The organism is Serratia sp. KG1D, assembly GCF_037150675.1.
GTDB classification, from domain to species: domain Bacteria; phylum Pseudomonadota; class Gammaproteobacteria; order Enterobacterales; family Enterobacteriaceae; genus Serratia; species Serratia nematodiphila.
Window position 1 is genome coordinate 113,383 of the sequence record NZ_JBAGIH010000002.1, and the last position, 57,267, is coordinate 170,649.

The following is a 57,267-nucleotide window of genomic DNA, read 5'->3' on the forward strand; positions in this document are numbered from 1 at the left end:
CCTTGCCGGTTTCCCCCTCGTAATCCCCGGCGATCTCCGCCTCGCTCATCGGCCGAGTGCAGGGAATGTCGCCGTAAAAGTAGTCGGCGTGGGTGGTGCCCAGCGCCGGGATCGGCTGCCCGGCCTGCGCCCAGATGGTGGCGTTGCGGCTGTGGGTGTGCACCACGCCGCCGATATCGGCGAAGGCGCGGTACAGCGCCAGATGGGTGGCGGTGTCAGATGAAGGTTTGCGGTGCCCTTCGCGCACCTTGCCCTCCAGATCCACCACCACCAGATCCGCCAGCGTCATCGCCTCGTAGGCGATGCCCGAAGGCTTGATCACCACCAGCCCGCTCTGGCGGTCGATCGCCGAGACGTTGCCCCAGGTAAAGGTCACCAGCCCGTATGCCGGCAGGCTGAGGTTGGCGGCCAGCACCTGCCGCTTGAGTTCGTTCAGCATGCGATGCCTCCCTCATTCATCTGTTGTTCGATCCAGGTCTTGGCCTGGGCGATGCGTTGCTTGTCCTGCCCGTCTTCGCGCGCCCACATCTCCAGCAGATAGGGGCCGCGATAGCCGAGCGCGTTGAGCACGGAAAAAGCGTGGGCGAAATCCACGCAGCCCTCGCCGAACGGCACGTCGCGGAACTGCCCGGCGCTGCCCGGCCCCACCGCCACGGTGTCTTTGAGGTGTATGGCGGTGATGCTGCCGATGCCCAGCGCCAGCTCGGCGGCGACGTCGTTGCCCCAGGCGCTGAGGTTGCCGAGATCGGGATACACCGTGAACCACGGGCTGTTGATGTGGCGGGCGATGTCGCGCCATTTGCTGATGCTGTTGATGAACGGCGTGTCCATCACCTCCACCGACAGCATCACCTGCGCCCTGGCGGCCTGCGCCGCCGCCCACTGCATGCCCTCGATAAAGCGCTCGCGGCTGTGGCGATCGGCGGGTTCGTAATAGACGTCGTAGCCCGCCAGCTGGATGTTGCGGATGCCGAGATCCGTCGCCAGTTCCAGCGCCTTGCTCATCAGCACCCACGCCCGTTCGCGGGTGGCGGCGTCGGCGCTACCGAACGGATCGCGCCGGTGCGCCGACAGGCACAGGCTCGGCACCGTCACCCCGCTGTCGAGCCGCGCCTGGATAAACGCCAGCCGCTGGCGGCGATCCCAATCCAGCCGCTGCTGGCGCGCCGGCTGTTCGTCTATCGACATCTCCACAAATTCAAAGCCCAGCTCGGCGGCGGTGGCCAGCCGCTGCGGCCAGCTCAGTTCGGCGGGCAGCGCCTTTTCATACAACCCCAGACAGGCGGCGTTAGTCGTTTGCATCAGTCACCTCACTCAAAGCCTGAGCGACCGCCAGATAGCGCGCCTGCTGGGCGCGCAGGCGCCGATGGGCGGCGGTCGCGGGATAATAACAGCGCAGTTTGGGCGGCGCGGCGGCGATCGCCTCGGCGAACCCGGCGTACTCCCCGGCGCCAACGGCGGCGCACAGGGCGGCGGCGCGGCAGCCGCTCTGGCGCGTTTCCACCACCTCAAGCGGCAGGTTGCCGGCGTCGGCGTACATCTGCATCCACACCTCGGACTGCGTCGGCCCGCCGGTCATGCGCACCCGCTCAATGCGCGGGTTCAGCTGCACCATGCGCTCCTGATGGATCAGGTGCGAGAACACGATGCCCTGGTAGATCGCCTGCACCACGTCCGCCATCTCGTGATGGGCGCTCAGGCCGATCAGCCCGCCCGGCGTGTTGCCGCCGAGGTTGGAGCCGTACAGATACGGCAGGAACAGCAGCCCGCTGGGCTGCTCGCGGCGCTCGGCCACCCAGGCGTTGAACTGGGCGTAGCGCTGCCGGTCGCCGGCGCAGAACTGGCGCAGGAACCAGGCCAGGTTGCCGGCCGAGGTCGGGCTGCCTTCGTGCACGAAATAGCGGCCGTCGATGCAGTAGCGCCCCCAGGCGTAGGGGTAATCGGCGGGAATGATGCGCTCGGTCACGCAGGTGGCGATCGACCAGGTGCCCGCCACCGCGCTGAGCGTGCGATCGTCGGCCACGCCGGAGCTGAGCGCCGCGCCCACCACGTCGAACAGGCCGCCGTACACCGCAGTTCCTACCCGTAGACCACATTGCGCCGCCGCAGCGGCCGTCACCCGCCCGGCCAGCTGCGCCGAGCCGATCGTTGGCGCGGTCTTCTCCTGCGCCTCTTCGATGCCGAAGGCGGCCATCAGCGCCGGATCGTAAGCGCCGCTGCGCTGGTTAAACAGGTTGCTGCCGGAGATGTTGGTCACTTCGGCCGCCGCCTCGCCGGTGAGGCGAAAGCGCAGGTAGTCGTGCGCCATCAGGATGCGATCGACGGCGGCGTATTGCGCCGGTTGCCGCTGCTTCAGCCAGCGCAGCAGCAGCGCCGGGTGGCTGGGCCACAGCGGCTGCAGGCTGCGCGGGTAGCTCTGCGCGTCCACGCCGGCGCGGCGCAGCTCAGCCGCCGTGGCCGCCGCGCGGTTGTCCGAGGAGAGGATGCCGTTACCGACCGGCTTGCCGTGGCGGTCGATGGCGTACAGCCCTTTGCCGTGCGCCGAGAAACTGACGCCGCGCACCTGCCCGGCCGACAGCCCCGCAGCGTGCAGCGTCTGGCGGATTGCCGCGCAGACGTCATCCCACAGCGCATCCATATTGCGTTCGCTAAAGCCCGGCTGGGCGGCGATCGCCGCGCCGTCGCGCTCGGCGATCGCCAGCTCTTCGCCGCTTGCCCGGTACAGCCCGGCCTTGATCACCGTGCCGCCGACGTCTATGCCAAGAAAGACTGACATCGCGCCTCCTATTTGCGCCGCACGGAGCTGAGGTAGATGGCGGCCAGGATGATGCCGCCCTTCACCACGTTCTGGATATACGGCGACACGTTCATCAGGTTGAGGCCGTTGTTGAGCACCCCGAGCATCATCGCCCCCACCAGCGTGCCGACGATGGCGCCGCGCCCGCCGGAGATCGCCGCCCCGCCCAGCACAACGGCGGCAATGGCGTCCAGCTCGAAGCCTTCGCCGGCGTTGGGCTGCCCGCTCATCAGGCGCGAGGTCAGCACCAGCCCGGCCAGCGCGGCGGTCAGGCCGCTGATCACGTACACCAGCATCTTGTAGCGCGGCACGCGGATGCCGCTCAGGCGCGCCGCCTCTTCATTGCCGCCCATCGCGTAGACGTAGCGGCCGAACGGCAGCTGGTTGAGCATCAGCCAGGCCAGCACATACACGCCGAGCATGATCAGGATCGGCACCTGGATACCCAGCACCGTGCCGCGGCCGAAGAAGGAGAAGACGTCGGGCAGGCCGGAGATCGGGTAGCCGCCGGTATAAAGCAGCGCCAGGCCGCGGGCGATGCCCATCGAGGCCAGAGTGACGATGATCGGCGGCATGCGCAGGTAGGCGATGCAGGCGCCGTTGGCCAGGCCGAACAGCGCGCCGAGCGCCAACGCCGCTACCATCGCCAGTGGAATGGGCACCGCCGCCAGCATCAGCCCGGCGGCGACCGAGCCGGCCAGCGCCATCACCGGCCCCACCGAGAGATCGATGCCGCCGGTCAGGATGGCGCAGGTCATGCCCACCGCGATGATGGCGTTGATCGACACCTGGCGCGCTACGTTGGTCAGGTTGTTGACGCTGAGGAAGCTGTCGTTCAGCAGACTCATCAGCACGAACAGGACAGCGAAGCCGATAAACGGCAGGACCGCCGGGTGATGCAGCAGTTTTTCCCAGCGCTTGCCGAGGCTGAGGCCGGCGGCGCGGCGCGCCACGGCGGGTTGTTCAATTCCGATCATAAGGCACTCCCGGTCGCGTGAAGCATGATGTGGTTGGATTCGATGTCGTCGCCGGTCAGCTCGGCGACGATATGGCCGCCGCGAAACACCAGCACGCGGTCGCACACGCCGATGATCTCCGGCAGTTCGGAGGAAATCATGATGATGGAGATGCCCTGCTGGGTCAGTTGCTGCATCAGCTGGTAGATCTCGGCCTTGGCGCCCACGTCGATGCCGCGCGTCGGCTCGTCGAAGATCAGGATGTTGCAGTCGTTGTTGAGCCAGCGGGCGATCACCACTTTCTGCTGGTTGCCGCCGCTCAGGGTGCTGACGGCGGTCTCGGCGTCCGGGGTTTTCACCCCCACGGCGCGGATCAGCCGCTGCACCACGTCGCGATCCTGGCGGGCGCTGACGAAGATCTTGCCGCGCCGGTGGTGCCGGTTGAGGGTGATGTTCTGCGCCACCGAGAACGGCAGCACCAGGCCCTCGGTTTTGCGGCTCTCCGGCAGCAGGCCGATGCCCTGCGCCAGCGCCTGCGCCGGGGAGCGCAGCGCCGCCGGTTGGCCGCCGAGGCTGACGCGTTTGCGGTGGCAGCGGCTGGCGCCGATCAGCGCCGAGACGGTCTCGGTGCGCCCGGAGCCCACCAGCCCGGCGAAGCCGAGGATCTCGCCCTTGTGCAGCCGAAAACGGTCGGTCGCGCCGTGCTTCTCGCGCTGGATCTCCGCCTCCAGCAGCACCGTCTCGGTATCAACCGGATGCTGTTTCACCGGGAAGGCGTTCTCGATTTTGCGCCCGACCATCAGCCGCACCAGCTCTTCCACGTTGGTGTCGCCGGTGGCCAGCGTTTCGATGTAGGCGCCGTCGCGCAGCACGGTGATGCGATCGCAGATGGTGAAGATCTCGTCCAAATGGTGCGAGATAAACACCATGCCAACGCCCAGCAGCCGCAGATCGTTCATCACGCTGAACAGGTGTTCGGCCTCGCCCGGCGTCAGCGTGGCGGTCGGTTCGTCCAGCACCAGCACCCGCGCCTCCAGCGACAGCGCCTTGGCGATCTCAACGAACTGCTGCTGCGCCACGCTCAGCTGCTCCACCGGGCAATCGAGATCGATAGCCACCGTCAGCCGCTTGAAGATCGCCTCGGCCTTGCGCCGCATCGCCCGCCGATCCAGCAGGCCCCAGCGGTTCCTGATCTCCCGGTTGAGGAAGATGTTGTCGATGGCGCTCATGTAGGGAATCAACGAGAATTCCTGAAAAATAATGCCGACCCCGGCCTCGATCGCCTGGCGATAGTTGTTAAAGTGGCGCTGCTCGCCGTCGATAAAAATGTCGCCCTCGTCCGGCTGATGGATGCCGCACATGATTTTCACCAGCGTCGATTTGCCGGCGCCGTTTTCGCCCAGCAGGGCGTGCACCTCGCCCCGTTGAATGGCCAGATCGATGCCGTCCAGCGCCTTCACGCCGGGAAAGCTCTTTTTTATTCGCTTCAGTTCCAGTAAAGGTGTCACCGCATTGCCCTCCGCGCCGAACGCCCCGCCGCAGCGGGGCGAACCTGCCGCTGTTACCAGCTAAAGCCGGCCGCATTGCTGCGGTCGATCAGCTTCACTTTGACCGGCACGGTTTTCGGCACCGTGGCGCCCCAGTAGCGGGCCAGCGCAATGCCGAGCGCGATGCGCAGCTGGTCGCGCGGGAACTGCGCCGAAGTGGCGATAAACGGCGAATTCGGCTTGAGGATCTCTTTGATGGCTTCCGGCTGGCCGTCGACGCTCACCAGCTTGACCTTGGCGCCGTTGCTTTCGATCGCCGCCAGGGCGCCGAGCGCGCCGACGTCGTTGACGCTGAAGATGCCCGCCAGATCCGGCGCCGACTGCAGCATGTTTTCGGTGACGGTCAGCGCGGTGTCGCGCTCCTGCTTGCCGTTTTGTTTGGTGACGATCTTGATGTCGGGGTATTTCTTCATCGCCGCTTCAAAGCCGCGCACGCGCTCCAGGATCGGCACCACCGGGATGCCGTCGAGGATCGCCACCTTGCCTTTGCCGCCCAGCGCTTTCGCCAGGTACTCGCCCGCCTGGAAGCCGGCGTCGTAGTTTTCCGAGCCGACGAACGAGTCCAACGGCCCTTCGGCCTGCGCGTCGATCGCCACCACCACCGCGCCGGCCTTATGGGCGGAGATCACCGCCGACTGCACCCCCACCGAATCGGTTGGGTTAATCAGCAGGATATCCACCTTCTTCTGCAGCATGTCCTCCACGTCGCCGATCTGTTTGGCGACGTCATGGCGGGCATCGGCCACGTACACCTTGGCGCCGATATCCGCCGCCGCCTGATCCAGCGCCTGCTTCATGGTGACGAAGTAGTCGTTGTTCATTTCCTGGAACGACATACCGATAGTGATTTGCTTGGCCAGCGCCCCATGGCTGGCCGCCAACATTCCACCGGCGACGATAAAAGGCAGGGTCTTTTTGAATAATGAAAACATAGCCAATTCTCCTGTAGGGAAGCTTCTTGTTGTGGTTATCAGAGCAACAGCATGTCTTTACGTTTGGCCGACCGGCCGGCCCCTCCATTGCGGACGGGCCGACGGTCGTGACTGCAACAGCGGTACGGCGGGAGGGTCAGGGAACCAGGATCACCTTGATGGAGTCGGTCGAGTCCGCCAGGGCGAAGGCTTCGTCCCAGTCGTTCAATGAATAGCTGTGGGTGACCACGCCGCTTGAGGTCACCAGCCCGCGCTCGAACAGATCGATGGCGATCTCATAGCTGTAGGGCGCCAGGTGCGCGCCGCGAATGTCCAGCTCCTTGCGATCGCCGATGATCGACCAGTCGACGGTGGTTTCCTTGCCAAACACGCTGAACTCCACGAAGCGACCCAGCTTGCGGATCATCTGCAGCCCCTGAGTGACGCCGATTGGCGCGCCGGTGGCCTCGATGTAGACGTCGCAGCCGTAGCCGCCGGTCAGCGATTTGACGATCTGGTCGGCGTCTTCCTTCAGCGGGTTGATCACCACGTCGGCGCCAAATTCCTTCGCCAGCGCCAGCCGCTCGTCGATGGCGTCGATCACGATCAGTTTCTTCGGCGTTTTCAGGCGCGCCACCTGCACCATGCACAGCCCCAGCGGCCCGGCGCCGGCCAGCACCACCACGTCGTCCAGCTGGATGTCGCCGCGCGCCACGGTGTGGATGGCGCAGGCCATCGGCTCAATCAATACCGCGTCTTCATGGCTCAGGCTTTCCGGGATCTTGTGCACGATGGCGTTCTCGGAAAAGCGCATGTATTCCGCCATGCCGCCCTCCGCCACGTCTTTCTGGAAGCCGTAAATGTTATGCGTCTCACACATCCAGTAACTGCCGGATTTGCAGTAACGGCACTCCCAGCACGGCACGATCTGCTCGGCGATCACCCGCTCACCGATCCGGTATTTGCCTTCCGCGCCCTCGCCCAGCGCGGCGATGCGGCCGTAGAACTCGTGCCCCGGCACCACCGGCGGTTTGACCCACGGGGTCTCCCCCCAAAACATCTGCGCACCGTTCTTGCACTTGCAGTCGCCTGCGCAGATGCCGCAGCCTTCCACCTTGATCACCAGCTCGCGCGCCTTCGGCAGCGGCGTGGGCACCTGTTCGAAACGGTAGTCCTGCGGGCCGTGGCAAACGACCGCGCGCATTTTTTCCGGCAACTGGCTCATCTATTCCTCCAATACTCTCATTAAACGCTTGAAAATTATAAATGTTGACGTTGTCATTTTTATCAAACAAAAAACGAACTGAGTTATAAAATTATAAATTTCAACAAATTAACCATTACACATCCCGATAACTAAAAATGACAACGTGAACATAGAGCGACATATAACCAAAGCTGCAAAAATAATTATTTGAGCAAAATCACAGTTCGTTAACATTGCGGCTAAAAATGCTACAAATGCGGATCGCGATCCCATTTACGGGATCGGCGATCCGGGCAGATCCGCTAAATCAGCAGGCGCACGCGATCGTAGATCTGGCGATCCTCCGGCCGCGACGATCGCACCTGCTGGCGCAGGGTGCGCACCAGCGTGTCGATAAACGCATGGGCGGCGGCGTTCAGAATGCTGTTGCGCCGGGTGACGATATTCAACTGCGCCGGTTGGCAGCTCTCGCGCAGCGCCAGCGGCTGCAGGCGAGAGGCGAATTGCGGCAGCGCGGCGATCGGCCGCGGGCACCAGGTGCACATCTCGGCGGATTCCACCAGCGCCTGCAGCATGCCGAACGAATGCGCCTGGATAATGCGCTGGCGCGGCAGGCGCGCGCCGTGGCGGTGGAACACCTCGTCGAGCAGCGCATCGAAACTTTCCTGGGTATAGCTCATCACCCAATCCTGCTCCAGCAGCTGATGCAGCGAGGTGCTGTGCGCCAGCGGGTGGCCGCGCCGCACCATGTACGCCGTTTCATACTCCAGCAGCGGCTCGCAGTGGAACTCCTGCGGCGCCGACGACGCCGGCAGCGGCGTGATGGCGAAATCCATCGTGCCCTCGCGCAGCTGCGACTGGGCGTTGGCCATCAGGCTTTCCGACAGTTCCAGCCGCACCGCCGGCACTTTGCCGCGAAACGCCATCACCGCCGGCGGCAGCACCGTCAGCATCAGCCAGGGGGTAATCGCCGCCTTGACCAGATCCGCCGCACTCCCGCGCAGCGCCGCCATTTCGCCCTGCGCCTGCTCTAACTGGTTCAGCACCAGCCGGGCGTGCGCCAGCAGGGTTTTGCCGTAGGGGGTAAAACCCAGCCCGGTCGGCGTGCGGATCAGCAGCGGCAGCGCCTGTTCTTGCTCCAGTTCGCGCAGTGCGCGGGTCACCGCCGCCTGCGACAGCCCCAGATGCCGCGCCGCCGCGCGAATGCTGCCGCTGTCGGCGCTGGCCACCAGCGCCTGCAGTTGGTGCAGTTTCATGTCCACCTCCTGACAATCATAAGTTGTCAGCATAACCGAACGGCGGCTACCCGGCAAAAATGGAGTTTGCTAGTCTCGATGCCTATCCCCTCTGCCCCGTTCCCCGCCCACTGGCCGGGACCCTTTTGCCGGAGACCGTGATGATGCATTCACTGCTACTGCCTGAGATCGCCGCCGTTCATGATGAGATGGTCGCCCTTCGCCGCCATATTCACGCCCACCCGGAATTGGGATTCCAGGAGTTCGCCACTTCGGATCTGGTGGCGCGGCGGCTGGAGGAATGGGGTTACCGCGTCACGCGTGGCGTAGGACAAACCGGCGTTGTCGCCACACTGCAGCGCGGGCCGGGAAAATCGCTCGGCATCCGCGCCGACATGGACGCCCTGCCGATTGCCGAAACCACCGAACTGCCTTACGCCAGCACCCATTCCGGGGTGATGCATGCCTGCGGCCACGACGGGCACACCGCCATGCTGCTGGCGGCGGCGCGCTATCTGGCGCGGCAGCCGAACTTTTTCGGCACGCTGCATCTGATCTTTCAGCCGGCGGAAGAAGGCGGCGGCGGCGCCAGAGTGATGATCGAAGACGGCCTGTTTGAGCGCTTCCCCTGTGACGCGGTGTTCGCCATGCACAACGTGCCCGGCTTACCCACCGGCCACCTGGGCTTCGCCTGCGGCCCCTTCATGTGCTCGGCCGATACGGTGCACATCACCCTGCACGGCCACGGCGGCCACGGCGCGGTGCCGCAGAGCACCGTCGATCCGGTGGTGGCCTGCGCAGCCATCGTTATGAGCCTGCAAACCATCGTGGCGCGCAATATCGATCCGCAGGAAACGGCGATCGTCACCGTGGGGGCGATGCAGGCCGGCCAGGCCGCCAACGTGATCCCGGCGACCGCCACCCTGACGCTCAGCGTGCGCGCGCTGACGGCGGCGGTGCGTGCGCGGCTGGAACAGCGCATCACCGAACTGGTCACGGCGCAGGCCGCCAGCTTCGGCGCCCGCGCGGAGATCGACTATCAACACGGCTACCCGGTGCTGGTGAACCACCCGGCAGAAACCGAACTGGCGCGCGCGGTGGCGCTGGAATGGGCCGGAGAGAGCCGGGTGATCCCCACGCTGCGGCCGTTCACCGCCAGCGAAGATTTCGCCTTTATGCTGGAGAAGTGCCCGGGCAGCTACATCTCGATCGGCAACGGCCCCGCCACGCCGGGCAATTCCCTGCACAACCCCGGTTATGACTTCAACGACGACAGTCTGTCGTTGGGCGCCACTTACTGGGTCAAATTGGTCGAGCGCTTTTTGGCTCGCCCCGCGGTTTAATCGCCAACACAGAGGAAATGACATGAAAATCATCAAAGGGCTGTTGTTGTTGCTGCCGCTGGCCGCGAGTTTTCCCGCGCTGAGCGGTGAATTCAGCGGCAAAGTGATCAAGCTGGGCATCGATCCCACCTTTCCGCCGCTGGAGTATAAAAATCCGCAGGGCAAGCTGACCGGCTTCGGCGTCGATATCGCCCAGGCGCTGTGTGACCAGATACAGGCCAAATGCGTGTGGGTGGAAAGCAGCTGGGACGGCATGATCCCCGGCCTGCAGGCGAAGAAGTTCGACGCCATCGCCTCGTCGATGACCATTACGCCGCAGCGCCGGCAGCAGATCGCTTTCTCCAGCAAAGTCTCCAACGCCCCGGCGCGGCTGGTGGCGCATAAAGGCAGCAACCTGCAGCCTACCGCCGCCTCGCTGAAGGGCAAATCGGTCGGCGTGCAGCAAGGTTCCAGCCAGGAGGCCTACGCCAACGCGCTGTGGCGGCCGGCCGGCGTCAACGTGGTGGCTTACCAAAGCCAGCAGGAGGTGAACGAAGATCTGGCCAACGGCCGCCTGGATGCGTCGCTGCTGGCCAGCGTCAGCGCCAGCGAATTCTTCAAAACGCCCGGCGGCAAAGATTTCGCCTTTATCGGCGCCGAATTGAGCGACAGCAAGTACTTCGGCATCGGCGACGGCATCGGGGTGCGCAAAGAGGATACCGCGCTGCTTAACGCCTTCAACGCCGCGCTGCAGGCGATCCGCGCCAACGGCACTTACAAGAAAATCAACGACAAGTATTTCGACTTCGACATGTACGGCGCGGAGCAGTAACACGCGTTCCCCGACGGTTACCTGCAGATCCTGCAGGATGGGGAGGCGCCTTCGGCCGCCGGGGAACGCCCCAACGGAAACGGCAGTGTCGGCAAGAACGGAAAATCAGGCGGGATAAGGATGCGGGCCAGGCAGGACGCCCGGCCCGCTAAAGCGGGTTACTTCACTTCGCCCATCGCCTTCAGCTTTTTGGACAGCTCGCGGCGTTCTTTGGACAGATCGGCATTTTTGATGATGTAGTCATCAACGCGATCTTCGTAGTCGCTGCGCATGTTGGCGATGATGCCCTGAATGTCTTCAATGCTCATGCCGGGCTTGATGTACTCACTCAGGTTGTCGAGCAGCAGCACGCGCTTCTGGTTATCACGAATTTTCTTTTCGTTGTCGACGATCTCGCGTTGCAGTTTGTTTTTGCGGCGGAACATACGCACAAACTCCAGCACGTCCTGGAAACTCGGCTTATTTGCATTATCCATCTTTATACCCTTGCTTTAGTAATACACAGATTCATTTGCTTACGGCCACATGGCACCAAGATACAGGTTTGTGGCGGTCCGGCACAACAGTGATTGGCTTATCTTACCCACTTTGCCCCGGCGGCCAAAACCCAAAGCGCCGCCTTCATGATCTGACCCCTTATTCGCGCCCGGCGGCGGTGCAAACCTGAAGCAAATCCCCCAACTCTTCCAACTGCTGCGCCAGCTCCATGCTGAGCCAGACATAGCCGTAAATCGGCGCTTCGCCGTGCTGGCCAAGGCTGACCTCTTGCATCAGCGTTTTCAGCTCGCCGGCGATCTCCGCCAACTGCCCCGCCGCCGCCTGCCGCTGCGCCTGCGGCCCTTCGCGCATCAGCACCGCCAACGACTCCAGCGAGCTCAGCGTCAGCAGCTGGGTGCTGCGCAGCGTGCGGGCGTTCAGCATGATGAAGTGCGTTTCACGCGAGGCCCAGTAGGCGTCGGCCATCAGCTCCAGCGTGCACACCAGATTGCGGCTGAGGGTTTGCACCGCCTCGAACACCGCTTTGGGGATGCGGGTTTCCTTGCTGGCGGGCACGATCAGGCTGCGCAGCTTCACCACCTGATTCAACAGATCCTTGAGCTGCGGCTCCAGCCGCGGCCGCTCAATGACGTTCGGCGAAAAATACGCGCCGTAGATACGGGCGGCGGTTTGCAGACAGTCCGCCATTTGCATGCGCCACAGAATATAGGCGCGCTGTGGGTAGATGCTGGTGAACAGCAGCGCCAGCAGCGAGCCGAAGATCACGTCGCCGCTGCGCCACAGCGCGGTGTGCATGTCACCGGCGCCCGCGCCGCACACCACCGCCAGCGTGATCCCCACCAGCAGCGCCATATACGGCCGTTTGCCGAGCGTCAGGTAACCGCAGACGAACATCACCACGCCGCACCATGCCAGCATCAGCGGCAGCGAATAGAGTTCCAGATACAGGGCGATCAGGCCGGAAGCCGCGCCGAACACCGTACCGGCAATGCGTTGCAGCGCCCGCTGCAGCACGTTGCCCCAAAACGAGATCGGCCCCATCACCACCACCAGGGTGATCAGCGGCCAGGTGCCTTCGGGCACCGCCAGCAGGCGGATCAGCAGAAAGGTCAGGATAAACGCCAGCCCGATGCGCACGCCGTGAACGATGCGATAGTGGCGATAGGTCAGCAGTTCAAGTGAAGAGATTTTTCGATCGAGGCGCACAGTGCCTCCGATAAACACCAGCCAGGCCGCTATTTTAGCGGAGGAAGCCCGGCAAGGAAAAGGCGAATGAGGCGTCCCCCATTCGCCGTCAGGCTCAGGCGGCGTATTTGTCGACCAGCGCGCGCAGAACGGCGGCGGTTTCAACATCCATCACGCCGTCATACTTCTGCGGACGGAAGTGCAGCTGGAACGCGCGCACCAGCTGGCGATAGCCTTCTGCGGTGTTCGCCGCCGAGGTGTCGTAGCCGTATTGGGCGAACAGTTTCAGCAGCTCAGCCTGCGCCGGCAGACCCTGGCTGCAGTATTCCTGCTGGCGCTGCTGCTTGGTCGCTTCGTCATACCAGGCGCCGACGCCGGCCTGATACAGCTGCTGCCACGGGAACTGCGGGCCCGGATCGCTCTTGCGGCCCGGCGCGATGTCGGAGTGCGCCACCACGTTCACCGGCGAGATGTCCGGATAACGCTGCAGGATGTTCTGCGCCAGCTGGGTGACCGCCTCGATCTGCTGCGGATTGAACGGCGGAAAGGTGATGTTTCCACCGTCGCCGCTCGCCAGGTTGACGATCTCGATGCCGATCGAGGTGTCGTTGATATTGCTGCGGGTGCCCCACTGGCTGGTGCCGGCATGCCAGGCGCGCTCATTCTCGTCCACCAGGTTGAAGATGCGCACGCCGCTGAAGCCGGCGGCCTGATAGGTGGCATCGGTCGGATCCGGCACCAGATAGTGCGCGCTGACCGATTTTCCGGTCAACGACGTCACCGAGTCGGCGAAGTTTTGCGCCGTGTAATGCAGCACCAGAAAGCGCACGCGGTGGCCGAAGCTGGCGACCGATCGGTAGCTATTGTAATCAATCTTGTACATCGTAAAGTCCCTCTCTCGTTTGATTTCACTGAGCGGCCTCTCATCATGACAGGCCGCCCCGCACGGGTGAACCCTTGGCTCACCCTTTTTGTTTTAGCTAATTGCTAAATCATGCGCAAGTGTTTTTAGCAAAATCGTTATTTACCTTTTTGCTAAAGAGTGCGATCATTGCACGATGGAAACTAAAGAAATCAGGCGCAACAATCTGCGCGAATTAATGGCCCGCTACGCCCGGCAAGGCGTCAACCAGAATGAATTCGCCACGCTGGTTGAGTCTTCCGCGCCGACGCTGAGCCAAATCATCGGGGAGAAATCCTCCCGCAATCTTGGCGACAATCTGGCCAGGCGGATCGAGGCCAGGCTGAATTTGCCCAAGGGCTGGTTCGACGTGTTTCATGAAAAGCAGCTGGTGCGCCCGTTTGACAACGTGGCGGCGGAGTCGGACTTCCAGCCCGCCCGTTTGAAACCGGTGGTATGGGAAGATACCGAACAAGACAAGGAAGAGTTTGTGGAGATCCCGCTGCTGGATATCGATTTTTCCGCCGGCGACGGCTGCTACGAAATCGTCGATCGCGAGGAGTTTTCGCTGATCTTCCGCCGTTACTATCTGCACAAGATGGGGGTGGCGGTCAACGCCGCGCGCATTATCCGCATCTCCGGCTCCAGCATGGAACCGCGTCTGCAGGACGGCGACGTGGTCGGCATCAATACCGACGACACACGCATCCGCGAGGGCAAGACCTACGCCATCCGCCACGGCAATTTGCTGCGGGTGAAGGTGCTGATCGAACAGCCGGACGGCGGCGTCGTCATCCGCTCCCTCAACCGGGAAGAGTACCAGGACGAGCATCTCAGCTATCAGCAGCGCAAGGAGCAACTGGTGGTGCTCGGCCGCGTCTTCTGGTCGTCTTCGTCCTGGTAACGGACGATAACCTCGGGCGCCCGTTGCGCCCGGCGGTTATTTGAAGTCCACCACCATCTGCTGCTGGATAGACAGCCCGCGCGTCGACTGCACGCAGCCGGCGATGTAGTCGGTGAAACGCGGCGGTTTCGGCATGCCCAGCTTGAGGATCTTCTCGTTGCTGAAACGCACGTTGAGCATGGCGAACGATCCGTACAGGCGCATCGCCTTCAGCATCAGCCGCTCGTTGCACGGGCCGAAAATGTCTTTCAGCTGGCGGCGCATTTTCACCAGCGCGTCATAGGTCACCTGCGCATACTCATCGCCCACCGGCGCTTTTTCCAGGGCCGCCGCCATGGCATTGTCAATTTCGGCAAAGCTGACGCTGCTCTCCTCACCGGCGGAGATGTGATAAACGTCGTTCTCCAGCGTTTCGCTGTTCATCAGCATCACCAGCGCATCCGCGCAGTAGTCCGCCGGGATCACGTCGATATTGTCCTGCAGCGAGCACATGAACTTGCGCAGCATCAGCGCCATGCCAAACACCCAGAAAATGCTGCTGGAAGGCTGGCAGCCCAGGCGGGTGTGCCCCACCACGATCGACGGACGAGCGATGGTCAACGGCATTTGCGGGCAGCGCTGGCGCATCAGCTGTTCGATGGTGGATTTGGAACGGGTATATTCCACCAGGTGTTCGGCGTCTTCCTCAAACTCGCCGCTCTCCGCCACCAGCGAACCCGGCTCCGGCGAACAGGACATGGCGGTGCCGACGTGCAGGAAACGTTTTAATCCCGGCACCTGCGCCATTCTTTCGGCAAAGGCCAGAGTGCCTTCTACGTTTACCTTCCAAATGAGCGGGTTATTACCAAATGAAGCAACGGCCGCGCAGTTAATAACGTGCGTAACATTGTTAATACGAGCGTCAGTTAAAAAGTCGGCCGGCTCGGAAAGGTCGCCCAATAATATATTTTCAATCGTAATTTTAGACAGCAGGTTCGCATCGATATTAAACTTTTCCATATTCTCGCGAATACGGGCCAGCCCTTGCTGCGCATCGTCTGCACGCACCAGTAAAAGATAATTAACAGACTGATTTTCAATCAATAATTTTTCGATAACCGCACCACCAAGAAAGCCGGTAGCGCCGGTCAACAGTAGCGTTTTCATCATTGTCACCCACATTGGCATTGAATGTGGTTGATTGTATCCGCGGATATTTAAACAAATATTAAATAGAATTACGGCGCCCTTAAACACTTTTCTTAATATTATCTTAAGGAATCTTTTGAAACATCCATCATGGGTTTAGTAACAAAAGAACCGCGTAGATTCTATGATTAATCTCCGCCGTTTAAATACTATTGATGTAGTGCCTGATTTAATTTAACGGTCAATGTTATTTCTCTTCTCGTCCGTGGAGGACTTATGACCTATAACCAAAAAATCTGGTTGGGGGTTTTGCTGCTGTGCACCCTGTTTTGGGGGGCAGTGATAAGCGGCGCCTGTTCGCTGTATAATCGGACAGATCGCCTCAATGCGCACCAGGCGCAGAGCGAGTTCGCCGCCCGCCACAGTCTGCCCCACTGCCCGCAGCAAAGCGTTCAGGCCTCCGCCGCCCCCCGGAATGGGTAGGGACAAGACCGGCTAACGATCCTATTATACCCTAAGATTAACAGGGAGATAACGATGGCTCGAAAGCTGGATAGCTTACCGCAGGCGCAACGCGAGAAAATAGAAACCGATTTGCTGGCCATCAGCGTGATCTACAACGAGCGCTACGGCATCGCCTCGACCCAGACGGAAACGGAACAACAGATCCCCGACCACCTGCTCCCCTACTTTCATCAGCGGTTGGATTACTATCGCCGTGCGTAATTGCGCGCATTTCGCTAACCGCCGCTTGGCATCGCTCCCCACGCCGTTACAATAGGGGCATATTGTATCCGCCACTGAAGAGACGCGATTTTGAGCAGCAAGGCAACGGCCACATTTTATATTCACGATTACGAGACCTTCGGCAAGAGCCCGTCGCTGGACCGCCCGGCGCAGTTCGCCGGCGTGCGCACCGATATGGATTTCAACATTATCGAAGAGCCGCTGGTCATCTACTGCGCCCCGGCCGACGACTACTTGCCGGAACCGGAGGCGGTGATGATCACCGGCATCACGCCGCAGGTGGCGCGCGCCAAAGGCGTTAATGAAGCCGAGTTCACCCGCCAAATCCATCAGGCCTTCAGCGTGGCCGGCACCTGCATTCTCGGTTACAACAACATCCGCTTCGATGACGAAGTGAGCCGCAATATCTTCTATCGCAACTTCTACGATCCCTACGCCTACAGCTGGCAAAACGGCAACTCGCGTTGGGATCTGCTGGATGTGATGCGCGCCTGCTACGCCCTGCGCCCGGACGGCATCGTCTGGCCGGAAAACGAAGACGGTTTCCCCAGCTTCCGCCTCGAACACCTCACGCGCGCCAACGGCGTCGAACACACGCAGGCTCACGATGCGATGTCGGACGTTTACGCCACTATCGCCATGGCCAAGCTGGTCAAGCAGGCGCAGCCGCGGCTGTTCGATTTCCTGCTGCAGCACCGCAACAAGCACAAGCTGAACGCCCTGATCGACGTCGCCGACATGACGCCGCTGGTGCACGTCTCCGGCATGTTCGGCGCGGCGCGCGGCAACACCAGCTGGGTGTCGCCGTTGGCCTGGCACCCGGACAACAAGAACGCGGTGATCATGTGCGATCTGGCCGGCGACATGACGCCGCTGCTGACGCTGAGCGCTGAGCAGCTGCGTGAAAGGCTGTACACCCGCCGCGACGATCTGGCGCCGGATCAGGCGCCGGTGCCGATCAAGCTGGTGCACATCAACAAATGCCCGGTGCTGGCGCCGGCCAAAACCCTGCTGCCGGAGAACGCCGAGCGGCTGGGCATCGATCGTCAGGCGTGCCTGCAAAATCTGCAGCGGCTGAAACAGCACCCGGAAGTGCGCGAGAAAGTGGTGGCGCTGTTCGCCGAAGCCGAGCCGTTCAGAGGTTCCGAGGACGTCGACGCCCGCTTGTACGACGGTTTCTTCAGCGACGCCGACAAGGCGGCGATGAGGATTATCCAGCAGACCAAGCCGCAGAACCTGCCGGCGCTGGATCTGGCCTTCAGCGACGGCCGCATGAAAGAGCTGCTGTTCCGCTTCCGCGCGCGCAACTATCCGAATACGCTGGACGACGCCGAGCAGCGCCGCTGGCTGCAACACCGCCAGGAAGCGCTGAGCGCGGAGCGCGTGCAGAGTTACCTGCTGCAGCTCGAATCACTGTATAACCTGCACGAAGGCGACAAAGAGAAAACCGCCCTGCTGAAAGCGCTGTTCGATTACGGCAAAGAGTTGGTGGGATAAAACCCGCAGCAAGCAGAAAAGGAAAAGGCCGCGAAAGCGGCCTTTTTTGTGGCTGAGGAGACGGCTCGCGCTTAGGCGGCGTCTTCGCTCGCTTGCGGCACCGGCAGACGGAAGCTGCGGGTGACGAAGGCCAGGTAGATCAGGCCGATGGCCGCCCAAACCAGGCCCAGCGTCATCGAGCTGGCTTCCAGGTTGATCCACAGCGCGCCGACGGTCAGTGCGCCCATCACCGGCAGGATCAGGTAGTTGAACGTGTCCTTCACGGTGCGGTTCATCTTGTCGCGAATATAGAACTGCGAGATCACCGACAGGTTGACGAAGGTGAAGGCCACCAGCGCACCGAAGTTGATCAGCGCGGTCGCGGTCACCAGGTCAAACGACACCGCGGACAGCGCGATGGCACCTACCAGCAGCACGTTCAGCGCCGGGGTACGCCACTTCGGATGCACATAGCCGAAGAAGCGAGTCGGGAACACGCCGTCGCGGCCCATAACGTACATCAGACGCGAAACGCCCGCGTGCGCCGCCATGCCTGACGCCAATACCGTCACGCAGGAGAACACCAGGATCACCGACTGGAAAAACTTGCCCGCCACGTACAGCATGATTTCAGGCTGCGACGCGTCAGGATCCTTGAAGCGCGAGATGTCCGGGAAGTACAGCTGCACGAAGTAAGACACCACGATAAAGATGATGCCGCCGATCAGCGCCGTCAGGAAGATGGCTTTCGGGATCACTTTCTCTGCGTCTTTGGTTTCTTCGGACAGCGAGCTGATGCCGTCGAAGCCCAGGAACGAGAAGCACAGGATGGTCGCGCCGGTAATCATCGGCACCACGTGAGCGTTATCAGACCAGAACGGGCGGCTGCTGACCAGCGTACCGGCGCCTTCGCCGTGGTAAACGCCGTTGATCACCAGACCCAGGAACACGATCATGATCGCCACCTGCACCACCACGATGATGGAGTTCAGGTTGGCCACCAGCTTGATGCCGCGCAGGTTGAAAATCGTCATCAACCCGACCAGCACCGCCACGAAGATCCAGGACGGGACGCCCGGGAAGATCGCTTCCAGGTAAATCTTGGCCAGCAAAATGTTGATCATCGGCATGAACAGGTAGTCCAGCAGCGATGACCAGCCCACCATAAAGCCGACGTGCGGGCTGATGGCTTTCTGGGCGTAAGTGTAGGCGGAACCGGCGGAAGGGAACTTCTTCACCAGCTTGCCGTAGCTCAGGGCGGTAAACAGGATCGCCAGCAGAGCGAAGGCGTACGCGGTCGCGACGTGACCATCGGTCAGGCCGGATACGATGCCGAAGGTATCGAAGATGGTCATTGGCTGCAGATAAGCCAGACCCATCATCACTACCGGAACTAATGTCAGGGTTTTACGCAGCTGAGTGCGCTGAGCCGGAGCGGCGTTAAGGGTGTTATCGGACATTGTTCAGCCCCCCCTTACCTTGAGCCTTGCGGATGGCGGACACGCCAAGACTTAAGGTTGCGGGGAAACTTCGCAACGAGCGACTTAATTCTAAAAGAAGGGGATTGTAAGCTGGATAACGGGTCGAGGTAACCTCGGCTGCTCCATAGTCGCTGCGGCCACAGCGGAAACCGGCGGGCACCGGCGCTAAAGTGAAAAATTGCCCCATCTTTCTAATCCTCATGAGTCACGACCATAAAGTTTTGTTTGATCGTGCACGAAACTATTTATCTATCCGGATCGGTGTCCGGCCTCGCTTGGTGTATGAAACGCTACGTTGGTAAAACTTAATGCAAAAAAAATAACCGACGCTTTCAAAACGTCGGCTATCTGCATTTGAGATATTTTGCACCAGAATGCCTCCGGATGACAAGATCCGGAAGCCCTCAAATACAAATTCTTTTTGTCGATCGAACGGAAAACCAGCCCGGCAGGCGAATTAATCCGCTACCAGCAGGCCGGTCGCCCGCACATACTTCTTACTTTATACGCCCATTCAGGCATTTTTCAACATCCAGTCGATCTCGGTTTCCGTCACCCGCCGTTCAAACTGCAGCAATTCGTCCGTCTTGCAGGCGTGATAAACTTGGGTGAAACGCTCGCCCAGATAGTGGGTCAACGCATGCTGATGTTCAAACTCGTACAGCGCATCGCTCTGGCGGATCGGCAGCGGCAGCCCCTCCTGCTCCAGCCCGTTGCCGGTCACCGGCTCAGGCAACGGCAGCGCGTTGTCCAACCCGTACAACATGCCGGCCAGGATCGCCGCCATCACCAGATAGGGGTTGGCGTCGGCGCCGGCCACGCGGTACTCCACCCGATGATTCTCCGGTTCGCCGCAGGGAATGCGCAGCGCCACGGTGCGATTGTTGTGGCCCCAGGCGGCCTGGATCGGCACATACATCCCCGGTTGGAAACGCCGATAGGCATTGACGTTCGGCGCCAGCAGCGCCATCGACGCCGGCATCAGGGTGATCATCCCGGCCAGCGCCTGTTTCAGCAACGGTGAATCCTCGCCTTGGCCGTCGGCAAACAGGTTGTTGCCCGCCCCGTCCTGCATGCTGACATGCACATGCATGCCGCTGCCGGCGTAATCCTCATAGGGTTTGGCCATAAAGGTGGCGTGCATACCGTGGTTCTCGGCCACCAGCCGCACCAACCGTTTCAGCGCCAGCGCGTGGTCGCAGGCCAGCAAGATGTCGTCGGAATGGCGCAGGTTGACCTCGAACTGCCCCGGCGACGCCTCCGCCACCGCGCCGTCCGCCGGCAGCCCCTGCAGCTTCGCCAACGCGTCGATATCGTTCAGCACCTCGGCGAAATGGTTCAGGTTATCGACGGAGTACACCTGGCTTTGGGTATTGCGCTCCTGAGTGCCGGGCGCACACGGCGGCTGCAAATCGCCTTCTGCGTCGCGCTGCCTGTCGATGAGATAGAACTCCAGCTCTACCGCTGCCACCGGGAACAAGCCGCGCTGTCGCAGCGCCTGCCACACGCGGTTCAGCACATTACGGGGTTCAACGTCAAAGGGAGTGCCATCTTCATCCAGCATGGTCAGCAACACCTGGCCGATATGCTCCGGATCGGCGGCCGACGGCGTCAGCGAACCGGGCACCGGCAGGCAAATGCGATCCGGCTCGCCGAGCTCCTGCCCAAGACCGGTCTCCTCCACCACGTTACCGAGGATGTCCATGGCGAACACCGACGCGGGGAAGTAGCTGCCTTTTTCCAGTTTTTTCAACCCTGAGACGGGTATACGTTTGCCGCGGAAGGAACCATTGAGATCGGTAAGAAGGATATCGACATACTGCGTGGCGGGATGGCGTTCCAAATAATGAGCAACCTCATTTTGGAACGCGCTACTTCGCCTCTCTTCATGATGCTGTGCAAAATGTTCAACTGCTGCGCTATTGGTTTGCATACGTCACCCGCCATTATGCTCTTAAGGCGCGTTAGCGCCCGTCCGCCGTTCGATTCAACACATGATTGGATTTCTCGCCAGGTCGCGCCGCTGCCGGGCGCTCAAAATAACATCCACAATATGAAACATAGTCTTAACAGAATGGGTTTGCAAATGTTACAATCCTGTTTGATTATTCACCACCGGCTGCTAAATTGATAAAATATTGACCGAAAAGGCCTTGCTGCCATTTTTACGTCAACTATTTCGTCCAACGCACCGAGAGTGAACATGGGCAATATATTTTCCAAACCTGCCCTAACTATCGATATCATGCAGCATCGTTATCGCCCAGACAGGCGCCCGATAACGATATTCATGTCTGCCTGTCGCCCCTACCAGAAGGAAGTACCGCTATGAGCGAAGCCAGCTTGGCACCGGGCAAACGCCTGTCACAGATCCGTCAGCAATTGGGTTTGTCGCAGCGCCGGGTCGCCGAACTGTCCGGGTTAACCCACAGTGCGATCAGCACCATCGAACAGGACAAGGTCAGCCCGGCCATCAGCACGCTGCAAAAGCTGCTGAAGGTGTATGGCCTGTCGCTGTCTGAATTCTTTGCCGAACCGGAGGCCGTCGACGAACCGCGCGTGGTGATCGACGCCGAGGATCTGATTGAGATCGGCAGCCAGGGGGTGTCGATGAAGCTGGTGCACAACGGCAGCCCGACGCGCAACCTGGCGATGATGCTGGAAACCTACCAGCCCGGCACCACCACCGGCGAAAAGATCAAGCATCAGGGCGAAGAGATCGGCACCCTGCTGGAAGGCGAGATCGTGCTGACCATCAACGGCCAGAGCTATTGCCTGAGCGCCGGTCAGAGTTACGCCATCAACACCGGCATTCCGCACAGCTTCAGCAATACGTCGGCTCGCGTTTGCCGCATCGTCAGCGCACACACCCCTACCACCTTCTGACCGCTTCTCGCACCGGCGCAGCCTGACGCGGGTTGCGCCCCTGCCCACCCACGATTTTTTCATCGCCGTTATGCCATTTTGTTGGTTGCCAACGGCGCAATCTATGTTACAACAGAGCAAAACAGCCATCTAAACATCTAAACGGCCTTAACACCCTATGTCAACCGCAACGCCTTCACGCCTCGAGATGCGCAATATCTCGATCGCCTTCGCCGGCTTCAACGCGCTGCAGGACGTGGACTTCACGCTGCAGGGCGGATCAATCCATGCGCTGGTCGGCGCCAACGGCGCGGGCAAGTCGACGCTGATGGCGATCCTCTCCGGCGCCCACGATCATTATCGCGGCGAGATCCTGATCGACGGCCAGCCGGTGGCGATCCACTCCCCGTTGCAGGCGCGCCGTCACGGTATTCACGTGGTGCAGCAAGAGGTCGACGTCGCGCTGATCCCCACGCTGTCGGTAGCGGAAAACATCATGCTGGACTGGCTGAACGAGCCGGGCCACTGGCTGAACTGGGCGGAGCTGCACCGCCGCGCCGTGCAGCTGCTGCAGCAATGGGCGCTGCCGCTCAACCCGCGCAGACGCCTGGCAGACTGCACGCTGGCGGAAAAACAGCAGGTGCTGCTGGCGCGCGCGCTGTCGCACCGCTGCCGTTTTCTGGTGCTCGACGAGCCGACCGCGCCGCTCGATCGCGCCGAGAGCGAGCGCCTGTTTAACGTGGTGCGCCGCCTGCAATCCGAAGGCATCGGCATCGTGTTTATTTCCCACCGCATCCACGAACTGAGCGACATTTGCGATCGGCTGACGGTGCTGCGCGACGGCCGGCGCGTCAGCGAAGACGCCATGCGCGGGCTGAGCGGCGAACAGATCGTCGAGAAGATGCTCGGCCATCGGCTGGACGACATTTTCCCGCCGCCGCGCCCGCCACACCCTGAGCGAACGCTGCTGCAGGTGCAGGGCTTGCACGATCGCCATAAGCTGCGCGACGTTTCGCTGCGGCTGCATGAGGGCGAGATCCTCGGCATCGCCGGGCTGGCCGGGGCGGGCAAAACCGAACTGTGCAAGGCATTGTTCGGCGCCAGCGCCGTGCAGCTCGAGCGCGGCAAACTGCGCGGGCAGCCCTGGGTGCCACGCGCGCCGCACCTGTCGGTCGAACAAGGATTGGCGCTGGTGCCGGAAGAACGCCGCAAAGAAGGCATTTTCATCGACGAGGCGATCCCGATGAACCTGAGCGTCAGCGCCGACGACAGCTTCTCGCGCTGGAGCCTGTTCAGCCGGCGGCAAGAGCTGCGCTGGGCGCGCGAGATCATGCAGCGTCTGAATATTCGCGCCTCCGGCCCTCAACAGCGGCTGGCGCGCCTGTCAGGCGGCAATCAACAAAAAGTGGCGATCGGCAAATGGCTGCGCGGCGACGCCGAGGTGCTGATCTTCGATGAGCCGACCAAGGGCGTGGACATCAAGGCCAAACAGGAGCTGTTCAGCCTGATCGACGGCCTGGCCCGCGCCGGCAAAGGCGTGATTTACGCCTCCGGCGAGTTCGCCGAGCTGATTGGCCTGTGCGATCGCATCTGCGTGCTGTGGGACGGCCGCATCGTGGCGGAATTGAACGCCGCCGACATCGACGAAGAAACCTTATTGCTCTATTCCACCGGAGGAACCCCTGCGTGAGTAAAGAATTTGCCTTGCGGCCTGCGCTGCCCTGGCGCCAACAGCTGTTTGATTTCCTCTACAAGTGGGGCATGCTGCTGACCGTCGCGGCGCTGATCGCCCTGTTTGGCCTGGCGTCGGACAACTTTCTCGATGCCAACAACATCATCAATATCCTGCGTTCGATCGCCATCGTGACGGTGATCGCCATCGGCGTCTCCATCTCGCTGTCGGTCGGCGGTTTCGATCTGTCGGTCGGCTCGACCGCCTCGCTGGCCAACGCGCTGGTGATTTCGCTGTTCGTCTGGCACGGTTTCGGCACCGCCGGCGCCATCGTGGTGACGCTGTTGCTGTGCACGCTGGTCGGCCTGTTCAACGCCCTGCTGATCGTGGTGCTCAAAATCCCCGATATGCTGGCGACGCTAGCCAGCCTGTTCGTGATCCAGGGCGTGGCGATGACCTACAGCTACGGCGGCTCCATCACCCAAAACATGGTGCTGCCGAATGGCGACATGGCCGAAGGCCTGATCCCGGAGGTGTTTTCCGCCCTCGGCCAGGTGCCGGTGATCGTGCTGATCATGCTGGCGGTCACCGTGGCGGTGCAGCTGTTCCTGTCGTTGACCAAGCACGGCCGCCGCATGTACGCCATCGGCGGTAACCCCGAGGCGGCGCGCCTGTCGGGCATTCGCACCGTGCGTTACAGGGTTGCCGCTTACGTCATTTCCTCTTGGCTGGCGGCGCTTGGCGGCATCCTGCTGGCGTCACGTATCGGCTCTTCGCAGGTCAACGCCGGCGGCGGCTATCTGATGGACGCGGTGGCGGCGGCCTATATCGGCTTCTCTCTGGCCGGCGCCGGTAAACCCAATGCGCTCGGCACCCTGATCGGCGCGGTGATCCTCGGCGTGCTGCAAAACGGCCTGGTGATGCTGTCGGTGCCCTACTACGCCATGGACATTATCAAAGGCCTGGTGCTGGCGCTGGCGCTGGCCATCACTTACATCCAGAAACGCTGATCCTTCCCGGCGCACGCCCGCTGCGCCGCTTTTCCCTTTAATTCATCCGGTTACCCTTTTCCGTCAGCAGAACAAGCATACAAATGATATGAATTATCATTAGCGTTTACATTAAGAAAAAAATCCTTACAATACCCTCACGCAACGCTGACGAAGCGACGGATTTCTCAGCGAACGATGAATAATTTCATTAGAAATTCAATTGGTTAATTACTTTCACTTCAATCCAGGAAAGGTTTACCTCATGGAAACGCCACGTTACAGCAAGCTCGCCGCTCTGGTGATCGCCTCACTCAGCGCCACCGCCGCGCTGGCCGCGCCGCAGGACGACACCCAAGACACCATGGTCGTCACCGCCTCCGGCTTCCAGCAAAAAATTCAGGACTCCGCCGCCTCCATCTCGGTGATCCCGCGCCAGCAGATCGAAGATAAGGCCTATCGCGACGTGACCGACGCGCTGAAAGACGTGCCGGGCGTAGTGGTCACCGGCGGCGCCAGCAGCAGCGACATCAGCATTCGCGGCATGTCTTCCAAGTACACGCTGATCCTGGTGGACGGCAAGCGCGTCGACACCCGCGGCACCCGGCCGAACAGCGATAACGCCGGCATCGAACAGGGCTGGCTGCCGCCGATGGAAGCCATTGAGCGCATCGAAGTGGTGCGCGGGCCGATGTCTTCGCTGTACGGTTCCGACGCCATGGGCGGCGTGATCAACGTCATCACCCGCAAGACCTCGCGCACCGAGTGGAAAGGCTCGCTGCACGGCGACGCCACCCTTCAGGAAAACCGCGATTCCGGCGATCTGTTCCAGACCAACGCCTACGCCTCCGGCCCGCTGGTTGAAGGCCTGCTCGGCCTGCGGGTCAACGGCCTGCTGTCGCGCCGCGCCGAAGATAAAATCACCAACGGTTACAACGAGCAGCGCATGCGCAGCGGCACCGCGGTGTTCACCCTGACCCCGGACGAGAAAAACGAATTCGACTTCGAAATCGGCCGCTCGCTGCAGGATCGCAACAGCACGCCGGGCAAATCGGTGGTAGCGGAACGCTGCAGCAAAGGCAAATGCACGCCGACATCGCGCAGCGAAAGCCTGTATACACGCACCAACTACGCGCTGACCCACAACGGCTATTACGACTTCGGCAACTCCACCAGCTACGTTCAGCGGGAAGAGACCAACAACCCGGGCCGCAAAATGAAGATGTACAACACCATCTTCAACACCCAGAACCAGTTCGAGCTGGGTTCACACATGCTGAACCTCGGCGGTCAGTATCGCTATGAAAAACTGAGCGACAGCGGCAACCAGCTTGAATCGGCACAAGGTCTCAGCAAGCTGACGCGCTGGAGCTGGGCGCTGTTCGCCGAAGATGAGTGGGCATTGACCAACGACTTCAGTCTGACGACCGGCATCCGCATGGATCAGGACGAAAACTTCGGCAGCCACTGGACGCCGCGCATGTACGGGGTCTGGCACCTGACCGAACAGTGGACGCTGAAAGGCGGCGTCTCCGCCGGCTACAAATCGCCGGATCTGCGCCAATCCTCCGCCAACTGGGGCCAGGTCACCGGCGGCGGCGTGCGTAAAGGCATCATCGTCGGCAACCCGGATCTGCAGCCGGAGAAGAGCCTGAGCGAAGAGATCGGCCTGATGTGGGATAGCCTGAAAGGCGTCAACGCCGGGGTGACCGTCTTCAACACCGACTTCAAGAACAAGATCACCGAAGTGCGCCGCTGCGAAGACACGCCGGACTGTAAGATCGGCAATGACGTCTACGACTTTATCAGCGATCGCGTCAACGTCGACAAAGCCAATATGCGCGGCGTAGAAGCCACCTTCGGCTGGCAGATCAACAAAGACTGGAAGTGGAACACCAACTACACCTACACCTCTTCCGAGCAGAAGAGCGGCGAGTTCCAGGGCAAGGCGCTCAACCAGATGCCGAAGCACATGGTTAACACCGTGCTGGATTGGCGCGCCACGCAGGACCTCAGCCTGTGGTCGCGCGTTAATTTCCGCAGCAAAACGTCTGAGTATCTGAGCCGTACCTCGATGGCCAAGAGCACGCCGTCCTACACCTTCGTCGATGCGGGCCTGAGCTACCAGGCGGCGAAAAACCTGCAGCTGACCGGCGGGGTCTACAACATCCTCGACAAGACCGTGGATTACGATCACTACAACACCACGCTGGACGGCCGCCGTTACACCGTCGGCATGACCTACAACTTCTGATGCCCCCGGGCGCGCGCTGCGCGCCCTTTTCATTCCATCACCGAGAGGAAGCTCCATGAGATTACGCCGCTCCCCCCTGATGATCGCCCTGCTGGCCGCGATGGCGCTGGCGGGTTGCCACAGCAAAACCGACGCGCCAGCGGCCTCGACCACCGTCAACGTCCAGCACCTGAACGGCAGCACCGAGGTGAAGAAACACCCGCAGCGCATCGTGGTGCTGGATTACGCCTCGCTGGAAACGCTGCAGCTGCTGGGCGTCGAACCGCTGGCGCTGCCCGGCAATCGCAAAAACTTGCCGGATAGCCTGAAACGCTATCAGGACGACAAATACCTCAATGCCGGCACCCTGTTCGAGCCGGATATGGCCGTGCTGCGCGCCGCCAAACCGGATCTGATCCTGATCGCCGGCCGGGCGTCCAAAGCCTATGACGAGCTGAACACGCTGGCGCCGACGCTGAATATGTCCGTCGATCAGCAGGATCAGTTGGGCAGCCTGAAACAGCGCACGCTGCAGCTGGGTGAGCTGTTCGATAAGCAGCAACAGGCGCAGGCGGCGGTCGATAAGCTGGATGCGCAGATCGCGGCGGTCAAACCGCAGGCCGCCCAGGCCGGACGCGGGTTGGTGGTGCTGTTCTCCGGCGGCAAGATCAGCGCTTACGCCCCCAAGAGCCGTTTCAGCTTCGTCTATGACGCCCTCGGCTTCGCGTCCGCGTTGCAGTCCGATGAAAAAGACGTGCGCGGCAACAAGCTGACGCCTGAGCAGGTGGCCAAACTGAATCCGGACTGGCTGTTCATCATCGACAGGGACGCCGCGACCGGGCGGCCGAACGCGGTGGCGCCGCAGAAAATCCTTACCACCACCGCGCTGAAGAAAACCATAGCGGTGAAGAAAGGCCAGGTGGTTTACCTGCCGGCGGCCGAGGTTTATCTGTCCGGCGGCATCGTCACCGCTCAGCACGTCGTCGAACGCGTGAGCGAGGCGCTAACCCACGCTGCGCGATAAAGAAAGCCCGGCGATGCCGGGCTTTTTCCTGGATTAAATCGTCGGCTGGTTTACCAGGCCGTCTATCAGCACCTGCGGCGTGCCCTGCGAACAGCGCTCGATGCGCCCGCGCACGCCGTAGACCCGCGCCAGGCTCTGCGGCGTAATCACCTGATCCGGCGCGCCGTCGGCGATCAGATCGCCATCCTGCAGCATCAACACGTGGTCGCCGTGGCGCAGCGCGATGTTGATGTCATGCACCACCACCACCGTCACGATATTGCGCTTGCGGGTTTCACGGCGCACCAAATCCATCACGTGGAACTGGTAGTTGAGATCGAGCGCGCTCAGCGGCTCATCCAGCAGCAGCAGCGACGGCTGACGGATCAGCGACTGCGCCAACCCCACCAGCTGTTTCTGGCCGCCGGATAGTTGATCGAGGTAGCTCAGCGCCAGGTGGGCGATGCCCAGCTGTTCCAGCAAAGCCATCACTTCCGCTTCGCTGCCGGCGTTGCTGCGGCCGCCCGAGGCGCGCTGCGCCACGATGATCGACTCCAGCACGTGCAGATGCACCCCGGCGGGCAGCGACTGCGGCAGGTACACCACTTTCTCCGCCCGACGGGCGAACGGCATCTGCATCAGATCGCCGTCGTCCAGCCACAGCTTGCCCTGCGCCGGGTTCAGCCCGGCCAGCGAGCGCAGCAGCGTCGATTTGCCGCTGCCGTTCGGCCCCAGCAGCACGGTGATTTGCCCGCGCGGCAGCATCGGCACCGAGAGATTGTCGATCACCTGACGCTTCGGGTAGCCCGCCGAGAAGTTTTCTATGCGCAAGCCCTGATTCATACGTTCCCCCGATGGCGCAGAATAATGCTCAGGAAGAACGGCACCCCGACCAGCGAGGTGACGATGCCCACCGGAATGATCACGCCGGGCACCAGGTTTTTCGACGCCACCGAGGCCATCGACAGCACCAGCGCGCCAATCAGCGCGCTGGCCGGCAGGTAGAAACGGTGATCTTCGCCGAAGATCATGCGGGCGATATGCGGCGCCACCAGGCCGATAAAGCCGATCGGCCCGACAAAGGCCACCGCCAGCGCCGAGAGAATGCTGATGCGCAGCAGCGTGGTCAGCCGCAGGCGGCGCACGTCGATGCCGAAGCTCACCGCCCGGTCTTCCCCCAGACGCAGCGCGGTCAGTTTCCACGAGCTCATCATCGACAGCGGCAGCAGCACGGCGAACACGCCGAACAGAATACCCAGCTTGTCCCACGAGGCGCGCGCCAGGCTGCCCATGGTCCAGAACACCAGCCCCTGCAGCGTGTCCTCGCTGGCGATGAACTGCATCATCGAGACCAGCGCGTTGAAGGTAAACACCAGCGCGATGCCGAACAGCACCACGCCGGAGGTGGCGACCCGCGTCCAGCGCGTGATGCCGTCGAGCATCAGCGCGGCGAACAGCGCGAAGATAAAAGCGTTGGCGGAGATGAACCACTGATCGGGAATGCCCGGAATGCCGATGCCGAGCACGATCGCCAGCGCGGCGCCAAAGGCCGCGGCGGAAGACACGCCGAGAGTAAAGGGACTGGCCAGCGGATTATTCAGGATGGTCTGCATTTCCGCCCCGGCCAGGCCGAGCGCAAAGCCCACCACCACCGCCATCAGCGCATAGGGCAAGCGGATGTCCCAGACGATCACCCGCGTGCCGGCATCGGCCGCGGCGGGGTCAAGCAGCGTTTGCCACAAAGACGACAGCGACAGGCCGGATGGCCCCATGGTGAAATCCAGCAGCAGCGAACCCAGGATCGCCAGTGCCAACACGCCCATCATCAACAGGCGATGGCGAAGAATATGCTGATAACGCCCCATCACGCCGGCGTTGGGTTGCCCCTTGGCGTCAGTCATGGGATCGGTGGATACGCTCATTCGTTAAGATACCTGTTACAACCATCATGACAGCGGCGCGAAGGCGTCCGCCGTAAACCGGAAAGCGCGCGGCGACCGCCTGCGCGCAGCCGCCCACAATAAAGCAAACGATAATACTTATCAATCATATCAATAGCTGAAAACAGCGTTGTCGAAATGTAATAATTTGTTTTTTCTCGCCATTTTTCAAACCACCACGCTTTCCCCCGCCAACGGCCAGTAGGTTAATTATTCTGAAAATTCTTCCTGATCCGACCAGACTCTGACAAATAACGGCAAAACCACATAGAATCCAAAACCACAGCACCGCGCGTGCAAAAAACTTTCAGGCCGCCGCAAGAGCGGCCTTATTGACGAGGCTGTAATGAGAAGTCCATCTCCGGCGGTAACGCCCAAACGCCCGGCGCTGCTGAACTGGCTGTTGCACAGCCCGCTGCACGCCGATGACGAACCGTTTCAACGCCAGCTGCGTCTCACGCTGACGCCCTCTCCTCTCACCCCCTGGCTGAATGCCGTGGGGCCGGCCGCGCTGTTGGTGGGGTACGCCTGGCTGAACCAACCGCTGGTCGGTATCGGCCTGCTGCTGCTGTTGCTGCTGTTGACCGCCGGGCGTGCCAGGTTGGCGCAAAGGCGCCAACCCGCCTGGCCGAACGCCATGCTGGTGACGGTGTTGTTGTGGGCGCTGCTGGTTGGCGCCAGCGCCGCGCTGGTGATGCTGTCGGGCCGCTTCGTGCTGATCCTGTTCGCCGGCCTGACCATCACCGCCCTGGCCTGCTGGTTGATGCAGCGCCATGCCGCCGCGCCGCGCTTCGCGCTGCTTGAGGTGATCGCGCTGACGCTGCCCTACCTGCTGGCAGCGCCGCTGTCGCGCGTACAAAATCTGTTTGTCATGGCGGATCTCGCGCCGCTGTGGCTGGTGCTGGCCCATGGCATGATCGCGCGCTACCACCGCCAGTTGGTGCAGCACGTCACGCTGGCCTGGGAGAAGCAGCAGGCATCGCACCGCGATCGCCTGACCGGCTTTCTCAACCGCGCAGGCGGCGAGGTGGTGATGCGCAGCATCTGCCGCCCCGCAACGGCGCAGCCGATCTCCCACCTGTTCATTCTCGAATTCGGCCCGCTGGCGGCGCTCTACCAAAGTCACGGCGTCCAGATCGGCGACGACGTGCTGCGCACCGTCGGCGAGCGCCTCAAGACGCTGATCCGTCCGAGCGACTACGTCTGCCGCTATACCGGCGGTCTGTTTCTGATTCTGGTGCACGATCTGCCCTACGGCGCGGAAAGCGAGTTTCTGGCGCGCATTGTGCCGCCGCTGGAGGCGCCCTACGATTTTGGCGCGTTCGGCGAGGTGAACATGCGGCTTAACGCCGGCATTTTGGCGCTGACGCAGAATTACGCGACGGTAGAGAGTTTGATGAGCTCGGCGCAGCAGGCGCTGGCGGAAGCCAAAGGCGGGAAAAAGTAAACCAAAACGCGGCGGGAGCCCCCGCCGCGCGTCACTCACCGAAGATTACTTCACGTCCATCTTCGGGAATTCCATCTCGCTGTACTTCACGACACGGGTGCCTTGCGACAGCTTGTAACCAAACCAAATCAGCAGGAACAGCGGAATGCCGATGTAGGTCGCGGTCACGCCGTACCAGTCAATCTTGTCTTGCAGGAAGGCCTGGTAATTCTGCCCCAGAGTAATGATCAGACACAGCACAAAGGCGAAGATCGGCCCCAGCGGGAAGAAACCGGAACGGTACGGCAAGTCGTTGAGATCGTGTCCCTGCAGCATGTAACCGCGACGGAAACGGTAGTGGCTGATGGCGATGCCCAACCAGGCGATGAAGCCGGTCATGCCCGAGGTATTCAGCAGCCACAGGTAAACCGACTGGTTGCCGAACATCGAGGTCAGGAAGCACAACCCGGCCACCACGCAGGTCGCGTACAGCGCGTTGCGCGGCACGCCGCCTTTCGACAGCTTGGCGAAGATGCGCGGCGCTTTGCCTTCCGATGCCAGGGTGTACAACATGCGGGTCGATGCGTACATGCCCGAGTTACCGGCCGACAACACCGCCGTCAGGATCACCGCGTTCATCACCGCCGCCGCCGACAGCAGGCCGGCATGCTGGAACACCAGGGTGAACGGGCTGACGCTGATGTCTTTCACGTCATTGCGCAGCAGGCTCGGATCGGTATACGGAATGATCAGGCTGATGATCAGGATGGCGAAGATATAGAACAGCAGGATACGCCAGAACACCTGACGCACCGCGCGCGGAATATTTTTACCCGGGTTTTCCGATTCGCCGGCCGCGATGCCGATAAGTTCAGTGCCCTGGAACGAGAAGCCGACGATCATGGCCACGCCGATCATCGCCGAGAAGCCGCCGGCGAACGGCGCATCTCCAATGGTCCAGTTCTGCCAGCCGGCATGCTCGCCGCCTTTCAGAATGCCGACAATCATCAGCACGCCGACGGCGATGAAAATAATCACGGTGCTGACCTTGATCAGCGCGAACCAGTATTCCGCCTCGCCGAACCCTTTCACCGAAATGTAGTTCAGCAGGAACATCAGGCCGAGGAACAGCGCGCTCCAGATCCAGCCGGGCGTGTCCGGGAACCAGTAGCTCATCACCAATTGCGAAGCCACCAGGTCAACGGCGATGGTCACCGCCCAGTTGTACCAGTAGTTCCAGCCCAGTGCGAAGCCGAAGCCTTCTTCCACGTATTTGGCGCCGTAGGTGGAGAATGAACCGGAGACCGGCATAAAGGCCGCCAGTTCGCCCAGACTGGTCATCAGGAAGTACACCATCAAACCGATCAGAGCATAAGACAGCAGCGCCCCGCCGGGACCTGCCTGAGAAACCGTGGCGCCCGAGGCGACGAACAGGCCGGTGCCGATGGAGCCGCCGATGGCGATCATGGTCAAATGCCGGGCTTTCAGCTCGCGGCGCAATCCGGGAGCTTGCTGCCCCGATGTTTTTATATCCTGCTGAGCCATTCGTTCCCTATCTATCTGCTCTTCGAAAAATGAGGGCGGATTGTAACAAATACCCGCCGGTGAACTAGCAACATTGCACCGATATAAGATAGCTTCATAATTCAGAGGCAATTATTAGCCGCGCCCCTTATGGCCTTACTTACTCTCATTAATGTGAGCGCGCGCAGGTTTTTATGCTTTCTTTGGCCTGCGCGGCGATAGAAGACGTGACGCGCTGTCGATCACAGCACGCAATAGCTGAGAAAACGCTGCAACGCGTTGGAAATGTGCTTTTGCCGATGGCGGATCAGGTACAGCGTGCGCCGCAGCGGCGGCAGCGGCACCGGCAGTTCCACCAACGCGCCGCTGGCCAACTGTTCCGCCACCACCCGCCGGGACAGGCAGCTGATGCCGATACCGTGCCGCACCGCATGCTTGATCGCCTCCGAGTTGCCGAGCTCCATCACCAGCTGGAAGTGCGGCAGGTGCGCCAACAGCAGATGATCCAGCACCTCGCGAGTGCCCGAACCGCGCTCACGCAGGATCCAAGGCGCATTCGCCAGCGCCTCCAGCGTCGGCGGTTGACGGGTCAGCGGGTTATCCGGCGCAGCGAACACCACCAGCTCGTCCTCCAGCCACGGCTGCGTCACCAGCTCCGGCATATGGCAAGGCCCTTCGATCAGCCCCAGATCGACGCGAAAATCCGCTACCGCCACGATCACATCCTGGCTGTTGCCGACGTTCAGCTCCAGCGGCGTGGCCGGAAAGTCCCGGCGGTAACGGGCGATCATCTCCGGCAGCATATAGTTGCCGATGGTGCTGCTGGCGGCGATGCGCAGCGCCCCGCCATCATGGCGAAACAGCTGCTCGATCTCCCCCGCCTGCTCCAGCAGCGCCAGCGCCTTGGGGTACAGCAAGCGGCCGTGTTCGTTGATCACCAGCCGTTTGCCGACGCGATCGAACAGCTGCACGCCCAACTGCCCCTCCAGATCCGCCAGCGCCGCGCTGACCGCCGACTGCGACAGCGCCAGCACCACCGAGGCCTGAGTGGTCGAACCGCTTTTCAGCACTTCGGTGAAAACTTCCAGTTGACGCAACGTGATATGCATAGCCGTCCCGGTATTGAAAGAAGGTTCTGCCAGAGAACCCCAACATGGTGATGTGGGCAGCCCGGCCAGGCTACCCCGTTTGCGGCCAGATCGGCGCGCTATTTGCCCAAGGCGACCAGCTGCGCCGCCGCGGCCAGCACCGGCTCTCGCGGCGTGCCGGCTTCGTCCCGCAGTATCAATTGCAGCATCGCCGCGAGATGCTCGCGGTCGATCGTCTTGTTTTCTTCAATCAACCGCCGCACCGCGCGCCCCACTTCCTGATCTACCTGCTCTCTGCGTTGATCGTCGGTATCCATCGCCTGCTCCTGTTAGTTGGAAAGTTGACGGCGGCTCGCCGCTCCTCCACACCCTAGCCGCAATGCGGCGTTATGCCAATGCCTGATCCCATACCACTTATTCAGATAGGTTATAAATATATAATCAATTTCTCTTTTATTCAGCCCAAACGTACTCTTAGCAGCAAGAAACAGACTGAAGGACTGACTTTTATGGCGACTGATACCACTCACACTTATCCCGAGCGACGCTTTTCGCTGTTTGGCCTGCCGCGGCTGGTGCCGGGGCTGGCGCTGACCGGCGCGCTCACCGCGCTGGCCGTCTGGGCCGGCGATATTCCCTGGGTGGCGGAGCTGGGGCTGGGGGCGCTGACGCTGGCGATCCTGCTCGGTATTCTGGTGGGCAACACGCTGTACCCCCACTGGCAAACCGTTTGTCACAGCGGCGTACAGCTGGCCAAACAGCGTCTGCTGCGTCTGGGCATTATCCTTTACGGCTTCCGGCTGACCTTTCAGCAGATCGCCGACGTCGGCGCCAGCGGCATCATCATCGACGCGCTGACCCTGCTCACCACCTTCCTGCTGGCCTGCTGGCTCGGCAAGAAAGTGTTCGGCATCGACAGCCAAACCGCGATACTGATCGGCGCCGGCAGCAGCATTTGCGGCGCGGCGGCAGTGATGGCCACCGAGCCGGTGCTGAAGGCCGACTCCAGCAAAGTGGCGGTAGCGGTCTCGACCGTGGTGGTGTTCGGCACCCTGGCGATCTTCGCCTACCCGTGGCTGTATCAGTTGAATGAACACTTCCAGTGGCTGCCGTTCAGCCAGGAAACCTTCGGCATCTACGCCGGCTCCACCATTCACGAAGTGGCTCAGGTGGTCGCCGCCGGGCACGCCATCGGCCCTGACGCCGAAAACGCGGCGGTGATCGCCAAGATGATCCGCGTGATGATGCTGGCACCGTTCCTGCTGCTGCTGTCGGGCTACATCAGCCGCGGCAGCGCAGGCAAGGCGGAAAAATCCGCCATCACCATTCCGTGGTTCGCCGTGCTGTTTATCGTCGTCGCCGGGCTGAACTCCTTCAACCTGCTGCCGGCCACGCTGGTGCGCCATCTGATCACCGCCGACACCTGGATGCTGGCAATGGCGATGGCGGCGCTGGGGTTGACCACCCACATCAGCGCCGTGCGCCAGGCCGGGGTGAAACCGATTCTGCTGGCCACGCTGCTGTTCGTCTGGCTGCTGGTCGGCGGCGGCGCGATAAATCAGCTGGTGCAACACTGGTTCTAATCTCCCCTTCTGCGGCCCGCTTCGGCGGGCCGCCGCTTTTCACCATTCAATCCGCCCGCCATCAATGCCATAATGTCACCGATAACACAGGAGAATGAAGATGAAGTTTGTCGGTGCACATGTCAGCGCGTCAGGCGGCGTGGATCAAGCAGTTATCCGCGCGCACGAATTGGAGGCGACCGCGTTCGCCCTGTTCACCAAAAATCAGCGTCAATGGAAGGCCGCGCCGCTGGCCGCCGACGTGATCGATAAGTTCAAGAGCGCCTGCGCCCAGTACGGCTTCGGGCCGGGGCAGATCCTGCCGCACGACAGTTACCTGATCAACCTCGGGCATCCGGTGGCCGAGGCGTTGGAAAAATCGCGCGAAGCGTTTATCGACGAGCTGCAGCGCTGCGAACAGTTGGGGCTGACGCTGTTGAACTTCCACCCCGGCAGCCACCTGCTGCAAATCGATGAAGATAAATGCCTGGCGCGCATCGCCGAATCGATCAACATCGCGCTGGACAAAACCGCCGGTGTGACGGCCGTGATCGAAAACACCGCCGGCCAGGGCAGCAATCTGGGCTTCAAATTCGAACACCTGGCGGCGATCATCGACGGCGTGGAAGACAAAAGCCGCGTCGGCGTCTGCATCGACACCTGCCACGCCTTCGCCGCCGGGTACGATCTGCGCACCGAAGAGACCTGCGAACACACCTTCAAACAGCTCGGTGACATCGTCGGTTTCAACTACCTGCGCGGCATGCACCTGAACGACGCCAAGAGCGAGTTCAACAGCCGCGTCGACCGCCACCACAGCCTGGGGGAAGGCAACATCGGCAAAACGGTGTTCAGCTACATCATGCGCGATCCGCGTTTCGACAATATCCCGCTGATTCTGGAAACGGTAAACCCGGATATCTGGGCGGAAGAGATCGCCTGGCTGAAGGCGCAGCAGTAACCCTCCCTTGGCCGCTCGCCTATGCGCGAGCGGTTTCCCCCACCGTGTGCTCTGCCGCCAGCATGGCGCCGAACTGACGCAGCGTCTCTGCCTCCAGGCCCGCCGCCCTAAACACCGCGGTGGTAAAGCTGACCGGCGCCGAGCCCGGTGCCGTAATGACACGGTCATCCACGACGGCGGCGGCGCTCGCAACGTAATGGCGCTGCCCGCTGTAGCCCTCAACATTGCGCGTCAAGAACTCGGCATCGTTGGAGGTATGCGCCCTGCCGTTCAACAGGCCGGCCCGCGCCAACGCCAACGTCCCGCCGCAAATGCCCGCCAGAGTCGCGCCGCGTTGAGACTGCTCGTTGAGCAACGCGCGGATATCCGGCGCCCGTTCGGTTTCCCACAGGGTGCCGCCGACCACCACCAGCACCTCGGGGCGCCAATCCGCCAGTTCGGCCACGCTTTTTTCAACCTCGACCGTCAACCCGCCCTGTGAGCGAAGCGTTCCGGCCTGCGGCGCAAAAAACGCCACCTCCAGCCCATAAAACGGGCCGCCAACGCCGGCAATCAGCGCGTATTCCCAATCGGCGAAACCGGGTGTCAGTACGATCGCCACTTTTTTAGCCACGGATGAATCTCCTTGAGTCATTGCTTGTTCGCAGGAACAAAGTCGCGCTATCAGCTTAGAAAGCGTTGTGGTTTCTGACCAGGGGTAAATCGTGCTAACTGCCTAAGGCACAAACAAAAACGCGCAGCCCGGGGCTGCGCGTTTTGCGGTATCGCGAGGCTTACGCCGCGGCGGTAGCCGGTACTTCAGCACGTTTCAGCAGGGCATACGCTACGCCAGTCAGCAGCGTACCGGCGGCGATCGCCACCAGGTACAGCAGCACCGGCGAAATCGCGCCCGGGATCAGCAGCACGAACAACCCGCCGTGCGGCGCCATCAGCTTGGCGCCGAAGGCCATCGACAGCGCGCCGGTCAACGCCCCGCCGGCGATGCAGCACGGCAGCACGCGCATCGGGTCACGGGCGGCGAACGGAATCGCCCCTTCGGTGATGAAGCACAGCCCCAGCACCAACGCCGCCTTGCCGCCTTCCTGTTCGGATTTCGGGAACTTGCGGCGCGCCAGCAGCGTCGCCAGACCCATCGCCAGCGGTGGCACCATACCGGCGGCCATGATGGCTGCCATCGGCGCATACACCGAGGAGCTGAGCAGCGCCACGCCGAAGGCGTAGGCCGCTTTGTTCACCGGGCCACCCATGTCGGTGCACATCATGCCGCCCAGGATCGCCCCCAGCAGCACGGCGTTGGCGGTGCCCAGCGATTGCAGCCAATGGGTCAGGCCTTCCATGATTTTCGCCACCGGCGTGCCGACCACGTAAATCATGATAAGGCCGGTGATCAGGCTGGCCACCAGCGGAATGATCAAGATAGGCTTCAGCGCTTCCATACTCTGCGGCAGACGCAGCTTGCTGCTGATCGCCTTGGCGACGTAACCCGCCAAGAAACCGGCGATGATGCCGCCGAGGAACCCGGCGCCGGTGCTCACCGCCAGCATGCCGCCGATCAGGCCCGGCGTCAGGCCCGGACGATCCGCGATGGAAAAGGCGATGAAACCGGCCAATACCGGCACCATCAGCGCGAAGGCGGAGCCGCCGCCGATCTGCATCAGCGCCGCCGCCAGGGTGCCCTTGACCTCAAACGCCTTGATGCCGAACACGAACGACAGCGCGATGCACAACCCGCCCGCCACCACCATCGGCAGCATGTAGGACACGCCGGTCAGCAGGTGACGATACGGGCCGTTGCCCTCTTTCTTTTTCGCCGTCGGCGCCGCGCCGCCGCGCTGCTGCGGCTGGAACACTTCGGCTTCGGCCTGCGCCTTGTCCAGTTCCTGGGCGGTTTTCTTCAGCGCCAGGCCGGTCGAAGTGCGGTACATCGGCTTACCGGCAAACTTGTCCAGCTCCACTTCGATGTCCGCCGCGACGATCACCAGATCCGCCGCCGCCACTTCTTCCGGGGTGATGGCGTTGCCGGCACCCACGGAACCGCGCGTTTCCACCTTCACCCACCAGCCGCGCTTCTTCGCTTCGCTTTCAATGGCTTCGGCCGCCATAAAGGTGTGCGCCACGCCGGTCGGGCAAGCGGTGATCGCCACGATGCGTTTTTGCCCACCGGCTTTCACCGCAGCCGCCGCCTGCGGCGCCTGATAGGTTTCAGCTTCGGCCTGGGCGCGCGCCAGAAACGCGTCTGGTTCACGCACCGCCTGTTCTACCTCGCCCACATACACCAATTTGCCGTTCAGCCCGGCGTCAGCAGGGGCAGCCTGCCCCGCCACCGCCACCAGTTCGGCGTCCTGCAGCGACTCGACCAGCGTCAGGCCGGTTTTGGCCGCGGCGGCCTCCAGCATGCGTTTCGCCAGGTGGCCACGGGCCTGCCCCAGCGAACTGTCTACCATCAGCAGCGTTTTCATTCTGCCTCCTGCTATTGATTGAAAGGTTTCAGATCGACACGCGCCATCATCGCGGCCAACTGGGGACGATCGGTCACGCCGACGTTGCTCTGGCTGACCGCCAGCGCCGCTACCGCCGTGGCCAGACGCAGAGTGTGCTCGCTGGATTCGCGCATCAGCAGGCCATAAATCAGGCCGCCGACCATCGAATCGCCGGCGCCCACGGTGCTGACCACCTCACAGGACGGCGGTTTGGCGATCCAGGCGCCGGACGCGTTAACCCACAGCGCGCCTTCCGCACCGAGGGAGATAACCACGTGGGCGATGCCCTGCTCGCGCAGCGCATGCGCGGCCTCAACCACGTCCGCCAGCGCCGGCAGCGGGCGGCCGGCCCAGATTTCCAGCTCGCGGCGGTTCGGTTTGACCAACCACGGCGAGGCCTTCAGCCCGGCGACCAGCGCTTCGCGGCTGCTGTCGAAAATAATGCACGGGCACTTGGCGCGCAGCTGGGTCATCCAGTCGGTAAATGCGTCAGGATCGACGCCGGCCGGCAGGCTGCCGCTCACCGCCACCATGTCAAACTGGCCTAGCCAGCTCAGCGAGTCGCTGACGAAGCGATCCCAGTCCTGCGGCGTCACTTCGAAGCCGGAGAAGTTGAAATCGGTCACTTCGCCGTCTTTTTCCGTCAGCTTGACGTTGATGCGGGTGCGGCCCGGCACCACCTGAAAGCGGTTGGCGATCCCCAGATCGCTGAACAGCAACTGGAAACCGTCCTGATTGTCTTTGCCCAGGAAGCCGCCGACGGTGACGTCGATGCCCAAATCCTTCAACACCTTGGCGACGTTGATGCCCTTACCGGCGGCGTGCAGGCCGGCGGTTTTTACCCGATTGACTTCCCCGCGTTCAATCTGCGGGCAGAAACCCACCAGATCGTACGCCGGGTTCAGGGTGATCGTTGCTACTCTTCTGCTCATGCTGCGCCCTCGCCCAGTCCTTCATTAATCGCTTCGCCGATCGCCTTCAGCGCGGCTTCAGCATCTTCTCCATTGGCGGTAAAGCGCAGGTGATGCCCTTTCTTCACGCCCAGCGCCACCACCTTCATCAGGCTGCGCCCGTTGGCCGGCTTGCCGCTGCCGTCCAGGTTGGTGACGGTGATGTCACTGTTGAAACTTTTGATCACGTTGACCAGCGCCGTGCCCGGCCGCGCGTGCAGACCATGCTCGTTGCGGATCACGAACTCGGCGCTCAGCACGCTGCTCTCCTCAGCCACTTCGCTGGTCAGCAGCGCCAGCACGCCGGCGGCATCCGCCTTCAGCAAGCGTTCAGCTTTATTGGCCAGCAGCAGATCGCTGAGGTAGTTGAGCACCGCCAGCGGCTGCGCGTCGGCGACCGACACCGTCAGCAGCAGCGCCACCGGCTCGCCGTCTTCCGCGAAAGCCTGCGCCGGGCGGCTGACGGTGGCCGCGCTGGCCAGGTTGCCTTCGACGCTGTCGCTCAGCCAGATGCCCTGCCCCAGGTTCAGCGGCTTGCGGGTGATGACATCGCTGACGAACTGCGCGTTAACCGCGCCGGCCTTTTGCAGCCGGCCGGCGTTCAGCGCCTGCAGCGTCATCAGGCTGTCGGCGGCGACGTCGAGCGCAATCAGCGAAACGTCGAACTGGAATTCGGCGCTCTGTTGTTCGCCCATCAGCAGGCTGCGCAGTTCCTCCGCAGAGGTGGTTTGCGCCAGCCGCTCCGCCACGCTGTCATCGCTCAGCACGTGGGTGAGCTGACGCAGCAGCGCCAAATGCTCGTCGGAACGGGCGGCGATGCCGATCGCCACATAGGCGGTCTGGCCTTCGCCCCACGCAATGCCCTGCGGGAACTGGAACACCTGCACGCCGGTTTTCAACACCAGATCGCGGGTATCGGTGGTGCCGTGCGGAATGGCGATGCCGTTGCCCAGATAGGTGGACGTCTGCAGTTCGCGCTGCAGCATGCCGTCCACGTAACCGGCGCTGACGCAGCCGGCTTCGGTCAGGGCGGCGGCCACCAGGCGGATGGCCTCTTGCTTACCGTCGGCAACGGCGCCCAGATGAATGTCTTGCGGTGACAACTGGAACATGATTCTCCTCTCCTGCTGAATTGAATCGTTTCAGCTTCATTGAGAAAAAGGAGCGTTATCCGTTCGCCACAAGCGGCCGGACAACGCTGAAACGTTTCAAGGAGTGTGTGAGCAGCGCAAGGCGAAAGCAAGCTTTCTCCCTTTCGCCATTGCAGATTTTTGAGCTTACGCACACTTTTGCCGACGTATTGGCCAGCGCCGGGGCAAAATGACATACTGTGCTGAAACCTTGCTGACGGAGAAAAGCATGAACGTAGTGACGGGCGTCGGGGTGATCATCGTCAACCCTCAAGGCGAGATTTTGTTGGGCAAACGCTGCGGTTCCCACGCGCCCTTTTGGTCGATCCCCGGCGGGCATCTGGATGCCGGTGAAACCTTCGAGCAGTGCGCCCAGCGCGAAATCGCCGAAGAGACCGGGTTGCTCATCGACCCGCCGCGCTTCGTTGGCGTCAGCAACAATCTGCAAACCTGGCGCGCCGAAGGCAAACACACGGTGTCAATCTGCCTGCAGGTGGATCACCCCGGCGGCGACGCCGAGCTGAGAGAGCCCGAGAAATGCGCCGAGTGGCGCTGGTGCGCGCCTGAAGCCCTGCCGGAACCCCATTTCGAAGCCAGCCGCACCGCCATCCGCCTGTGGCTGAGCGGCCTGGCCTACCTGCCAGCGGTCTGATCCAATGCGAGCGTGTGCTGCGCTCGCTTCCCCTGCCGCAGCGCCCTATCGTTATATAAATTAGAATATAACGCTATTTTTTGCGATATACGCCATTTTTTTGACTACGGATAACCCTATGGGGTTAACCCTCTTCTATCATTACCCCTGCAATCGACGTGGCATTCTGACCTCCGGTCGGTGGCCTTTTGGCAAGATTTTATTTTAAATTCATAATTATAAGCGGGTTTACCATGAGCAAAAAACTGACTGGCTTTGAAAAAAAGCGCCGGTGGGGATGGCTATGGCTTTTGCTGCTGGGGATTATCCTCGGCGCAGCGCTGTTGGCCGGGACCGCCACCGTCTTCCATAAAACCAGCGATACCGCCTTCTGCGTTTCCTGCCACACCATGCAACAGCCGCTGGCCGAATATCAGGGCAGCGTCCACTTCCAGAACACCAAGGGCATCCGCGCCGAGTGCGCCGACTGCCACGTGCCGCACCAGCCGATCGACTACCTGTGGACCAAGATCCGCGCGGTGAAAGACATTTACGGCGAAATGGTCGGCACCATCGATACGCCGGAGAAATACGAAGCGCACAAGCTGGCGATGGCGCAGTCAGTCTGGAAAACGTTGAAAGAGAACGACTCGGCCACCTGCCGCTCCTGCCACAGCTACGACGCCATGGACATCACCGCCCAGCGCCCTGAGGCGCGCCTGCAGCACCCGGTGGCGATCAAACAGGGCGAAACCTGCATCGATTGCCACAAGGGCGTGGCGCATATCCTGCCGGACATGAGCGGCGAAACCCAGGCCGGCGCCGCCGAGCTGGCGAAGGCCGCGGCGTTGACCGCACCGGACGCCACCACCCTCTACACCATCGCCACCGAGCCGTTCTTCCTCGGCGCCAACGACAGCCATAACGCCGGCAACCTGATGCCGTCCACCGAAGTGCAGGTGGTCAAGCAGGATGGCGACAAAGTGCTGGCCACCGTCAGTGGCTGGCAGCAGGACGGGGTCAGCGAAGTGTTCTACGCCGCGCAGGGCAAACGCATCCTCAGCGTGCTGCTGGGTGAGGATGCGCGCCAACAGCTGAAGACCGCCGCCACCCAGACCGATGCGGAAACCGGCCTGGTCTGGCATCAGGTTTCTCTGCAGGTGTGGCTGCCGCGCAAGCAGTTGATTGACGATCAGCAAAAAATCTGGCGCTACGCCGCGGACATGATGTCGGCCAACTGTACCGGCTGCCACGGGCTGACCGCGCTCGATCGCTTCAACGCCAACCAATGGATCGGCGTCATCAAAGGCATGGCGCCACGCACCTCGCTGACGCAGGAACAGCTGCGCGTGCTGACGCAATACGTACAAAAACACGCCAGCGACATGCCACCTGCCGCACCGGCCAAGCTTTAAGGGAGAAGCGCAATGAGCAACCAACAACCGTTAACCATGAGCCGCCGCCGCTTCCTGACCGGCGCCGCCGCGCTGGCCGCCGCCCCGCTGCTGGCGGGCTTATGGCCCAAAGCGGCGCTGGCGCAGGCCATCAGCGAAGCGCTGCCGCAGTTCATCGTCTTGCGTCAGGCGCAGAAAGGCATCCTGACCGGCGCCCACTGGGGCGCGTTTGAGGCCATCGTGCAGGACGGCAAGATGGTCGGCGTGCAGCCGGTGCAGGACGATCCGTATCCCAATGAGCTGATCACCATGGCGCCTTATCAGGTGCACGCCGAGAACCGCATCAAATATCCGATGGTGCGCAAAAGCTGGCTGGAAGGCGGCCCCGGCAGCCGCACCGAGCTGCGCGGCCGCGACGAGTGGGTGCGCGTCAGCTGGGACAAAGCGACCGAGCTGGTGTGCAATGAGATCGTTCGCCTGCAGAAAGATCACGGGCCGCAGTCGATCTACGCCGGTTCCTATGGCTGGAAAAGCGTCGGCATGCTGCACAACAGCCGCACGCTGCTGCAGCGCCTGATGAACCTGACCGGCGGCTTCCTCGGCTACGCCGGCGACTACTCCACCGGCGCAGCGCAGGTGATCATGTCGCACGTGGTCGGCTCGATGGAGGTCTACGAACAGCAGACCGCCTGGCCGAACGTGATCGAGAACAGCGAGCTGGTGATCCTGTGGGGCTGTAACCCGATGGTCACGCTGAAAAACAGCTGGAACGTGCCGGATCACGTCGGCCAGACCGGCTTCGAGGCGCTGAAGAAGAAAGGCACCCGGGTGATCAGCATCGATCCGGTGCACAGCGACAGCGCCAAGTTCGTCAATGCGCAGTGGATCGCCCCGCGCCCTTATACCGACGGCGCCATGCTGATCGGCATCGCCCACACGTTGCTGACCGAGAAGCTGCATAACCCGGACTTCCTGAAAACCTACACCGTCGGCTTCGACAAGTTCCAGGCCTACCTGCTGGGCGAGAGCGACGGCGTGGCGAAAACCGCCGAATGGGCGGCCGACATCAGCGGCGTCGATGCCGACACGCTGCGCGGTCTGGCGCGTGAGATGGCGAAGCATCGCACCATGATCATGGGCGGCTGGGGCATTCAGCGCCAGCACCACGGCGAGCAGCAGCACTGGCTGCTGGTGACGGTGGCGGCGATGCTCGGCCAGATCGGCCTGCCGGGCGGCGGCTTCGGCTTCAGCTATCACTATTCCTCCGGCGGCAGCCCGACCGCCAAGGGCGGCATCATCGCCGGCATCTCCGCCGGCAACGCACCGAAGAACTCCCCGGCGCCGATCCCGGTGGCGCGCATCGCCGAATGCCTGAGCAACCCGGGCAAAACCATCGACTTCAACGGCGCCAAGGTCACTTACCCCGAGGTGAAAATGGTGTATGTGGCGGGCGGCAACACCTTCCACCAGCATCAGGACACCAATAACCTGGTCAAAGCCTGGCAGCGGCCGGACACCATCGTGGTCAACGAGCCTTACTGGACCGCCACCGCCAAGCATGCCGATATCGTGCTGCCGGCCACCACCAGCTACGAGCGCAACGATCTGGAAATGGGCGGCGACTATTCGCAGCTCTACGTGTTCCCGATGCATCAATGCGTGCCGCCGCAGCACGAGTCGCGCAGCGACTTCGACATCTTCTCGGCGATGGCGGCCAGGCTGGGCGTGCAGGAAGCCTTCACCGAGGGCAAGGATGAAACCCAGTGGCTGAAAGGCATGTACGACGACATGAAGAACCAGGCGCGCGCCGCGCGGGTGGCGCTGCCGCCGTTCGACATGTTCTGGCAATCCAACAACTACGTGCGCTTCCCGGTGCCGGAGGCCAATAAGCAGTGGGTGCGCTTCGCCGACTATCGCGACAACCCGCTGCTGAACCCGCTGGGCACGCCGTCGGGCAAGATCGAGATCTACTCCGACGCCATCGCCAAAATGCATTACGAGGATTGCCCCGGCATTCCGACCTGGATGCCGCCGCACGAATGGTACCGCGGGCCGGAAGCGGCCAAGTATCCGCTGTCGCTCAATACCGCGCACCCGACCAACCGGCTGCATTCCCAGCTCGATAACACGCCGCTGCGCGAGAAATACGCGGTAGCGGATCGTGAAGCGATCCTGATCCACCCGCAGGACGCGCAGCCGCGCGGCATCACCGGCGGCGATCTGGTGCGGGCGTTTAACGATCGCGGTCAGATCCTGGTGGGTGCGGTGGTCAGCGAAGACGTGCGGCCCGGCGTGGTGCGCATCAGCGAAGGCGCCTGGTTCGATCCGGCCGATCCGGCGCAGCCCGGCTCGCTGTGCAAGAACGGCAACGTCAACTGCCTGACCTTCGACATCGGCTCTTCCAGCCTGGCGCAGGGCAACTGCGGGCAGATGGCGCAGCTGCAGATCGAGAAGTATCAGGGGCCGGTATTGAAAAATACCGCGCACGCGGTGCCGCAAGGCGCCTGATCCCGCGCTAAACAGAGGGCGCAACGCGTAATGCCGGTCAGTTAAGCCTGACCGGCATTTTTTATCCAGTCTCTGTACGCGCCGTGCAAAAGGAATAGCCTTAAATATCCGGTATTTCTCTGCGACCGCCATGAACGGCACCTGGAGAAACAGCCACTACGCCGTTCCCCCACACCGTTCGGGTCGGCTGCGATGGCGGCAGGCGCGACGCTGTGTCTGTGGCGGTTGAAAGACGCTTAAGGCGCGGTGTCCGCTTCCAGTCTGGCGAGGTAGATCAGCGCCTGATCGCGGTGATCGTGGCACATGTCGCGGCTCGGCTGCAGGCTGCCGCACACCTTCGGCCGCAGCGGCGAATGAAACAGGCCGCAGCGCAGCCGTTCATCCAGATGAATGCAGCGGGTATTGGCGGGCTTGCCGTTCGGCATGCCGGGGATCGGGCTGGATATTGACGGCGCGATACAGCAGGCGCCGCAGTCGCTGCGACAGTCCATCAGCGCTACTCCTGGTGGGCTGGGGGGAAAGAAGCGCGACAATAGCAGCCGCACGCGGCCACCGCCAGCAGAATCCCTGCGTCCTCGCGATCTTTACACTCATCGCTCTGCGCCGGCCGGCTGCACCCGATGGCGAATAAACGCCCAGCAAACCTTGATTTAAAGAAAAAAACGCGTGAAACGTGCAATTCCTTCGCTTTACATGCGCCATGCGCCCATGTACCATTGAGCTAGTACAAAAGAACTTCTTCCCTCAGGAGCACGCATGTCTACGGACACCATCCAGAAGCTGGCCCGCCCTTCCGTCCTCGGCGGCGCGATGATCATTGCCGGAACCGCCGTTGGCGCCGGCATGTTTTCCATTCCGATCGTCACTTCCGGTGTCTGGTTCAGCGGCTCCGTCGCGCTGCTGGTGTATACCTGGGCCTGTATGCTGCTGTCCGGCCTGATGATCCTCGAAGCCACGCTGCACTACCCGAGCGGCGCCAGCTTCAACACCATGGTCAAGGATCTGCTGGGCAAAGGCTGGAACGCCGTGAACGGCCTGTCGGTGGCGTTCGTGCTGTACATCCTGACCTACGCCTATATCTCCGCCGGCGGCTCGATCATCGCGCACACGCTGGAGGGCATCGTCGGCGTCGGCCAGACTACCGCCGGCCTGGTGTTCGCGCTGGTGGTGGCGTTTATCGTCTGGCTCTCCACCCGCGCGGTCGATCGCCTGAGCACCATTCTGATCGGCGGCATGGTGATCACCTTCGTGATGTCGGTGGGCGACATGTTCACCCACGTGCAGCCCGCGGTGCTGTTCAACACCGGCGATGATCGGGCCAGCTATCTGCCTTACGCCCTGGCGGCGCTGCCTTACCTGCTGACTTCGTTCGGCTACCACGGCAACATTCCCGGGCTGGTGAAGTACTACCACAAGGACAGTGGCTCCGTGGTGCGCAGCCTGGTGTACGGCACCCTGCTGGCACTGGCGATCTACATCCTGTGGCAGTATGTGATTCAGGGCAATATCGCGCGCGACGCCTTCAAGCAGGTGATCGCCGAGGGCGGCAATATCGGCAGCCTGCTCAAGCAAATGGGCAACGTCTCCAGCAGCCAGACCGTCAGCCAACTGCTGAACGCCTTCTCCTATATGGCGCTGGCCAGCTCGTTCCTCGGCGTGTCGCTGGGCCTGTTCGATTATCTGGCGGACTTCTGCAAGTTCAAGGACGACGCCGTCGGGCGCAGCAAGACCGCGCTGGTGACCTTCGTGCCGCCGACCCTGGCCGCGCTGCTGTTCCCGAACGGTTTCCTGTACGCCATCGGCTTCGCCGGGCTGGCGGCCACCGTCTGGGCGGTGATCGTGCCGGCGCTGATGGCGCGCGCCAGCCGCCGCCGTTATCCGCAGGCCGGTTACCGTGCACCGGGCAGCAACGGCGTGATCCTGTTCGTCATCCTGTTTGGACTGATCAACGCCGCCGCGCATATTCTGTCGCTGTTCGGCCTGCTGCCGGTCTTCCAGTAATCCCCGACGGGAGGGCTGCCGCCCTCCCTTTCCCGCACTGTTTTTGCGCCGGGCTATTGCCTGAAATCGGCGGCGCGAGTACCTTGTCGCAACTTCTCTAATACTCTTCATTGCGGATGAATTGAAATGGCAAGAGCTAACGAAATTAAACGCGGCATGGCGATCAGCTACAACGGCAAGCTGCTGCTGGTAAAAGATATCGACGTGCAGAGCCCGAGCGCCCGCGGCGCCAGCACCCTGTACAAAATGCGCTTCTCCGACGTGCGCACCGGCCTGAAAGTGGAAGAACGCTTCAAGGGCGACGATATCCTGGACACCATTTCCCTGTCGCGCCGCAAGGTGAACTTCTCCTATATCGACGGCGAAGAATACGTGTTCATGGATGACGAAGACTACACCCCGTACATTTTCAAGAAAGACCAGATCGAAGACGAGCTGCTGTTCATTCCAGAAGGTGGCCTGCCGGGTATGCAGGTGCTGACGCTGGATGGCCAGGTGCTGGCGCTGGAGCTGCCGCAGACCGTGGATATGGAAATCGTCGAGACCGCGCCGGGCATTAAAGGCGCTTCCGCCAGCGCCCGCAACAAACCGGCCACCATGGCGACCGGCCTGGTGATCCACGTGCCGGAATACCTCAGCGCCGGCGACAAAATTCGCATTCATATCGCCGAACGCCGCTACATGAGCCGCGCCGACTAGTCGCGCCAGCGGGGCCGATACTCGGCCCCGTTTCATTTTCCGCTACGGCAACTCCGGGAAAAAACGCCGCTTGAGCGCCAGCTCGACGCCGCGCAGCTCCGCCAGCCCTTTCAACCGCCCGATGGCCGAATAGCCCGGATTGGTTTTCTTTTTCAAATCGTCCAGCATCTGATGCCCATGATCGGGGCGCATCGGGATCGGCCGCCGATCGCCCGCCCGCTGCCGACGCAGCTCTTCGGTCAGGATCGCTTCGATCACCGCCACCATGTCCACATCGCCCTGCAGATGCGCCCCCTCGTGGAAGCTTTTCGGGTTTTCCTCGCGGCAGGTGGCGCGCAGGTGGGTAAAGTGAATGCGATCGCCGAAGGTTTCAATCATCCGCACCAGATCGTTGTCGGCGCGCACGCCGTAGGAACCGGTGCACATGGTGAAGCCGTTATGAATGCTGTCGACGGTCTGCTTCAGCCACTGCATGTCTTCGATCGTGGAGACGATGCGCGGCAGGCCGAGGATCGGCCGCGGCGGATCGTCGGGGTGCACCGCCAGCCGGATGCCGGCCTCTTCCGCCACCGGCACGATGGCGCGCAGAAAGACCGCCATGTTTTCGCGCAGCCGCGCCTTGTCGATGCCGTCGTATTCCGCCAGGCGGCGGCGGAACTGCTCCAACGTATAGCCTTCTTCCGCACCCGGCAGCCCGGCGATGATGTTGCCGGTCAGCGTGGCTTTCTCCTCCTCGCTCATGGCGGCGAAATAGGCCGCCGCCTGACTGCGCTCTTGCGCCGTATAGTCCGCCTCGGCGCCGGCGCGCTGCAGGATGTGCAGCTCGAACGCGGCGAAGGCTACCTGGTCGAAACGCAGCGCTTTGGAACCGTCCGGCAGCGGATAGGCCAGATCGGTGCGCGTCCAGTCGAGGATCGGCATGAAGTTGTAGCAAACGGTGTCGATGCCGCAGGCCGCCAGATTGCGCAGTGACTGCTGGTAATTGGCGATGTACCGCCGCCAGTCGCCGCTGTGGGTTTTGATCTCTTCATGTACCGGCACGCTCTCCACCACCGACCACACCAGCCCCTTTTCCGCCAGCAGCGCCTGCCGCGCGCGGATCTCGTCGATCGGCCAGACTTCGCCGTTCGCAATATGGTGCAGCGCCGTGACCACCCCGGTCGCCCCGGCCTGACGCACGTCATCCAAAGAGACCGGATCGTTCGGGCCATACCAACGCCATGTTTGTTCCATGTTGTGTCCTTATGCCTGTCTCGCATCGCGATGTTGTTATACCAGTTTAATTTAGATATCAGCTATCTTTAACTTACTCTTTCGCCGCGCGCTGTCAAAATTGAACCGTTCATTGGTTGATCTGCTTCACGATTCTGGCTTATTTTGGCCTGACCAATTCCCTTAACCTGCCGACAACTTTAGACTGGTGGCAGTTTTTTATCGCCGGCGCCCCGCTGTCCATGCGTCGGCAAACTGGTCTGCTAACTTGACGCAAGTGGCCCGCCAGCTATCTATTCGCTTTGGAGATGAGATGAATACGATCGCCAACACCCCGCTGCCGGGCGCCGTCCGGCAACCGAATTATGATCGCCGGGTCCTGCGCAGCCGTATCGTGCACCTGGGTTTCGGCGCGTTCCACCGCGCGCATCAGGCGCTGCTGACCGATCGGGTGCTGAACGCCCACGGCGGCGACTGGGGCATTTGCGAGATCAGTCTTTCCGGCGGCGTGCCGCTGTTTGAGGCGCTGCGGCAACAGGATCATCTGTACAGCGTGCTGGAGAAAGGCGCGGACGGCAATCAGGCCATCGTGATCGGCGCGGTGCATGAGAGCCTGCACCGCAAACTGGAGGGTATCGCCGCGGTGCTGGAGAAGCTGGCCGAACCGCAGGTGGCGATCGTCTCGATGACCATCACCGAAAAAGGCTACTGCATCGAGCCCGGCAGCGGACGGCTGGACAGACAGCATTCTGGGATCGTCGCCGATCTGGCGTGGCCGCATCAGCCGCAGACCGCGCCCGGCATTTTGGTGGAAGCGTTGCGGCTGCGGCGCGAACGCGACCTGTCCGCCTTCTCCCTGCTTTCCTGCGACAATATTCCGGAGAACGGCCACGTGTTGCGCCGGGCGGTGCTCGATCTGGCGCAGGCGCGGGATCCGTCGCTCGCCGACTGGATCGCCACCGCCGCCACCTTCCCCTGCACCATGGTGGATCGCATCGTGCCGGCCGCCACGCCGGCCACGCTGGATGAGATCGCCGCCGCGCTGGGCGGCGTGCGCGACGAATGCGCCATCGCCTGCGAGCCCTTCATTCAATGGGTGGTGGAAGACAACTTCACCGCCGGACGCCCGGCGTGGGAGTTGGCCGGCGCCCAGTTGGTCAGCGATGTGCTGCCGTTTGAACACATGAAGCTGCGCATGCTGAACGGCAGCCACTCGTTCCTGGCTTACTTAGGCTACCTGGGCGGCTACCGCTATATCAACGAGTGCATGGCGGACGAGCACTACCGCCGCGCCGCCCTGCGGTTGATGCTGGACGAACAGGCGCCAACGCTGAGCGTCACCGGCATCAGCCTGCCCGATTATGCCGCACAGCTTATCGCGCGCTTCAGCAATCCGGCGCTGCAACACCTCACCTGGCAGATCGCCATGGACGGCACGCAGAAGCTGCCGCAGCGGCTGCTGGATGCCGTGCGCTGGCATCTGCGGCACGGCGGCGACTATAGCGGGCTGGCGCTGGGCGTGGCGGGCTGGATGCGTTACGTCGGCGGCGTCGATGACGCCGGTGAGCCGATCGACATTCGCGATCCGCTGGCAGACGTGCTGCAGCAGACGATCGCCGCCACAACGGACGATCGACGGCGCGTAGCGGCGCTGTTGGCGTTGAAATCGGTATTCGGCGAAACGCTGGCGGCGCATGCGGCGTTTAGCGAAGCGGTGACGCAAGCCTATTTATCGCTGCGCGATCGCGGCGCGCGTGAAACGGTGAAGGAATGGGTGATGCGGTGAGGAGCCTGCAGGGCCGAGAATAACCATGCCGGCGTAACGTTACGCCGGCATGGCGGAACGACTTAACGATAAACGACCGTCATAACAGCGAGTTTCTTCTGTTGGTCTACCCACTTCATTTCGGTTGTGCCTAGATTTAGCGGAAGTTCTTTGCGTGTAGTATCAAAACCTGACAACGCTTGCTGGGCCTGATAACGCTGGCCGTTGCGGTAACATTGCGTATTCGCCTTAGAATCTGCAATATTGACCGTGCAAGGACTTTCAACGATAGAACCGACGAAGCGAATTACCCCGCCGGCCACTCCTGCCTGACTCACTGCCGTCCATGAAAACAACATTCCTACGATCAAAAATAACCGAAAGGTATTCATGGCAACCTCATTTTTAGTTAAGCCAATTTAACCATAGAGGATCTTGTTAGGAATAATCGCAAGGAAAGGGACGAGATTTGATCGTTAATCTCGTCATTAACAATGTAAAAACAAGCTACTAACAAAAGTTAACCGCATCTAATACAGGGTTTTATCTAAGAATTTTCTTGTTATAAACGGTGGATTTTGTCGGTTGAAAAGCGCATGGTGACGTGCAAAATTTGCGAGATAGAGCACAAATTAAATCGCGGCCGTTTCACCGACACGGCTGCGTAACTCATTTATTAAGCAGGTTAATTTTTGCGCCAGGAATTATTAATGACTAAAACCAATTTGATTACCGGTTTCCTCGGCAGCGGCAAAACCACCACTATCCGCCATTTGCTGGCTCATAAGCCCGAACATGAACGCTGGGCGGTATTGGTCAATGAATTCGGCGAGATCGGCATCGACGGCGCGCTGCTGGCGGACAGCGGCGCGGTGCTCAAAGAGATCCCCGGTGGCTGCATGTGCTGCGTCAACGGCCTGCCGATGCAGGTGGGCTTGAATATGCTGTTGCAGCAGGCCAAACCGGATCGGCTGCTGATCGAGCCGACCGGGCTCGGGCATCCGAAACAAATCCTGTCGCTGCTGACCCAGGAGAGCTATGCCGGCTGGATCGATCTGCAGGCCACCCTGTGCCTGCTGGATGCCCGCCAGCTCAGCCAGCCCCGCTACCGCGACAACGAAAACTTCCGCGATCAGCTGGCCGCGGCCGACATTATTTTGGCCAGCAAAAGCGATGCCTACCGGCCGGAAGACTGGCTGGCGCTGGAGGCCTGGAAGGCGCAAGACCCGCTGCAGCGGCCCTGCTACGCCATCGCGCAAGGCGAAGCGGATGTCGCGCTGTTGTCACTTCCGCGCACGAATCGTACAGAATTGCCGGACGCGCAGCATCATCATGGTCAGGCGAAAAAGCAGGGGCTGGCGGCGCTGCGGCTGCCAGAGCACGCCCGCTGGCGGCGAGCGTTGAATGAAGGGCAAGGCTTCACCAGCTGCGGCTGGATTTTTGACGGCGATACCCGGTTCGACACCGTCGGCTTCATGGAATGGGTGCGACTCGCGCCGGTCGAACGCGCCAAAGGCGTGGTACGCATCCCCGAAGGCACATTGCTGATCAATCGTCAGGGGCAGGATCTCAACATCGAAACCCGCCCGGTCGCGCCGCTCGACAGCCGAATTGAGCTTATCCACAGCGAAAATGTCGATTGGAATGCCCTGCAATCCGCCTTGTTTAAGATTCGTTTAAGTTAAACCCCGTACCGTTGCCCCCCGGATGCCGCAGGGCTGCCGGGTTTTATTTCGTTTTCATTTTTCCAACAGGTTATGTCATGACACGCCGCAATTTACCCCTCATTCTCTTCTTCAACTTACTGGGCGTTGCGCTGTTTCTGTCCTGGTTCCTGCCGGCCAATCACGGCGGCTGGTTTACCCTGGATTCGGCGATTTTCTTCTTCTTTAACCGCCATCTGGCCACCGACCCGGCGTTTTTACACCTGGTCGCCATCACCAACAACCGCGCGTTCGATGTGATTTCGCTGCTCGCCATGGGGCTGCTGTATCTGTACTTTTATCTGAAGCAGGACGCCGCAGGCCGCCGCCGTCTGGTGATCACCGGCGTGGTGATGCTGCTGACCGCCGTGGTGCTGAACCAGCTTGGCCACCTGCTGCCGGTGAAACATCCAAGCCCCACCCTGACCTTTGACAATATCCATCGCGTCAGCGAGCTGACCGGCATCCCCACCAAGGACGCTTCCAGCGACAGCTTCCCCGGCGACCACGGCATGATGCTGATTATTTTTTCCTGCTTTATGCTGCGCTATTTCGGCCGCGGCGCCTTCGCCGTCGCCCTGCTGATTACGTTGGTCTTCTCATTGCCGCGCGTGATGATTGGCGCCCACTGGTTTACCGATATCGCCGTCGGCTCATTGTCCGTGGTGCTGGTTGGCGCCAGCTGGGTGCTGATGACGCCTTGCAGCGACTGGATCGTCGATCGGTTGAATCGCCTGTTGCCCGGTAAGCACCGCCCCGGCCAACCATAATTTGTGTCTATGACTCATGCCGGGAGGCTTACGCCTCCCGCCCTCTTCCCCTCGCCGCGCGCAAAAATTTCCCCACCGTTCGTTAACGCTTTTGCAACCTGATTTCACGCCAGATTCATACATCGGACAATTGGCGTTTTTTATATGAAGATTTACATTATGTTACATCACAAATTCATATAAAAAAGACGGGAAAAAGGCTCGCAATCCCCTATTGGTTCCGGTAATCTCAGATGCGTTTGTGCCTGGTTTAAGTCGAATCAGTATGAAATCCGATAAAAATGTGCGTTCTCGCACGTTTTCAACGGTAACTGGTTGTCGATGCAACAGGTGCGGACTAGGCTCGTTTCGTTTGGCATTTTTCAGGTAGCGACTTTCGTCGTTAAGGACTTCAAGGGAAAACAACAACAATGGTCAAATCTCAACCGTTTCTGAGATATTTTTTGCGGGTAGTCCCTGCAATTGCCGCTGCGGTTATGCTGTCAGCGTGCAGCTCGACTCACACTTCGAACTTGAATAACGCACAAACTGAGATGCGTGCAGTTAATGACAAAGACGGTCTTTTACTGCAAGCCTCTCAGGATGAATTCGAAGCGATGGTCCGCAACGTTGACGTCAAGTCAAAGATTATGGATCAGTATGCGGATTGGAAAGGCGTTCGCTACCGCTTAGGCGGTGACACCAAGCGCGGCATTGATTGCTCGGCGTTTGTACAGCGCACCTTCCGCGAACAGTTCGGCATGGATTTACCGCGTTCGACCTATGAACAGGAAGATCTCGGCAAGAAAATTCAGCGCACCAAGCTGCGCGCCGGCGATTTGGTGCTGTTCCGCGCCGGTTCTACCGGGCGCCATGTCGGCATCTATTTAGGCAACGATCAGTTCGTTCACGCCTCCACCAGCAGTGGAGTCATGATTTCCAAGCTGACCGATAACTATTGGAATAAACGTTATCGAGAAGCGCGCCGGGTGCTGACCAACGGTTAACGGCGCAACGCCCTGAAGATCCTGAATACCAAACGAGCGATAAGCGCCGCCCACGGGCGGCGTTTTTTTTGGTTGTCGAACAGGTATCATCAAAATTGATCCCTGCCTTATCGTCACCTTTCCCTGCTTAACGCCGCCGCACGCCATTATTTTGATAAACTGTTGGCAGGAAATCGCCCCGTCGAGGAAAAACTCGCCTATTATCGTCAGATGACGGCAACGGCGCCCCGGCGTTATTTAAAACGTTTCCGCTGATATTATGCGCATGATATTTCTGTCGGCGACGCCGCATATTTAAATGGCGCCGCCGGTTGGTACGGGATAAAAAGGCAAAAATGAAAAAAAAGCCGTTGGCACAATCCATTAACTGGCTGCGCGACACGCCTGACGCCCGGTTGCAGAGGACTCGGTTATGGGCTTGAAAAGAGCTTTCGCCCGCAGCGTGTCTCACCGACAACGCAGCCTGGCTAAAAGCGGTGTCGCCGCCCTGGTATTTTTTACGCTATTCACCGCGGTCACGCTTTCTTTGATCAACCACCAGCGCACGCAATATCAACATAAGGTCGAAGCGCGCACGCAAAAGTTCACGCTGGGTTATATCTCGCATCTGACGGCGGTGATGCGGCAAATGATGCCGCTGCTGGACAAGCCTTGCCTCTCCAGCCAGTCGGATATTACCTACCAGGCGGCCTTTACCAGCGGCGTGCGCACCTTCCTGTTGGTGAAGGACGGCTACGCCTATTGCTCCTCCGCCACGGGCGACATGATGTTGCCGATGAAAAATATCTACCAGGATATCGACTGGGATCTGCCTCTGGATCTCAAGCTGCAGCAGGGTACGCCGATGGTGCCAAATAAACCGGCGGTTGCGGTTTGGCTGCGACATCCCGGCGAAAAGGCCACCGGCATCCTCGCTACGCTGGACATCGATCTGATGCCCTACCTGCTGTTCACCTCGCACGACGAACAGGCGCCGGGCATCGCCATCGTGATGGGCAACCGCGCGCTGACCACTTTCAGCCCGAACCTGATGCCGGTCAATCAGCTACCGAAGGGCAAGGCGGATACCCTGACGCTGCCCAATCTGCCGCTGACCATCCTGTTCTACAACGAGAAACTGACTCCCAACGACATTCGCCTGACGCTGCTGGGCAGCCTGGTGCTGTCATTGATGACCGGCGTACTCTGCTACTACATGCTGCTGCTGCGGCAAAGCCCGGAACGCGCGCTGCTGCGCGGCATCAAGCGCAACGAGTTCTTTATCGAATACCAGCCGGTGTTCCATACCGACAGCAACAGCATCGGCGGGCTGGAAGCGCTGATCCGCTGGCAGCATCCGATCGAGGGCCGCATCCCGCCCGATGTCTTTATCCCCTACGCCGAAAGCAACGGGCTGATCGTGCCGCTTACCCGCCACCTGTTCAGGCTGATCGCCGAAGATGCGCCACAGCTCGCCAAAGCGCTGCCACGGGGAGGTAAAGTCGGCCTCAACATTTCCCCCGCCCACCTTAGCGCACCGTCGTTTCACCAGGACGTGTATGAATTGTTGACGCAGCTGCCGGGCGATTACTTTACGCTGGTGTTTGAAATCACCGAACGCGGCATGGTGGAAGAAGAGAGCGCGCTGGCGGAGTTTGACTGGCTGCACAAACAGGGCATCGAGATCGCGGTGGACGATTTCGGCACCGGGCACAGCGCGCTTATTTATCTTGAGCGCTTCACCATGGATTATCTGAAGATTGACCGTGGTTTCGTCAACACCATCGGCCAGGACACGGTCACCGCGCCGGTGCTGGATGCGGTGATCTCGTTGGCGAAAAAGCTGAAAATGCTGACGGTGGCCGAAGGCGTGGAAACCGCCGAGCAGATGCAGTTTCTGCAAGAACACGGCGTCAACTTCATGCAGGGGTACTACTTCAGCAAGCCGCTGAGCATCGATGATTTCGTCGCTTACTGCAATGCTCATCAGGTCTTTGATTATCAGGAAAAAAATAGTTAACCTTTAAGCATCTTTACCCTGCGCCCGCCCGAAGAATGTTATGCTGGGCGCAGGTTGTACTTTATTCCACAGCAGGAGCTTACCGTCTGATGTCCGTGCGCATTTTCGCTGCTCTGGTGCTCTCGGCACTGAGCTTCGGTCTGCGGGCCGAAGCCCTCAACGAAAGCTACGCTTTCGCCCTTCTCGGTGAACCGAAATACGCCACCGACTTCAGCCATTTTGACTACGTCAACCCGGCGGCGCCCAAGGGCGGCGACGTGCGACTGGCGGCCATCGGCACCTACGACAACTTCAACCGCTTCGCTACCCGCGGCGTGCCCGGCGAGCGCACGATGGAGCTGTACGATACGCTGTTCACCAACTCCGACGACGAACCCGGCAGCTATTACCCGCTGATTGCCGAATCGGCCCGTTTCCCGGCCGACATGCGCTGGATGGAATTGGATATCAACGCCCGCGCCCGCTTCCAGGACGGCAGCCCGATCACCGCCGCCGACGTGGCCTTTACTTTCAATAAATTCATGACCGAAGGCGTGCCGCAGTTTCGCTCCTATTACAAAGGCGTCACGGTCAAGGCCATTTCCCGGCTGACGGTGCGCATCGAGCTGCCTAAGGCGAACCGTGAGCAAATCCTCAGCCTGCTCAGCCT

Annotated in this window: 51 protein-coding genes (2 of these 51 cut by a window edge); 25 read left to right on the plus strand and 26 right to left on the minus strand. The window is 61.4% G+C overall.

Annotated elements, in window-relative coordinates; all coding sequences use genetic code 11:
• The 8 genes from araD to WFM45_RS12315 all read right to left on the minus strand — a co-directional run.
• Positions 1-439, minus strand: the 5' portion of a protein-coding gene (gene araD, locus WFM45_RS12280; protein ID WP_336955850.1) for an L-ribulose-5-phosphate 4-epimerase. The gene continues 254 nt to the left of window position 1, outside the view; 439 of the gene's 693 nt are visible here — the first part of the coding sequence; it begins with the start codon at positions 437-439; the stop codon falls past the left edge of the window.
• Positions 433-1,302: an L-ribulose-5-phosphate 3-epimerase gene (locus WFM45_RS12285; protein WP_085336783.1), complete on the minus strand. Its 870-nt coding sequence runs from the start codon at positions 1,300-1,302 to the stop codon at positions 433-435. The genes araD and WFM45_RS12285 overlap by 7 nt, the downstream gene beginning before the upstream one ends.
• Complete coding sequence (locus tag WFM45_RS12290; RefSeq protein ID WP_311265996.1) at positions 1,289-2,776, minus strand: FGGY-family carbohydrate kinase; 1,488 nt, start codon at positions 2,774-2,776, stop codon at positions 1,289-1,291. Before WFM45_RS12290 ends, WFM45_RS12285 begins: the two co-directional genes overlap by 14 nt.
• Before the next feature lie 8 nt (positions 2,777-2,784).
• The gene (locus tag WFM45_RS12295; protein ID WP_033632580.1) at positions 2,785-3,774 is read right to left on the minus strand and encodes an ABC transporter permease; all 990 of its coding nucleotides are present in this window, start codon (positions 3,772-3,774) and stop codon (positions 2,785-2,787) included.
• Positions 3,771-5,261 carry a sugar ABC transporter ATP-binding protein gene (locus WFM45_RS12300; RefSeq protein WP_336955855.1) on the minus strand — a complete coding sequence of 497 codons (1,491 nt, stop codon included), beginning with the start codon at positions 5,259-5,261 and terminating at the stop codon, positions 3,771-3,773. Before WFM45_RS12300 ends, WFM45_RS12295 begins: the two co-directional genes overlap by 4 nt.
• Positions 5,262-5,314: 53 nt before the next feature.
• Positions 5,315-6,232, minus strand: coding sequence for an ABC transporter substrate-binding protein (locus WFM45_RS12305; protein ID WP_015378502.1), 918 nt, complete (start codon positions 6,230-6,232; stop codon positions 5,315-5,317).
• Between the two features lie 136 nt (positions 6,233-6,368).
• Positions 6,369-7,436 (minus strand): zinc-binding dehydrogenase, encoded by a 1,068-nt coding sequence (locus WFM45_RS12310; protein WP_033632578.1) that lies wholly within the window; start codon positions 7,434-7,436, stop codon positions 6,369-6,371.
• A 284-nt stretch (positions 7,437-7,720) separates the two neighbouring features.
• Complete coding sequence (locus WFM45_RS12315; RefSeq protein ID WP_336955858.1) at positions 7,721-8,674, minus strand: LysR family transcriptional regulator; 954 nt, start codon at positions 8,672-8,674, stop codon at positions 7,721-7,723.
• Between the two features lie 140 nt (positions 8,675-8,814).
• Between WFM45_RS12315 and WFM45_RS12320 the strand changes: the two genes are divergently transcribed.
• Both WFM45_RS12320 and WFM45_RS12325 read left to right on the plus strand, forming a co-directional pair.
• Positions 8,815-9,996 carry a M20 aminoacylase family protein gene (locus WFM45_RS12320; protein WP_156865855.1) on the plus strand — a complete coding sequence of 394 codons (1,182 nt, stop codon included), beginning with the start codon at positions 8,815-8,817 and terminating at the stop codon, positions 9,994-9,996.
• A 22-nt stretch (positions 9,997-10,018) separates the two neighbouring features.
• Entirely contained in the window at positions 10,019-10,807 is a 789-nt protein-coding gene (locus tag WFM45_RS12325) for an ABC transporter substrate-binding protein (protein WP_213929307.1), read from the plus strand.
• A 158-nt stretch (positions 10,808-10,965) separates the two neighbouring features.
• Here the strand turns inward: WFM45_RS12325 and tmaR are convergent, their stop codons facing one another.
• The 3 genes from tmaR to WFM45_RS12340 all read right to left on the minus strand — a co-directional run bounded on the left by tmaR (position 10,966) and on the right by WFM45_RS12340 (position 13,373).
• Positions 10,966-11,283, minus strand: coding sequence for a PTS system regulator TmaR (gene tmaR, locus WFM45_RS12330; RefSeq protein ID WP_004935612.1), 318 nt, complete (start codon positions 11,281-11,283; stop codon positions 10,966-10,968).
• 160 nt (positions 11,284-11,443) lie between these two features.
• Positions 11,444-12,511, minus strand: a complete 1,068-nt coding sequence (locus WFM45_RS12335; protein WP_021505906.1) for an FUSC family protein — start codon at positions 12,509-12,511, stop codon at positions 11,444-11,446.
• 94 nt (positions 12,512-12,605) lie between these two features.
• On the minus strand, positions 12,606-13,373 hold the full coding sequence (locus tag WFM45_RS12340) for an N-acetylmuramoyl-L-alanine amidase (protein ID WP_021505907.1): 768 nt from the start codon (positions 13,371-13,373) through the stop codon (positions 12,606-12,608).
• A gap of 175 nt (positions 13,374-13,548) precedes the next feature.
• Between WFM45_RS12340 and WFM45_RS12345 the strand changes: the two genes are divergently transcribed.
• Positions 13,549-14,295, plus strand: a complete 747-nt coding sequence (locus WFM45_RS12345; RefSeq protein ID WP_004935623.1) for a S24 family peptidase — start codon at positions 13,549-13,551, stop codon at positions 14,293-14,295.
• A 36-nt stretch (positions 14,296-14,331) separates the two neighbouring features.
• Here WFM45_RS12345 and WFM45_RS12350 read toward each other — a convergent pair whose 3' ends face one another.
• On the minus strand, positions 14,332-15,441 hold the full coding sequence (locus tag WFM45_RS12350) for an SDR family oxidoreductase (RefSeq protein WP_336956284.1): 1,110 nt from the start codon (positions 15,439-15,441) through the stop codon (positions 14,332-14,334).
• Positions 15,442-15,699: 258 nt separating this feature from the next.
• Between WFM45_RS12350 and WFM45_RS12355 the strand changes: the two genes are divergently transcribed.
• The 3 genes from WFM45_RS12355 to sbcB all read left to right on the plus strand — a co-directional run bounded on the left by WFM45_RS12355 (position 15,700) and on the right by sbcB (position 17,667).
• On the plus strand, positions 15,700-15,906 hold the full coding sequence (locus WFM45_RS12355; RefSeq protein WP_049278604.1) for a hypothetical protein: 207 nt from the start codon (positions 15,700-15,702) through the stop codon (positions 15,904-15,906).
• A gap of 54 nt (positions 15,907-15,960) precedes the next feature.
• Positions 15,961-16,149: a DNA polymerase III subunit theta gene (locus WFM45_RS12360; RefSeq protein ID WP_004935635.1), complete on the plus strand. Its 189-nt coding sequence runs from the start codon at positions 15,961-15,963 to the stop codon at positions 16,147-16,149.
• A 90-nt stretch (positions 16,150-16,239) separates the two neighbouring features.
• Complete coding sequence (sbcB, locus tag WFM45_RS12365; RefSeq protein ID WP_336955863.1) at positions 16,240-17,667, plus strand: exodeoxyribonuclease I; 1,428 nt, start codon at positions 16,240-16,242, stop codon at positions 17,665-17,667.
• 71 nt (positions 17,668-17,738) lie between these two features.
• Here sbcB and WFM45_RS12370 read toward each other — a convergent pair whose 3' ends face one another.
• The gene (locus WFM45_RS12370) at positions 17,739-19,106 is read right to left on the minus strand and encodes an APC family permease (protein WP_004935642.1); all 1,368 of its coding nucleotides are present in this window, start codon (positions 19,104-19,106) and stop codon (positions 17,739-17,741) included.
• A 535-nt stretch (positions 19,107-19,641) separates the two neighbouring features.
• Positions 19,642-21,060: a glutamine synthetase family protein gene (locus WFM45_RS12375; protein ID WP_213929310.1), complete on the minus strand. Its 1,419-nt coding sequence runs from the start codon at positions 21,058-21,060 to the stop codon at positions 19,642-19,644.
• A 395-nt stretch (positions 21,061-21,455) separates the two neighbouring features.
• Here WFM45_RS12375 and puuR point away from each other — a divergent pair, with 395 nt between their 5' ends.
• From puuR to WFM45_RS12400, 5 genes are all read left to right on the plus strand, one after another.
• Positions 21,456-22,013: an HTH-type transcriptional regulator PuuR gene (gene puuR, locus WFM45_RS12380; protein ID WP_004935648.1), complete on the plus strand. Its 558-nt coding sequence runs from the start codon at positions 21,456-21,458 to the stop codon at positions 22,011-22,013.
• A gap of 157 nt (positions 22,014-22,170) precedes the next feature.
• A complete protein-coding gene (locus tag WFM45_RS12385) occupies positions 22,171-23,682 on the plus strand; it encodes a sugar ABC transporter ATP-binding protein (protein WP_099981787.1) in 1,512 nt (503 codons plus the stop codon).
• A complete protein-coding gene (locus WFM45_RS12390) occupies positions 23,679-24,674 on the plus strand; it encodes an ABC transporter permease (RefSeq protein ID WP_075685454.1) in 996 nt (331 codons plus the stop codon). Before WFM45_RS12385 ends, WFM45_RS12390 begins: the two co-directional genes overlap by 4 nt.
• A 244-nt stretch (positions 24,675-24,918) precedes the next feature.
• On the plus strand, positions 24,919-26,907 hold the full coding sequence (locus tag WFM45_RS12395; protein WP_004935657.1) for a ligand-gated channel protein: 1,989 nt from the start codon (positions 24,919-24,921) through the stop codon (positions 26,905-26,907).
• A gap of 55 nt (positions 26,908-26,962) precedes the next feature.
• Positions 26,963-27,910, plus strand: coding sequence for a siderophore ABC transporter substrate-binding protein (locus WFM45_RS12400; protein WP_336955873.1), 948 nt, complete (start codon positions 26,963-26,965; stop codon positions 27,908-27,910).
• A 33-nt stretch (positions 27,911-27,943) separates the two neighbouring features.
• On the opposite strand, the gene WFM45_RS12405 is transcribed toward WFM45_RS12400, so the two are convergent.
• Positions 27,944-28,732, minus strand: a complete 789-nt coding sequence (locus WFM45_RS12405; RefSeq protein WP_015378515.1) for an ABC transporter ATP-binding protein — start codon at positions 28,730-28,732, stop codon at positions 27,944-27,946.
• The gene (locus tag WFM45_RS12410) at positions 28,729-29,811 is read right to left on the minus strand and encodes a FecCD family ABC transporter permease (RefSeq protein WP_031300718.1); all 1,083 of its coding nucleotides are present in this window, start codon (positions 29,809-29,811) and stop codon (positions 28,729-28,731) included. The genes WFM45_RS12405 and WFM45_RS12410 overlap by 4 nt, the downstream gene beginning before the upstream one ends.
• Positions 29,812-30,175: 364 nt before the next feature.
• On the opposite strand from WFM45_RS12410, the gene WFM45_RS12415 reads away from it, so the two are divergent.
• The gene (locus WFM45_RS12415) at positions 30,176-31,276 is read left to right on the plus strand and encodes a GGDEF domain-containing protein (protein WP_325961588.1); all 1,101 of its coding nucleotides are present in this window, start codon (positions 30,176-30,178) and stop codon (positions 31,274-31,276) included.
• 45 nt (positions 31,277-31,321) lie between these two features.
• Here the strand turns inward: WFM45_RS12415 and WFM45_RS12420 are convergent, their stop codons facing one another.
• The 3 genes from WFM45_RS12420 to WFM45_RS12430 form a co-directional block, all read right to left on the minus strand.
• Complete coding sequence (locus WFM45_RS12420; RefSeq protein WP_015378517.1) at positions 31,322-32,800, minus strand: amino acid permease; 1,479 nt, start codon at positions 32,798-32,800, stop codon at positions 31,322-31,324.
• 221 nt (positions 32,801-33,021) lie between these two features.
• Positions 33,022-33,888, minus strand: coding sequence for a DNA-binding transcriptional regulator YeiE (yieE, locus tag WFM45_RS12425; RefSeq protein ID WP_015378518.1), 867 nt, complete (start codon positions 33,886-33,888; stop codon positions 33,022-33,024).
• Positions 33,889-33,986: 98 nt separating this feature from the next.
• Positions 33,987-34,184, minus strand: a complete 198-nt coding sequence (locus WFM45_RS12430) for a hypothetical protein (RefSeq protein WP_015378519.1) — start codon at positions 34,182-34,184, stop codon at positions 33,987-33,989.
• A 192-nt stretch (positions 34,185-34,376) separates the two neighbouring features.
• On the opposite strand from WFM45_RS12430, the gene WFM45_RS12435 reads away from it, so the two are divergent.
• Both WFM45_RS12435 and nfo read left to right on the plus strand, forming a co-directional pair.
• Positions 34,377-35,450 carry a YeiH family protein gene (locus WFM45_RS12435; RefSeq protein WP_336955881.1) on the plus strand — a complete coding sequence of 358 codons (1,074 nt, stop codon included), beginning with the start codon at positions 34,377-34,379 and terminating at the stop codon, positions 35,448-35,450.
• 100 nt (positions 35,451-35,550) lie between these two features.
• The gene (gene nfo, locus WFM45_RS12440) at positions 35,551-36,390 is read left to right on the plus strand and encodes a deoxyribonuclease IV (protein ID WP_033632566.1); all 840 of its coding nucleotides are present in this window, start codon (positions 35,551-35,553) and stop codon (positions 36,388-36,390) included.
• 19 nt (positions 36,391-36,409) lie between these two features.
• Here the strand turns inward: nfo and WFM45_RS12445 are convergent, their stop codons facing one another.
• From WFM45_RS12445 to fruB, 4 genes are all read right to left on the minus strand, one after another.
• Positions 36,410-37,003, minus strand: coding sequence for a DJ-1/PfpI family protein (locus tag WFM45_RS12445; RefSeq protein ID WP_015378521.1), 594 nt, complete (start codon positions 37,001-37,003; stop codon positions 36,410-36,412).
• Positions 37,004-37,163: 160 nt separating this feature from the next.
• The gene (gene fruA, locus WFM45_RS12450) at positions 37,164-38,849 is read right to left on the minus strand and encodes a PTS fructose transporter subunit IIBC (protein ID WP_336955884.1); all 1,686 of its coding nucleotides are present in this window, start codon (positions 38,847-38,849) and stop codon (positions 37,164-37,166) included.
• A gap of 11 nt (positions 38,850-38,860) precedes the next feature.
• Complete coding sequence (gene fruK, locus WFM45_RS12455; RefSeq protein WP_004935702.1) at positions 38,861-39,802, minus strand: 1-phosphofructokinase; 942 nt, start codon at positions 39,800-39,802, stop codon at positions 38,861-38,863.
• Positions 39,799-40,932, minus strand: a complete 1,134-nt coding sequence (gene fruB, locus WFM45_RS12460; protein WP_048324383.1) for a fused PTS fructose transporter subunit IIA/HPr protein — start codon at positions 40,930-40,932, stop codon at positions 39,799-39,801. The genes fruK and fruB overlap by 4 nt, the downstream gene beginning before the upstream one ends.
• 247 nt (positions 40,933-41,179) lie before the next feature.
• Here fruB and WFM45_RS12465 point away from each other — a divergent pair, with 247 nt between their 5' ends.
• The 3 genes from WFM45_RS12465 to torA all read left to right on the plus strand — a co-directional run bounded on the left by WFM45_RS12465 (position 41,180) and on the right by torA (position 45,483).
• Positions 41,180-41,602, plus strand: coding sequence for a nucleotide triphosphate diphosphatase NUDT15 (locus tag WFM45_RS12465; RefSeq protein ID WP_033632563.1), 423 nt, complete (start codon positions 41,180-41,182; stop codon positions 41,600-41,602).
• 233 nt (positions 41,603-41,835) lie between these two features.
• Entirely contained in the window at positions 41,836-42,996 is a 1,161-nt protein-coding gene (locus WFM45_RS12470; protein ID WP_060559953.1) for a NapC/NirT family cytochrome c, read from the plus strand.
• 12 nt (positions 42,997-43,008) lie between these two features.
• Positions 43,009-45,483: a trimethylamine-N-oxide reductase TorA gene (gene torA, locus WFM45_RS12475; RefSeq protein WP_033632561.1), complete on the plus strand. Its 2,475-nt coding sequence runs from the start codon at positions 43,009-43,011 to the stop codon at positions 45,481-45,483.
• Between the two features lie 236 nt (positions 45,484-45,719).
• Here the strand turns inward: torA and WFM45_RS12480 are convergent, their stop codons facing one another.
• Complete coding sequence (locus WFM45_RS12480) at positions 45,720-45,974, minus strand: YkgJ family cysteine cluster protein (protein ID WP_015378527.1); 255 nt, start codon at positions 45,972-45,974, stop codon at positions 45,720-45,722.
• Between the two features lie 265 nt (positions 45,975-46,239).
• Here WFM45_RS12480 and mtr point away from each other — a divergent pair, with 265 nt between their 5' ends.
• Both mtr and yeiP read left to right on the plus strand, forming a co-directional pair.
• Entirely contained in the window at positions 46,240-47,484 is a 1,245-nt protein-coding gene (mtr, locus tag WFM45_RS12485; protein ID WP_336955888.1) for a tryptophan permease, read from the plus strand.
• A 126-nt stretch (positions 47,485-47,610) separates the two neighbouring features.
• Positions 47,611-48,183, plus strand: coding sequence for an elongation factor P-like protein YeiP (gene yeiP, locus WFM45_RS12490; RefSeq protein ID WP_004935725.1), 573 nt, complete (start codon positions 47,611-47,613; stop codon positions 48,181-48,183).
• 42 nt (positions 48,184-48,225) lie between these two features.
• Here the strand turns inward: yeiP and uxuA are convergent, their stop codons facing one another.
• Positions 48,226-49,416, minus strand: coding sequence for a mannonate dehydratase (gene uxuA, locus WFM45_RS12495; protein WP_033632560.1), 1,191 nt, complete (start codon positions 49,414-49,416; stop codon positions 48,226-48,228).
• Between the two features lie 292 nt (positions 49,417-49,708).
• Here uxuA and WFM45_RS12500 point away from each other — a divergent pair, with 292 nt between their 5' ends.
• Positions 49,709-51,181: a mannitol dehydrogenase family protein gene (locus tag WFM45_RS12500; protein WP_336955890.1), complete on the plus strand. Its 1,473-nt coding sequence runs from the start codon at positions 49,709-49,711 to the stop codon at positions 51,179-51,181.
• A gap of 62 nt (positions 51,182-51,243) precedes the next feature.
• Here WFM45_RS12500 and WFM45_RS12505 read toward each other — a convergent pair whose 3' ends face one another.
• On the minus strand, positions 51,244-51,552 hold the full coding sequence (locus WFM45_RS12505; RefSeq protein ID WP_033632558.1) for a type 1 fimbrial protein: 309 nt from the start codon (positions 51,550-51,552) through the stop codon (positions 51,244-51,246).
• Between the two features lie 318 nt (positions 51,553-51,870).
• On the opposite strand from WFM45_RS12505, the gene WFM45_RS12510 reads away from it, so the two are divergent.
• The 5 genes from WFM45_RS12510 to WFM45_RS12530 all read left to right on the plus strand — a co-directional run.
• Entirely contained in the window at positions 51,871-52,845 is a 975-nt protein-coding gene (locus WFM45_RS12510) for a CobW family GTP-binding protein (protein ID WP_336955891.1), read from the plus strand.
• Positions 52,846-52,922: 77 nt separating this feature from the next.
• Positions 52,923-53,633, plus strand: coding sequence for a phosphatase PAP2 family protein (locus WFM45_RS12515; protein ID WP_048324390.1), 711 nt, complete (start codon positions 52,923-52,925; stop codon positions 53,631-53,633).
• A 410-nt stretch (positions 53,634-54,043) separates the two neighbouring features.
• The gene (gene mepS / locus WFM45_RS12520; protein WP_025303553.1) at positions 54,044-54,619 is read left to right on the plus strand and encodes a bifunctional murein DD-endopeptidase/murein LD-carboxypeptidase; all 576 of its coding nucleotides are present in this window, start codon (positions 54,044-54,046) and stop codon (positions 54,617-54,619) included.
• Between the two features lie 412 nt (positions 54,620-55,031).
• A complete protein-coding gene (locus WFM45_RS12525; RefSeq protein ID WP_033632555.1) occupies positions 55,032-56,618 on the plus strand; it encodes a cyclic di-GMP phosphodiesterase in 1,587 nt (528 codons plus the stop codon).
• A gap of 89 nt (positions 56,619-56,707) precedes the next feature.
• Positions 56,708-57,267, plus strand: partial view of an extracellular solute-binding protein gene (locus tag WFM45_RS12530; RefSeq protein ID WP_033632554.1) — the 5' portion only. The gene runs 1,249 nt beyond the window's last position; only the first 560 of its 1,809 coding nucleotides appear in the window; the start codon lies at positions 56,708-56,710; its stop codon lies beyond the right edge, outside the window.

What these genes read in the sequence shown, in the direction of transcription:
- WFM45_RS12285 (WP_085336783.1), bottom strand. Translation starts at nt 1,302, where the DNA reads ATGCAAACGACTAACGCCGCCTGTCTGGGGTTGTATGAAAAGGCGCTG.
- WFM45_RS12290 (WP_311265996.1), bottom strand. Translation starts at nt 2,776, where the DNA reads ATGTCAGTCTTTCTTGGCATAGACGTCGGCGGCACGGTGATCAAGGCC.
- WFM45_RS12295 (WP_033632580.1), bottom strand. Translation starts at nt 3,774, where the DNA reads ATGATCGGAATTGAACAACCCGCCGTGGCGCGCCGCGCCGCCGGCCTC.
- WFM45_RS12305 (WP_015378502.1), bottom strand. Translation starts at nt 6,232, where the DNA reads ATGTTTTCATTATTCAAAAAGACCCTGCCTTTTATCGTCGCCGGTGGA.
- WFM45_RS12310 (WP_033632578.1), bottom strand. Translation starts at nt 7,436, where the DNA reads ATGAGCCAGTTGCCGGAAAAAATGCGCGCGGTCGTTTGCCACGGCCCG.
- WFM45_RS12315 (WP_336955858.1), bottom strand. Translation starts at nt 8,674, where the DNA reads ATGAAACTGCACCAACTGCAGGCGCTGGTGGCCAGCGCCGACAGCGGC.
- WFM45_RS12320 (WP_156865855.1), top strand. Translation starts at nt 8,815, where the DNA reads ATGATGCATTCACTGCTACTGCCTGAGATCGCCGCCGTTCATGATGAG.
- WFM45_RS12325 (WP_213929307.1), top strand. Translation starts at nt 10,019, where the DNA reads ATGAAAATCATCAAAGGGCTGTTGTTGTTGCTGCCGCTGGCCGCGAGT.
- tmaR (WP_004935612.1), bottom strand. Translation starts at nt 11,283, where the DNA reads ATGGATAATGCAAATAAGCCGAGTTTCCAGGACGTGCTGGAGTTTGTG.
- WFM45_RS12340 (WP_021505907.1), bottom strand. Translation starts at nt 13,373, where the DNA reads ATGTACAAGATTGATTACAATAGCTACCGATCGGTCGCCAGCTTCGGC.
- WFM45_RS12345 (WP_004935623.1), top strand. Translation starts at nt 13,549, where the DNA reads ATGGAAACTAAAGAAATCAGGCGCAACAATCTGCGCGAATTAATGGCC.
- WFM45_RS12350 (WP_336956284.1), bottom strand. Translation starts at nt 15,441, where the DNA reads ATGAAAACGCTACTGTTGACCGGCGCTACCGGCTTTCTTGGTGGTGCG.
- WFM45_RS12355 (WP_049278604.1), top strand. Translation starts at nt 15,700, where the DNA reads ATGACCTATAACCAAAAAATCTGGTTGGGGGTTTTGCTGCTGTGCACC.
- WFM45_RS12360 (WP_004935635.1), top strand. Translation starts at nt 15,961, where the DNA reads ATGGCTCGAAAGCTGGATAGCTTACCGCAGGCGCAACGCGAGAAAATA.
- WFM45_RS12370 (WP_004935642.1), bottom strand. Translation starts at nt 19,106, where the DNA reads ATGTCCGATAACACCCTTAACGCCGCTCCGGCTCAGCGCACTCAGCTG.
- WFM45_RS12375 (WP_213929310.1), bottom strand. Translation starts at nt 21,060, where the DNA reads ATGCAAACCAATAGCGCAGCAGTTGAACATTTTGCACAGCATCATGAA.
- puuR (WP_004935648.1), top strand. Translation starts at nt 21,456, where the DNA reads ATGAGCGAAGCCAGCTTGGCACCGGGCAAACGCCTGTCACAGATCCGT.
- WFM45_RS12385 (WP_099981787.1), top strand. Translation starts at nt 22,171, where the DNA reads ATGTCAACCGCAACGCCTTCACGCCTCGAGATGCGCAATATCTCGATC.
- WFM45_RS12395 (WP_004935657.1), top strand. Translation starts at nt 24,919, where the DNA reads ATGGAAACGCCACGTTACAGCAAGCTCGCCGCTCTGGTGATCGCCTCA.
- WFM45_RS12400 (WP_336955873.1), top strand. Translation starts at nt 26,963, where the DNA reads ATGAGATTACGCCGCTCCCCCCTGATGATCGCCCTGCTGGCCGCGATG.
- WFM45_RS12405 (WP_015378515.1), bottom strand. Translation starts at nt 28,732, where the DNA reads ATGAATCAGGGCTTGCGCATAGAAAACTTCTCGGCGGGCTACCCGAAG.
- WFM45_RS12410 (WP_031300718.1), bottom strand. Translation starts at nt 29,811, where the DNA reads ATGAGCGTATCCACCGATCCCATGACTGACGCCAAGGGGCAACCCAAC.
- WFM45_RS12415 (WP_325961588.1), top strand. Translation starts at nt 30,176, where the DNA reads ATGAGAAGTCCATCTCCGGCGGTAACGCCCAAACGCCCGGCGCTGCTG.
- WFM45_RS12420 (WP_015378517.1), bottom strand. Translation starts at nt 32,800, where the DNA reads ATGGCTCAGCAGGATATAAAAACATCGGGGCAGCAAGCTCCCGGATTG.
- yieE (WP_015378518.1), bottom strand. Translation starts at nt 33,888, where the DNA reads ATGCATATCACGTTGCGTCAACTGGAAGTTTTCACCGAAGTGCTGAAA.
- WFM45_RS12430 (WP_015378519.1), bottom strand. Translation starts at nt 34,184, where the DNA reads ATGGATACCGACGATCAACGCAGAGAGCAGGTAGATCAGGAAGTGGGG.
- WFM45_RS12435 (WP_336955881.1), top strand. Translation starts at nt 34,377, where the DNA reads ATGGCGACTGATACCACTCACACTTATCCCGAGCGACGCTTTTCGCTG.
- nfo (WP_033632566.1), top strand. Translation starts at nt 35,551, where the DNA reads ATGAAGTTTGTCGGTGCACATGTCAGCGCGTCAGGCGGCGTGGATCAA.
- fruA (WP_336955884.1), bottom strand. Translation starts at nt 38,849, where the DNA reads ATGAAAACGCTGCTGATGGTAGACAGTTCGCTGGGGCAGGCCCGTGGC.
- fruK (WP_004935702.1), bottom strand. Translation starts at nt 39,802, where the DNA reads ATGAGCAGAAGAGTAGCAACGATCACCCTGAACCCGGCGTACGATCTG.
- fruB (WP_048324383.1), bottom strand. Translation starts at nt 40,932, where the DNA reads ATGTTCCAGTTGTCACCGCAAGACATTCATCTGGGCGCCGTTGCCGAC.
- WFM45_RS12465 (WP_033632563.1), top strand. Translation starts at nt 41,180, where the DNA reads ATGAACGTAGTGACGGGCGTCGGGGTGATCATCGTCAACCCTCAAGGC.
- WFM45_RS12470 (WP_060559953.1), top strand. Translation starts at nt 41,836, where the DNA reads ATGAGCAAAAAACTGACTGGCTTTGAAAAAAAGCGCCGGTGGGGATGG.
- torA (WP_033632561.1), top strand. Translation starts at nt 43,009, where the DNA reads ATGAGCAACCAACAACCGTTAACCATGAGCCGCCGCCGCTTCCTGACC.
- WFM45_RS12480 (WP_015378527.1), bottom strand. Translation starts at nt 45,974, where the DNA reads ATGGACTGTCGCAGCGACTGCGGCGCCTGCTGTATCGCGCCGTCAATA.
- mtr (WP_336955888.1), top strand. Translation starts at nt 46,240, where the DNA reads ATGTCTACGGACACCATCCAGAAGCTGGCCCGCCCTTCCGTCCTCGGC.
- yeiP (WP_004935725.1), top strand. Translation starts at nt 47,611, where the DNA reads ATGGCAAGAGCTAACGAAATTAAACGCGGCATGGCGATCAGCTACAAC.
- uxuA (WP_033632560.1), bottom strand. Translation starts at nt 49,416, where the DNA reads ATGGAACAAACATGGCGTTGGTATGGCCCGAACGATCCGGTCTCTTTG.
- WFM45_RS12500 (WP_336955890.1), top strand. Translation starts at nt 49,709, where the DNA reads ATGAATACGATCGCCAACACCCCGCTGCCGGGCGCCGTCCGGCAACCG.
- WFM45_RS12505 (WP_033632558.1), bottom strand. Translation starts at nt 51,552, where the DNA reads ATGAATACCTTTCGGTTATTTTTGATCGTAGGAATGTTGTTTTCATGG.
- WFM45_RS12510 (WP_336955891.1), top strand. Translation starts at nt 51,871, where the DNA reads ATGACTAAAACCAATTTGATTACCGGTTTCCTCGGCAGCGGCAAAACC.
- WFM45_RS12515 (WP_048324390.1), top strand. Translation starts at nt 52,923, where the DNA reads ATGACACGCCGCAATTTACCCCTCATTCTCTTCTTCAACTTACTGGGC.
- mepS (WP_025303553.1), top strand. Translation starts at nt 54,044, where the DNA reads ATGGTCAAATCTCAACCGTTTCTGAGATATTTTTTGCGGGTAGTCCCT.
- WFM45_RS12525 (WP_033632555.1), top strand. Translation starts at nt 55,032, where the DNA reads ATGGGCTTGAAAAGAGCTTTCGCCCGCAGCGTGTCTCACCGACAACGC.